47 protein-coding genes and 1 tRNA gene (2 of these 48 cut by a window edge) are annotated in these 56,869 nt (G+C 72.6%); 16 read left to right on the forward strand and 32 right to left on the reverse strand.

What is annotated here, in order from left to right:
• Both BLW78_RS14165 and BLW78_RS14170 read right to left on the reverse strand, forming a co-directional pair.
• A protein-coding gene (locus BLW78_RS14165; protein WP_091680340.1) for a glycosyltransferase crosses the window boundary here: on the reverse strand, positions 1–201 show its beginning. 1,101 nt of this gene lie to the left of the window's left edge; 201 of the gene's 1,302 nt are visible here — the first part of the coding sequence; the start codon lies at positions 199–201; its stop codon lies beyond the left edge, outside the window.
• 311 nt (positions 202–512) lie between these two features.
• A complete protein-coding gene (locus BLW78_RS14170; protein WP_091680341.1) occupies positions 513–1,775 on the reverse strand; it encodes a cytochrome P450 in 1,263 nt (420 codons plus the stop codon).
• A 244-nt stretch (positions 1,776–2,019) separates the two neighbouring features.
• On the opposite strand from BLW78_RS14170, the gene BLW78_RS14175 reads away from it, so the two are divergent.
• On the forward strand, positions 2,020–2,259 hold the full coding sequence (locus BLW78_RS14175; RefSeq protein ID WP_056532465.1) for a hypothetical protein: 240 nt from the start codon (positions 2,020–2,022) through the stop codon (positions 2,257–2,259).
• A gap of 82 nt (positions 2,260–2,341) precedes the next feature.
• Here BLW78_RS14175 and BLW78_RS14180 read toward each other — a convergent pair whose 3' ends face one another.
• The 4 genes from BLW78_RS14180 to BLW78_RS30930 all read right to left on the reverse strand — a co-directional run bounded on the left by BLW78_RS14180 (position 2,342) and on the right by BLW78_RS30930 (position 6,136).
• Positions 2,342–3,199, reverse strand: coding sequence for an alpha/beta fold hydrolase (locus BLW78_RS14180; protein ID WP_091680343.1), 858 nt, complete (start codon positions 3,197–3,199; stop codon positions 2,342–2,344).
• A complete protein-coding gene (locus BLW78_RS14185; RefSeq protein ID WP_091680344.1) occupies positions 3,160–4,449 on the reverse strand; it encodes a Bcr/CflA family efflux MFS transporter in 1,290 nt (429 codons plus the stop codon). Before BLW78_RS14185 ends, BLW78_RS14180 begins: the two co-directional genes overlap by 40 nt.
• Positions 4,440–5,723, reverse strand: a complete 1,284-nt coding sequence (locus tag BLW78_RS14190) for a glycosyltransferase (protein ID WP_091680346.1) — start codon at positions 5,721–5,723, stop codon at positions 4,440–4,442. Before BLW78_RS14190 ends, BLW78_RS14185 begins: the two co-directional genes overlap by 10 nt.
• A 110-nt stretch (positions 5,724–5,833) precedes the next feature.
• Positions 5,834–6,136, reverse strand: coding sequence for a hypothetical protein (locus BLW78_RS30930; protein WP_139307693.1), 303 nt, complete (start codon positions 6,134–6,136; stop codon positions 5,834–5,836).
• 374 nt (positions 6,137–6,510) lie between these two features.
• Here BLW78_RS30930 and BLW78_RS14195 point away from each other — a divergent pair, with 374 nt between their 5' ends.
• The 4 genes from BLW78_RS14195 to BLW78_RS14210 all read left to right on the forward strand — a co-directional run bounded on the left by BLW78_RS14195 (position 6,511) and on the right by BLW78_RS14210 (position 14,011).
• The gene (locus tag BLW78_RS14195) at positions 6,511–7,272 is read left to right on the forward strand and encodes a response regulator (RefSeq protein ID WP_091680348.1); all 762 of its coding nucleotides are present in this window, start codon (positions 6,511–6,513) and stop codon (positions 7,270–7,272) included.
• Between the two features lie 2 nt (positions 7,273–7,274).
• The gene (locus BLW78_RS14200; RefSeq protein WP_091680349.1) at positions 7,275–8,303 is read left to right on the forward strand and encodes a cytochrome-c peroxidase; all 1,029 of its coding nucleotides are present in this window, start codon (positions 7,275–7,277) and stop codon (positions 8,301–8,303) included.
• Positions 8,300–10,762, forward strand: coding sequence for a two-component system VirA-like sensor kinase (locus BLW78_RS14205; protein ID WP_091680351.1), 2,463 nt, complete (start codon positions 8,300–8,302; stop codon positions 10,760–10,762). The genes BLW78_RS14200 and BLW78_RS14205 overlap by 4 nt, the downstream gene beginning before the upstream one ends.
• Positions 10,763–10,969: 207 nt before the next feature.
• Entirely contained in the window at positions 10,970–14,011 is a 3,042-nt protein-coding gene (locus tag BLW78_RS14210; protein ID WP_244526942.1) for a PAS domain-containing protein, read from the forward strand.
• Positions 14,012–14,097: 86 nt separating this feature from the next.
• On the opposite strand, the gene BLW78_RS14215 is transcribed toward BLW78_RS14210, so the two are convergent.
• A complete protein-coding gene (locus tag BLW78_RS14215) occupies positions 14,098–14,844 on the reverse strand; it encodes an SDR family oxidoreductase (RefSeq protein WP_091680355.1) in 747 nt (248 codons plus the stop codon).
• 96 nt (positions 14,845–14,940) lie between these two features.
• On the opposite strand from BLW78_RS14215, the gene BLW78_RS14220 reads away from it, so the two are divergent.
• Positions 14,941–15,846, forward strand: a complete 906-nt coding sequence (locus BLW78_RS14220) for an AraC family transcriptional regulator (protein WP_091680356.1) — start codon at positions 14,941–14,943, stop codon at positions 15,844–15,846.
• A gap of 376 nt (positions 15,847–16,222) precedes the next feature.
• Positions 16,223–17,401 (forward strand): acetyltransferase domain-containing protein, encoded by a 1,179-nt coding sequence (locus BLW78_RS14230; protein WP_091680359.1) that lies wholly within the window; start codon positions 16,223–16,225, stop codon positions 17,399–17,401.
• A gap of 79 nt (positions 17,402–17,480) precedes the next feature.
• On the opposite strand, the gene ybaL is transcribed toward BLW78_RS14230, so the two are convergent.
• Positions 17,481–19,355 (reverse strand): cation:proton antiporter domain-containing protein, encoded by a 1,875-nt coding sequence (gene ybaL, locus BLW78_RS14235; protein ID WP_091680361.1) that lies wholly within the window; start codon positions 19,353–19,355, stop codon positions 17,481–17,483.
• Positions 19,356–20,233: 878 nt separating this feature from the next.
• Between ybaL and BLW78_RS14240 the strand changes: the two genes are divergently transcribed.
• The gene (locus BLW78_RS14240) at positions 20,234–20,473 is read left to right on the forward strand and encodes a hypothetical protein (protein ID WP_056532442.1); all 240 of its coding nucleotides are present in this window, start codon (positions 20,234–20,236) and stop codon (positions 20,471–20,473) included.
• A 53-nt stretch (positions 20,474–20,526) separates the two neighbouring features.
• Here BLW78_RS14240 and BLW78_RS32035 read toward each other — a convergent pair whose 3' ends face one another.
• The 7 genes from BLW78_RS32035 to BLW78_RS14270 form a co-directional block, all read right to left on the reverse strand.
• Positions 20,527–21,075 (reverse strand): HD domain-containing protein, encoded by a 549-nt coding sequence (locus BLW78_RS32035; protein ID WP_091680362.1) that lies wholly within the window; start codon positions 21,073–21,075, stop codon positions 20,527–20,529.
• Between the two features lie 58 nt (positions 21,076–21,133).
• Positions 21,134–21,334, reverse strand: a complete 201-nt coding sequence (locus BLW78_RS14250; protein ID WP_056532440.1) for a hypothetical protein — start codon at positions 21,332–21,334, stop codon at positions 21,134–21,136.
• Positions 21,331–21,498, reverse strand: a complete 168-nt coding sequence (locus BLW78_RS31370; RefSeq protein ID WP_170855154.1) for a hypothetical protein — start codon at positions 21,496–21,498, stop codon at positions 21,331–21,333. Before BLW78_RS31370 ends, BLW78_RS14250 begins: the two co-directional genes overlap by 4 nt.
• A gap of 155 nt (positions 21,499–21,653) precedes the next feature.
• Positions 21,654–21,728 (reverse strand) — tRNA-Gln (locus BLW78_RS14255).
• Between the two features lie 82 nt (positions 21,729–21,810).
• Positions 21,811–23,388 carry an aldehyde dehydrogenase (NADP(+)) gene (locus BLW78_RS14260; protein WP_091680364.1) on the reverse strand — a complete coding sequence of 526 codons (1,578 nt, stop codon included), beginning with the start codon at positions 23,386–23,388 and terminating at the stop codon, positions 21,811–21,813.
• A gap of 59 nt (positions 23,389–23,447) precedes the next feature.
• On the reverse strand, positions 23,448–25,118 hold the full coding sequence (locus tag BLW78_RS14265) for a thiamine pyrophosphate-binding protein (RefSeq protein ID WP_091680365.1): 1,671 nt from the start codon (positions 25,116–25,118) through the stop codon (positions 23,448–23,450).
• 129 nt (positions 25,119–25,247) lie between these two features.
• Positions 25,248–25,949 (reverse strand): GntR family transcriptional regulator, encoded by a 702-nt coding sequence (locus tag BLW78_RS14270; protein ID WP_244526943.1) that lies wholly within the window; start codon positions 25,947–25,949, stop codon positions 25,248–25,250.
• A gap of 192 nt (positions 25,950–26,141) precedes the next feature.
• Here BLW78_RS14270 and BLW78_RS14275 point away from each other — a divergent pair, with 192 nt between their 5' ends.
• The 4 genes from BLW78_RS14275 to BLW78_RS14290 all read left to right on the forward strand — a co-directional run bounded on the left by BLW78_RS14275 (position 26,142) and on the right by BLW78_RS14290 (position 31,053).
• On the forward strand, positions 26,142–26,861 hold the full coding sequence (locus BLW78_RS14275) for a ribonuclease activity regulator RraA (RefSeq protein WP_012319094.1): 720 nt from the start codon (positions 26,142–26,144) through the stop codon (positions 26,859–26,861).
• 81 nt (positions 26,862–26,942) lie between these two features.
• Entirely contained in the window at positions 26,943–28,250 is a 1,308-nt protein-coding gene (locus BLW78_RS14280; RefSeq protein ID WP_091680368.1) for an MFS transporter, read from the forward strand.
• A 16-nt stretch (positions 28,251–28,266) separates the two neighbouring features.
• Positions 28,267–29,997 (forward strand): L-arabinonate dehydratase, encoded by a 1,731-nt coding sequence (gene araD, locus BLW78_RS14285; protein ID WP_091680370.1) that lies wholly within the window; start codon positions 28,267–28,269, stop codon positions 29,995–29,997.
• Positions 29,998–30,048: 51 nt separating this feature from the next.
• On the forward strand, positions 30,049–31,053 hold the full coding sequence (locus BLW78_RS14290) for an SMP-30/gluconolactonase/LRE family protein (RefSeq protein WP_244526944.1): 1,005 nt from the start codon (positions 30,049–30,051) through the stop codon (positions 31,051–31,053).
• A 129-nt stretch (positions 31,054–31,182) separates the two neighbouring features.
• Here the strand turns inward: BLW78_RS14290 and metH are convergent, their stop codons facing one another.
• The 3 genes from metH to BLW78_RS14305 all read right to left on the reverse strand — a co-directional run bounded on the left by metH (position 31,183) and on the right by BLW78_RS14305 (position 37,230).
• Positions 31,183–34,935 (reverse strand): methionine synthase, encoded by a 3,753-nt coding sequence (metH, locus tag BLW78_RS14295; protein WP_091680371.1) that lies wholly within the window; start codon positions 34,933–34,935, stop codon positions 31,183–31,185.
• A gap of 292 nt (positions 34,936–35,227) precedes the next feature.
• On the reverse strand, positions 35,228–36,148 hold the full coding sequence (gene metF, locus BLW78_RS14300; protein WP_020095368.1) for a methylenetetrahydrofolate reductase [NAD(P)H]: 921 nt from the start codon (positions 36,146–36,148) through the stop codon (positions 35,228–35,230).
• Between the two features lie 56 nt (positions 36,149–36,204).
• Positions 36,205–37,230, reverse strand: a complete 1,026-nt coding sequence (locus tag BLW78_RS14305) for an ArsR/SmtB family transcription factor (protein ID WP_020095369.1) — start codon at positions 37,228–37,230, stop codon at positions 36,205–36,207.
• Positions 37,231–37,416: 186 nt separating this feature from the next.
• Between BLW78_RS14305 and BLW78_RS14310 the strand changes: the two genes are divergently transcribed.
• A complete protein-coding gene (locus BLW78_RS14310) occupies positions 37,417–37,998 on the forward strand; it encodes a histidine phosphatase family protein (protein ID WP_091680373.1) in 582 nt (193 codons plus the stop codon).
• Between the two features lie 3 nt (positions 37,999–38,001).
• Here the strand turns inward: BLW78_RS14310 and BLW78_RS14315 are convergent, their stop codons facing one another.
• The 6 genes from BLW78_RS14315 to BLW78_RS14340 all read right to left on the reverse strand — a co-directional run bounded on the left by BLW78_RS14315 (position 38,002) and on the right by BLW78_RS14340 (position 44,562).
• On the reverse strand, positions 38,002–38,898 hold the full coding sequence (locus tag BLW78_RS14315) for a bestrophin family protein (protein WP_091680375.1): 897 nt from the start codon (positions 38,896–38,898) through the stop codon (positions 38,002–38,004).
• Positions 38,899–39,010: 112 nt separating this feature from the next.
• Positions 39,011–39,949: an ROK family protein gene (locus BLW78_RS14320; protein WP_091680376.1), complete on the reverse strand. Its 939-nt coding sequence runs from the start codon at positions 39,947–39,949 to the stop codon at positions 39,011–39,013.
• Positions 39,949–41,322, reverse strand: a complete 1,374-nt coding sequence (locus BLW78_RS14325; protein ID WP_026605282.1) for a dicarboxylate/amino acid:cation symporter — start codon at positions 41,320–41,322, stop codon at positions 39,949–39,951. Before BLW78_RS14325 ends, BLW78_RS14320 begins: the two co-directional genes overlap by 1 nt.
• 231 nt (positions 41,323–41,553) lie before the next feature.
• A complete protein-coding gene (locus BLW78_RS14330) occupies positions 41,554–42,543 on the reverse strand; it encodes a hypothetical protein (RefSeq protein ID WP_091680378.1) in 990 nt (329 codons plus the stop codon).
• Between the two features lie 318 nt (positions 42,544–42,861).
• Positions 42,862–43,272 (reverse strand): peptide-methionine (R)-S-oxide reductase MsrB, encoded by a 411-nt coding sequence (gene msrB / locus BLW78_RS14335; RefSeq protein WP_020095375.1) that lies wholly within the window; start codon positions 43,270–43,272, stop codon positions 42,862–42,864.
• Between the two features lie 99 nt (positions 43,273–43,371).
• Positions 43,372–44,562 carry a YihY/virulence factor BrkB family protein gene (locus BLW78_RS14340; protein WP_091680380.1) on the reverse strand — a complete coding sequence of 397 codons (1,191 nt, stop codon included), beginning with the start codon at positions 44,560–44,562 and terminating at the stop codon, positions 43,372–43,374.
• 113 nt (positions 44,563–44,675) lie between these two features.
• On the opposite strand from BLW78_RS14340, the gene BLW78_RS14345 reads away from it, so the two are divergent.
• The 3 genes from BLW78_RS14345 (at position 44,676) to BLW78_RS14355 (ending at position 46,729) form a co-directional block, all read left to right on the forward strand.
• Positions 44,676–45,749, forward strand: a complete 1,074-nt coding sequence (locus BLW78_RS14345) for an apurinic/apyrimidinic endonuclease family protein (RefSeq protein WP_091680382.1) — start codon at positions 44,676–44,678, stop codon at positions 45,747–45,749.
• Between the two features lie 46 nt (positions 45,750–45,795).
• Positions 45,796–46,347 (forward strand): RBBP9/YdeN family alpha/beta hydrolase, encoded by a 552-nt coding sequence (locus BLW78_RS14350; protein WP_091680384.1) that lies wholly within the window; start codon positions 45,796–45,798, stop codon positions 46,345–46,347.
• A gap of 154 nt (positions 46,348–46,501) precedes the next feature.
• Positions 46,502–46,729 carry a hypothetical protein gene (locus BLW78_RS14355; protein WP_012319110.1) on the forward strand — a complete coding sequence of 76 codons (228 nt, stop codon included), beginning with the start codon at positions 46,502–46,504 and terminating at the stop codon, positions 46,727–46,729.
• Positions 46,730–46,737: 8 nt separating this feature from the next.
• Here BLW78_RS14355 and BLW78_RS14360 read toward each other — a convergent pair whose 3' ends face one another.
• The 8 genes from BLW78_RS14360 to BLW78_RS14395 form a co-directional block, all read right to left on the reverse strand.
• The gene (locus BLW78_RS14360) at positions 46,738–47,766 is read right to left on the reverse strand and encodes a YcjF family protein (protein ID WP_091680386.1); all 1,029 of its coding nucleotides are present in this window, start codon (positions 47,764–47,766) and stop codon (positions 46,738–46,740) included.
• Positions 47,767–47,794: 28 nt separating this feature from the next.
• A complete protein-coding gene (locus BLW78_RS14365) occupies positions 47,795–49,240 on the reverse strand; it encodes a YcjX family GTP-binding protein (RefSeq protein WP_091680388.1) in 1,446 nt (481 codons plus the stop codon).
• Between the two features lie 87 nt (positions 49,241–49,327).
• Entirely contained in the window at positions 49,328–50,455 is a 1,128-nt protein-coding gene (locus tag BLW78_RS14370) for a hypothetical protein (protein WP_091680390.1), read from the reverse strand.
• Between the two features lie 46 nt (positions 50,456–50,501).
• Positions 50,502–51,290, reverse strand: coding sequence for a histidinol-phosphatase (hisN, locus tag BLW78_RS14375; RefSeq protein WP_012319114.1), 789 nt, complete (start codon positions 51,288–51,290; stop codon positions 50,502–50,504).
• Positions 51,291–51,392: 102 nt separating this feature from the next.
• Entirely contained in the window at positions 51,393–53,480 is a 2,088-nt protein-coding gene (locus BLW78_RS14380; protein WP_091680391.1) for an AI-2E family transporter, read from the reverse strand.
• A 114-nt stretch (positions 53,481–53,594) separates the two neighbouring features.
• On the reverse strand, positions 53,595–55,049 hold the full coding sequence (locus BLW78_RS14385) for an MmgE/PrpD family protein (protein WP_091680393.1): 1,455 nt from the start codon (positions 55,047–55,049) through the stop codon (positions 53,595–53,597).
• Positions 55,050–55,326: 277 nt separating this feature from the next.
• On the reverse strand, positions 55,327–56,619 hold the full coding sequence (pncB, locus tag BLW78_RS14390; protein ID WP_091680394.1) for a nicotinate phosphoribosyltransferase: 1,293 nt from the start codon (positions 56,617–56,619) through the stop codon (positions 55,327–55,329).
• Positions 56,620–56,741: 122 nt separating this feature from the next.
• A protein-coding gene (locus tag BLW78_RS14395; protein ID WP_024830124.1) for a pyridoxamine 5'-phosphate oxidase family protein crosses the window boundary here: on the reverse strand, positions 56,742–56,869 show its end. It continues 376 nt past the right edge of the window; only the last 128 of its 504 coding nucleotides appear in the window; its start codon lies beyond the right edge, outside the window; the stop codon is at positions 56,742–56,744.

Consider the following 56,869-nt stretch of genomic DNA (forward strand, 5'->3'; position numbering starts at 1 on the left):
GACCGCGCGGAGGTCGCGGCCGTCGAAATCCGCCGCGCCCGGCAGCGCCATGAAGCGGGCGCCGGCCGCCACGATGCGGTCGCGGAAGGCCGAGCCCGAGAGGACCATGACCTCGTGGCCGTCCGCGATCAGCATGTGGGCGATGGCGAGGAGGGGATTGAGATGGCCCGTGGCGGGCGTCGAGCAGAGGAGGACCTTCATCGCTTGTCCTTTCCGTGGGGGGCGTGGGGGCGCCGCGATCGCGGCGCGATCGCCGGGGCGTCCGGGAGCGAGGCTGGGGGCGGTCCGTTACGGCGTCGCTGCGGCGCGGGGCCGAAGCGGCTACGGCTGCAACGGTCACGCGTCGGACGCGCGGGAGACGGCGCGACAGGGTCGCAGCGGTCCGGAGGGGGCGGCGACTCCGGTCGAGGCAGCCGCGCCCTGGCCCCCTCGCCCGTGCGAGAGAGAGGACCTCGCTACGCGCGGCGAAGGGCTCGGCGAGCGCCGCCGTCCCCATCCGGTCGGGAACGGCGCTAGGCGGCGACCCGCAGCGCGTCGATGCGGCGGATGCCGCTGTGGCCGCGGAGGACCGGCATCGCGCCGGTCAGGCGCAGGCGCGGGGCGAGGCGCAGCACGGCGCCCAGTCCCTCCTCCAGCTCGACCCGCGCCAGGGCCTCGCCGATGCACCGGTGCGCGCCGCCGCCGAAGACCGGATGGAGGCGCGGGAGGTCGGCGCGCCGGATGTCGAACGTGTCGGGACGCGCGTAGACCGTCTCGTCCCGCATCGCCGACAGCGTCGAGAGTAGCATCAGGCTCCCGGCCGGCACGACGTGCCCGTCGAGGGGAATGTCCTCCCGGGCGACCCGGCCGGCGGAGCCGGCGCTCGGCTCGTAGCGGAGCGACTCCGCCACCGCGGCCGGAATCAGGTCGGGATCGCGGCTGACCGCCGCCCACTGCTCGGGATGCTGCAGCAGCAGCGCCACCTGCATGGCGCCGGCGACCCGGGTCGTGTCGGTGCCGCCGATGATCATCTGCACGAGCTGGATCACCACCTCCTGCTGCGTGAGCTCGCCGGCCGCCTCGGTCTCCGCGAGGAAGCGCGACAGGAAATCGGCGCGGGGCGCCGACCGGCGCGCGGCGAGGATCCCGGCCACGTAGTCCTGCAGCGCGACCGCCGCCGCCTCCAGATCGGGGATGTCCTCCGGTCCGAAGGTGAAGCTCAGCACCCGGGAGACCTCGTAGGCGAGGTGCGTGAACCGCGGGATGTCGTCGCGCGGCAGGCCGAGGATGTCGGCGATGACCTGGGCCGGGATCTGCGCGGTGTAGCGCGCGACGAGGTCGACCTCCCCGTCCCCCAGCCAGTCGCGGACGAGGCCCTCCGCGGCGACGCGGATCCGGGGCCGAAGGCCCTCGATCAGGCGCGCCGCGAAGGTGCGGGTGAAGGGCGAGCGGCGCCGGCGGTGGACCGCGCCGTTGGCCGTGAGCATGCCGTGCGCGAAGATGTCGAACAGCGCCCCCTCGGGGATCGCGCGCGACTCCGGATAGAGCGTCTCCGTGGCTTGGGCGCGGGGGTCGCGCATCAGCAGGTCGACGTCGCGGGCGCGGAGGACGAGGACGCCCGCGACCTCGTGGCCGACGAAGGGCAGCCGCGGCCGCCAAGCGCGGTAGACGCCGTGCGGGTCGGCCTCCAGCTCCGCCACCGTGAGCGTCGGGACGCCGGTCGGGACGCGGGTCGGGGAGCCGGTCGGGGCTTCGGGTGGGCCTGCCTGTCGCGTCAGATCTTCGGTCGCATTCATCTGTGGGTTCTCGCTGCTGTGTTGCGCGAGAACTTTCGGAAGCCCGGACTACAGGATGATTGCGGGAGCTGGGTCGAACATTACAGCCATAACATGCGGCGCGCCGGCGGCCCGGTCGCCGCCGCGGCCGCCTTGTGCGGAAGAGCACGCCGGTCGCCGCGCGGATGGTGTGTGAGATGTTCCGAAATCATGCCGTAACTTGACCCTTCGAAAAAGGCGCCGCTTCGCAGAAGGAGAAGTCCTCATGGTTGCAGGGCTGGCGAATACGGACGACGTCTTCGAGACGCTGCTCCGACGGACGATCACGGACTTCGTGATCGGCGGTATGGACCACGGGATCCCGGACGAGGACGGTCTGATCGTCCGCCTGAGACAGTACGAGCAGCGGGCGCGCCAGGAGCAGCTGAGCTCCCAGACGCTCCAGGTCATCTCGTCGGCGCGGCGCCTCCTGGGCGACCGGACGGAGGCCGGCCGGGCGTCCTGACGCGCTCCGCGCCACGGGTCGCGGGACGGCCTCTGCGGAGGGCGCCGCCCTGCCTGACGGGCGTTGGTCCCGCGGCGTCCCGCTACCGCGCGCGCGGCCGCAGGCCGACCGCCAGGAAGCGCTCGATCATCGCGTTGACCTGCTCGGCCACCTCGATCGTGTTGAAGTGGCCCGCCAGCAGCGTCTGGGCGGTGACGAGCTGCGGGCAGAGCTCCCGCAGCCGGTCGAGGTCGCGGGCCTCCGCCACGAGCGGCACGTCCGCCGAGATGTAGGCCATCGGGACCCGGCAGGCGCGCGCGGCCGGGACGGGATCGTGGGCCAGCACCATGTCGCGCAGCGCCGCGTAGGCCACGTGCTGGGGTGTCCGCTGGCAGGGGCCGAGGATGAACGTCTCGAAGATCGCCTTCCGCCGGGCCGGGTGGTCGTAGGCGCCGCCGATCGCCCAGGCCATCTCCCGCACGACGGACCGGTAATCCGGGCCGCCGACGCCCGCCAGCAGCCCCTCGATCGCGGCGCCGCCCGCCGCGTCCGCCGACGGCAGGACGATCGAGTCGATCATGACGAGGCCGGCGGCGAGGTCGGGATGGCGGCCGCACAGCTCCAGCGCCACCGCACCGCCGAAGCTGTGGCCGATCACGATCGGCTTCACGAGGCCCAGCGTCCGGCTCTGCCACGCGACGTCCTCGGCGAAGCCCGCGACCGTGTAGTCGCGCTCCGGCGCGTCGCTGGCGCCGTGGCCGCGCAGGTCGACCGCCACGACGCGGCGCGTCCGCGCGAAGTGCCGGATCTGCGGCGTGAAGATGCCGTGGTCCCCGGTCCAGCCGTTGATCAGCAGCAGCGGCTGCCCCTCGGGGGTGAGCGGCCCGGCCTCGATATGGGCGAGCCGGCCGCCGTCGTGCGTCAGGTGGAGGGGCTGCCAGGGGGGCGGATCGAAGAGCATGCGGGTTCTCCGTAGGGTCGGGAGGGCGCGCGGGGCGCCGGCCGGGCGAGACCCGCGTGGGCGGCGGCGGCCGCGAGGCTGCAGCCGAGCATCACGGCGGCCATCGACAGGGCGGACCGGCCGTCGAAGAACCGGGCGACGAGATCGCTGGCGACGGCCGCCGCGAGCATCTGCAGGAAGACCGCGACGGCGCTGGCCGCGCCCGCCGCCTCCGGGCTGCGCTCCGTCGCGCCGTGCACGGCGTTGGGCGACACGAGGCCGAAGGCCAGGGCCACGCCGACCATCGCGGCGACCACCGGCAGGCCCGCGGGCGGCCGGGCGAGCGCCGCGACGAGGAGCAGGGCCGACGCGCCGGTCGCGAGGGCGAGGCCGGCGGCGATCGCCCGCGGCGGGGAGACGCCCCGGGCCGCGAGCCGCCCGTTCAGGAAGGCGCCGACCATCACCGACAGGGAGCTCGCCCCGAAGACCAGCCCGTAGGCCAGCGGACTGAGCCCGAGGGCGTCGACGAACACCAGCGCCGAGCCGGTGATGTAGGCGAAGACCGCCCCGGCCGCCGCGGCGTTGCACAGGGCGTGGCCGAGGAAGACCCGGCTCGCCAGGATCCGCCCGTAGCCGCGCAGGATCCCCGAGGCCGGCCCGGGGCCCACGGCCCGCTGCAGGGGCTCGTCGATGTGCCGGATCGCCACCAGGGCCGCCAGGGCGGCGGCGACCGGCGCGGCGTGGATCAGGCGCCAGCCGCCGAGATCCATCAGCCCGGCACCGACGGTCGGGGCCACCATCGGCACCACGTTGATGGTGAGGACGACGAAGGACATCCGGGCGCGCGCGGCCTCGCCCTCGAACAGGTCGCGGACCATCGCGAGGACCGCCATGCCGGGGCCCGCCGCGCCGATTCCCTGGAGGGCCCTGAACAGCAGGAAGTCCGGCAGCGTCCGCGCCGCGCCGCAGCCGAGGCTGCCCACGACGAGGAGGAGGCAGCCGCAGACGATGGCCGGCTTGCGGCCCAGCCGGTCCGAGACCGGGCCGTAGACCAGCAGCGCGCCGCCGAAGCCGAGCAGGTAGACGCCCATGGCCGCGCCCATCGCGGTGGCCGGGACGTGCAGCGCGGTCGCCGTGTCCGACAGGCTCGGCAGGATCATGTCGATCCCGAAGGTCGGGAGCGCCGCCAGCAGCCCGAGGAGCGCCGAGAAGGCGGCCGAGCCGGGGCGGATGCGGGGCCGCGCCGGCGCGGGCGCGCGGATCAGGCCCAAAGCCGGTCTCCGCCCGGGGCGCCGCCGCGGTCCGCGGAGGCCCGGCGCGCCGCCACCATCGCGTCGATCTCGCGGACGAGGCCGCCCGCGTCGAGATCCGCCCGCACGGCCGCCCCGAGAACTGCGGCGGCCCTACGGAAGCCCGGCTCCGCCAGGAGCCGGCTCGCCGCCGCGGCGATCTCGGCCTCGCCCGCGTCGGCGGGCAGGCGCAGGCCGGCGCCGCGCAGGGCGACGCGGGCGGCGTTGTCGGCCTGGTCGCGGGCCAGGGGGATCACCAGCAGCGGCACGCCGTGCAGCAGGGCGCGGCTGACCGTGCCGTGACCGCCCTGGCACACCACCAGGTCGGCCTGCGCCATGAGGGCGTCGTGGGAGGCGGCCGCCACGACCCGGACGGCGGCGGGGGCGGCCAGGTCCGCGGGCCCGACATTCGGGCCGGTCGTCACGATGGTCTCGGCCTCGACCGCGCCGACGGCGCGCGCGACGCGCCGCAGCAGGTCGGTCTGGTTCTGGGCGCCGGTGCTGCCGGCGACGAGGATCCGCCGCCGTCCCGTACCGGACCACGCGTGCCCCGTCCCGCGGGACCAGCCCGGCTCGTCGAGCAGCGGGCCGATGTAGCGGTAATTGGCGGGCAGCGCCTGCGTGTCGAAGTCGAAGGCCCGGCTGACGGCCAGCAGGACGCGGTCGGCTTGATCGAAATGGGCGAAGGCGCTGGCGACCGGCGGCAGCCCGAAGGCGCGCCGCGCGGCGTTGAGCGCCGGCCGGCCCCGCTCCATCGCCGACACGATGGCGGCCGTCGCCGCGTCCACCGCGTCCCGCTCCGCCTCGGTCCGCGGCGGCGTCAGGCCGCTCGCGGCGGGCGGAATGCCGGGGAGCGGGCGGATGCTGATATGCGGCGACAGGACCGCGTGCGGCAGGTCGGCCGCCTCGGCCGCCAGGGCGCAGCCGGGCAGGAGGTCGAGGCTCAAGACGGCATCGGTCGGGAGGCGGCGGATCTCGTCGAGCGTGTCGGCCGCGTAGGCGCCGGCCGGGGAGAACATCGTCTGCCGCAGCCAGTCCGCGAGATCCGAGAAATCGGCCGGGTCGGCGTCGAGGCCGGTCGGGGCGCGGCGCCAGCCGACGAACGGGAAGCCCGCCGCCGCGACCTCCCCGCACATCGCCGGGTCGGCCATGACGCGCGGGCGGTGCCCCGCCCGGCGCAGCTGCCGGGCCGCCGTGAGCACGGGGCTGAGATTGCCGGTGGTGCCCCACGAGATGCAGAGGACGTTGAGCGACATGATCTGGATGTCCCGAGATGATCGCGCGCGGAGTCGCGTGGAGGCCGCGACTTGGCTGACCTCCCTGGAGCGGTCTGAAAGACGACGTGGAGCTCTCGACGCCAGGAGCGTCAGGTTCGGTGCCGATTTCTGCTGCTGATATCGCGCAAGAAATCGACGTAGTCCGGGTGGATACTGTGAATGCACCCGCCGAATGCGAAGCTGACCACCAGCGCGTCGAGCAGCCATCGTCCGTGGCGGGCGAGCGCCGGTCGCGGCGCGGCGATCGGGGACGAAGCCGGGCCGCCGCGCTCCCGCGCCGGGCGTCCCGACGGCCCGGGAAGACCAGCAGCGGGCTTCCGACAGTCGGGCTCGGACTTGCAGAGATTTCGGTGAAGGTGCGGACCGATATCCGGGATCGCGGCGTCAGTCATGATCACCTCTCTATTGTGAGAGCACGATCCTGGTTTCCACGGGTTACATCCCGGTGTCTCAACAAGATGATCTCGGTTACAGCCGTAACGGTGGCGTTTTCGTTTGTCCGATACGGTACGTGCCGGGACGAATGCTCGCGCTGTGCTGTCACGCACAATATGAAGCGCGCAATCTTTTAGGGGGCGTGGTATCAACTCAGCCGTGTAAGGCCCGATGACCGGACGCGCCCAGATTGGCCGCCGGGGCGGGCCGGCGACGGACGCGAAGGACATCCGCGTGGCGCTATCAGCCCGACCGGACGCTCCTCCCGCTCCCCGAACCGGCGCGTCGAGATCGTGCCGTCGCGGCGGGCCGCCGCGAACCGGAGGTGGCCATGATCGAATCCAGTCTGGACCGGGGTCAGAGTCGGAGCGCGCGCGCCGGCACGACCCGCATCCTCCTCGTCGAGGACGACGCGGGCATGCAGCGCATCGTCTCGGACCACTTCGCCGACCACGACGTCGCCGTGACGGCGGCGACCGACCGGGCGGAGGCGGAGAAGCGACTCGCGGAGGCCGAATTCGACCTCGTCGTGCTGGACCTGCGGCTGGGCTCGGAGAACGGGCTCGACCTGCTGCGCGACCTGCGGGCCCGGAGCGACCTGCCGGTGATCATCACCACCGGCCATCGCCGGGACGAGATCGACCGGGTGATCGGCCTCGAGCTCGGCGCCGACGATTACCTCGTGAAGCCATACGGGCTGCGCGAGCTGCTCGCGCGGGTCAGGGTCATCCTGCGCCGGGCCGAGGTGGCGCCCGCCCCGGCGCGGGTCCAGGAGTCCCACCGCAGCCGCTTCGAAGGCTGGGTGCTCGACCGGCGTCGCCGGCGCCTCACCAATCCCGAAGGCGCGGATGTCGCGCTCAGCAAGGGCGAGTACGCCCTGCTGGTGGCCTTCCTCGACGCGCCCCAGCGCCCGCTCAGCCGCGAGCAGCTCCTGCAGGCCACGCGCGTCCACGAGGACGTGTTCGATCGCAGCATCGACGTCCAGATCCTGCGGCTGCGCCGCAAGCTGGAGGTGGATCCGAGCGCGCCGCGCCTGATCGTCACCGAGCGCGGCGTCGGCTACGTCCTCGCCGCGACCGTCGAGAAGCTGTAGCCGTGACCCGGATCCGGGCCGGCCGATGGCGCGTCGCGGTCGCGGCGCTCCTCGGCAGCGCCGCGGCGCTCCTCGCCGCGGCCGCCCACGAGAGGCCAGCCGGCCACGACAGGCCGGCCGACACCGCGCTCTCCGCCGAGGCGGCGGACGCGCTGGGGGTGATCGCCCCGGTGCCGGACACCCTGGAGGCGGACCCGGCCCGGGCCGCGATCGGCCGCCTGCTCTTCACCGACACGCGGCTGTCGCGCGGGGGCGACCGGGCCTGCATCACCTGCCACGACATCCGCACCAGCGGCGCGAGCGCGGTGCCCCGGAACCTGACCGCCGACGGCACGCCGGTTCCGCGCAACACGCCGACGGCCTTCAACGCGGCGCTCAGCTTCCGGCTGGGCTGGGCCGGCGACATCCCGAGCCTGCGCGAGCAGGCCGAGCTCGCCCTGACACGGCCCGAGTTCCTGGGCGGTTCCTGGCCCCGGATCCTCGACACGGTGCGCGGCGACCCGGTGCTCGCCCCGATGTTCCAGGCCGCCTACGGGCGCGCGGCCGACCGGGAGACGGTGATCGACGCGATCAACAGCTTCGAGCGCACGCTCCTCACACCCGACAGCCGCTTCGACCGCTGGCTGCGCGGCGACGCCCACGCCATCACCGGCGCGGAGCAGGCGGGCTACGACCTGTTCCGCCGGATCGGCTGCGCGTCCTGCCACCAGGGCGTCAATGTCGGCGGCAACCTGTTCGAGAAGGTCGGCATCTTCGTCACGATCCCCAACAAGGTGGCCGAGGTGCTGCGGGTGCCCAGCCTGCGCAACGTCGCCGTCACGGCGCCCTACTTCGACGACGGCGGGATCGCCACGCTCCCCGAGGCGGTGCGGCTCATGGCGCGGGCGCAGCTCGGCCGGGAACTCACCCCCGCGCAGATCGACGGGATCGTCGCCTTCCTCGGGACCCTGACCGGCACCTACGAGGGCCGGCCCCTGACCGCGCCGCCAGCGCCCGGCGCAGCCTCTCAGGACGGCAAGCCGCAGCTATGAGACTGACCCTGCAGGCCGTCACGCTCGGCGCGCTGCTCGCGGCGCTGCTGACGTGGCTGCTGATCAACGGCAACGGCGGGATGGAGGCCGCCTACCTGGCGACCCAGCGGACGGTCGATGCCCTGGCTCTGGCCGAGTCGCGCATGCAGCACGACGTTCTGCGGGCCCGGACCGGCCTGCTGCGCAACTACGACCCGATCGTCGCGCACCTGCGCGAGATGCAGAAGGCCGGGGCCGACCTGCAGGCGAGCAATGCCGGGGATCCCGACGTCCAGGCGCTGGCCGAAGCGGTGGATCGGGAGGCCGCGATGGTCGAACGGTTCAAGACCGGCAACGCCCTGGTGCAGAACTCGATCGCCTATTTCGACTCGCTCAGCGACCGGCTGTCCGAGTCCGACATCGCTCCCGGCCTCGCGCGCGCGGTGGCCGCGCTCCAGATCCGCATCTCGGAACTCGTGCGCGACTCGACGCCCGCGCGCCTCGCCGACATCCGCACCCGTCTCGAGACGTTGCACGAAGCCGACGGGGCGGCCGCCCGGGCCGGCGACGTCGACGCCATCGTCCTGCACGGGCGCCAGCTCCTGGAACTGCTGCCGCACGTCGACGCGGTCACGCGCTCGCTGCCGGCCTCGTCGAGCGAGGCGGCCCGCGAGGCGCTCCTGGAATCCCGGCGAAGCCTCCGCGACCGGCGCCAGGCCCGGGCGGACGGATTCCGCCTCGCGCTCTACGCCGTCGCCCTCGCGCTGCTCGCCCTCGTGGTCCGCGTGGGGGTGCTGATGCGTGCCGGGACCCGGATCCTGCGCCGGACCGTGGATTTCCAGACCGTCGTGGCGCAGGCGGCCAACCGCTTCCTGGCGATCCAGCCCGACGAGACCGACACGCGCATCGTGGACGTCCTCGCCATGGTGGGCGAAGGGCTCGACACGGATCACGGCTACGTTCTCATGCTCGACGGCACCGGCGCGGTGCATCTCTGGAACCGGCCCGGCCTCGCGCCGCCGAGCGGCTGGCCGGCGGCGCAGCAGACCCTCGTTCACGACGTCGCGGCCGCCGCCAGCGACCTCATCTTCGTCGAGGTGGCGGACGAGACCGGGCCGCCGGCCCTGCGCCGCTCCTTGGCCGAGCGCGGCGTCGTCTCGTGGGCCTGCGCGCGGCTGCGCCGGGGCGATCGGATCGTCGGCCTGCTCTGCTTCGAGCGCACCACCTCCGGCCTGCCGCCCTGGCTGCGGCACTCGCGCGGCCTGCTGCAGGTTGTCGCCGACAGCTTCGCGGCCGCCCTGGAGCGACAGCACGTCTGGGCCGAGCGCCGGGAGATCGAGGCGGCGCTGCGCCGCGCCCAGCGGCTCGAGGCCATCGGGACCTTCGCCAGCGGGGTCGCCCACAACATCAACAACGTCCTCAACGTCATGCTGGGCCACGCCGAGATCGCCGGGGACGCCCTGCCGGCCCATCCGGGGCGGGCGGCCGAGCATATCGGGCTGCTGGTCCAGGCCGGCGGCCGCGCGCGCGAGATCGCCGGCCAGATCCTCGATTTCGGCCGCCCCGCGCGCTCCGCGCAGTGCACCAGCGCGGCGGACGCGGTGGTCCACGAGACCGTGGCGCAGATCCGGGCCTCCACGGCCGGACCGGCCACGATCGCGCTCTCGGGCACCGCGGCGGGCGCCCGCGTCGGCGGCGAGCCGGCACAGCTGCAGCAGGTCGTCCACAACCTGATCCGCAACGCCGTCCAGGCTTCCGCGCCGGGCGCGGCCGTCGACGTGCGGCTCGACCACGTCGCCCTGCCGCGGTCGAGCGCCCTGACCCACGGCACCCTGCGGCCCGGCGCCTACGTCCGGATCCGCGTGTCCGACACCGGCCGCGGCATGGACGAGGCCACGCTCGCGCGGATCTTCGAGCCGTTCTTCACCACCCGCCCGGCCGGGACCGGCCTCGGGCTCGCCACCGCCTTCGAGTTCGTTCAGGAGCACGACGGCGCCTTCGACGTGCGCAGCGCGCCGGGCAGCGGCAGCACCTTCGCGGTGTGGCTGCCCGTGATCCCGCAGGCCGCGGACGGCGCGGCGGCCGGCGGGACTGTGATGCTGGTCGGGCGCACGCGCCGGTCGGTCCAGGACGACGAGGAGACGCTGGCGGCGCTGGGCTACGAGCCGGTCGGCTACGCGGATCCCGAGGCGGCCCTGGCCGTCCTGCGGCGGGAGCCGGGACGGTTCGATCTGCTGATCGTCGACAACCGTCTCGCCGATCTCTCGGGCCTCGCCTTCGCGCACCGCGCCGCGCGGATCTCCGGGCGGCCGATCGTGCTCTCGCTGTCGTCGACCGACGCGGTGCAGCCGGAACTCCTCGCGGCGGTTCCCGTCGCCGACATCGTCCGGCGGCCGTGGCGCTCGAACGCCCTGGCGCTGACGCTGCGGCGCCATCTCGCCTCCGCCGACCCGGCGCGTCGCCCGGCCGCCGTCTCCTGAGGGCACCGGCGGCATCAGGATCCTGCGATCCGGCCACGCGGGCGCTATCCCGGCTTTGACAAGCTCGGCGTCACGTGGGACCGGTCTGGCATGCCGGGCGGCCAGATGCGCGATGCCGCCCCGACGATCGAACGGGCCGGGTCGAGTCTCGCCGAGACCCCATCGCGCGAGGAACCCCGATGCCCGTCGAAGCCGCGTCAGGACGCCATGCACGGGAGATCTGACGCCCCGATCTGCGACGCGGCCTTCCTCGCCGACGGCGGCGCGATGGCCGTGCTCCTGCGCGCGCACGACTGGGACAGCACGCCCCTCGGCGCGCTGTTCGCCTGGCCCGAGTCCCTGACGACCCTCGTTGGGGTCATGTTCGGCGCGAACCGGCCGACATTCATCCTCTGGGGCCCGGAGCGGCGGCTCCTGTACAACGATCTCTACGCGGAGATCCTCGGCGACCGGCATCCCGCGGCGCTCGGCCGGGACTGTCTCGCGGTCTGGGGCGCGGCCGGGGCCGGTCTCGCGCCCCTCGTGGACAGGGCCTATGCCGGCCGGCCGGTCCACACGGCGGAGGGTGAGCCCCTCCTCCACGGCGACGGGGGTGCCGACGCGGCGCGCTTCGCGCTCTCCCTGGTGCCGGTGCGGGACACGGCGGGGCGCGTCACCGGCCTCGTCGGGACCTGCACGGCGATCGCCGGCCAGGCGGCCGCCGCCCGCCATCCGCGCGAGACGGAGGCGTCGCGCCGGGACAACGAGGAGCGGCAATCCTTCCTGCTCGATCTCAGCGACACGCTCCGTCCGCTGACCGCGTCGGCGGAGATCGTCGCGGTGGCCTCGCGGCGCCTCGGCGAGCGCGTCGGCGCGAGCCGCGTCTTCTACGCCGAGATCGCCGGCAGCCTGATGAAGGTCGAGCGGGAATACGTCCGGGGCGTCGGCTCGATCGTCGGGGAGCATTCCCTGGCGGCGTTCGGCCCCGACCTGCTGGCCGCCTACCGCGACGGGACGGTGGTCGCGGTCGAGGACGTGGCCGCCGATCCCCGCTTCAGCGAGGCGGCGCGCGCCGGCCTCGGATCCCGCGAGGTCGCGGCCTTCGTCGACGTCGTGCTGTTCCGCGGCGCGGAGTGGGTGAGCCTGCTCGCGGTGCAGAGCGCGGTGCCGCGCGCTTGGACCACCGCCGAGGGGAACCTGATCCGCGACGTCGGCGAGCGCGTGAAGGCGGCGATCGAGCGCGCCCGCGCGGAGGCGGCCCTGCGCAAGAGCGAGGAGCACCTGGCGGCGATCTTCGCCGGCGCCTCGGTCGGCCTGTCCGAGGTGGATGCCGCGGGGCGCTTCCTGCGGGTCAACACCGAGCTGTGCCGGATCCTCGGGCGCCCGGCCGAGGCGCTGCTGCGGCTCGGCGTCGCCGACGTGACCGATCCCGCGGACCGGGCGCCGAGCGCGGCTGCGCTGGCGCGGGCCCTTGAGACGGACCGCGATGTCACCCTCGACAAGCGCTATCTCCGCCCGGACGGCAGCGCGATCTGGGCCAGCAGCAGCATCCGGCGCCTCGACGACGCGGACGGCAGGCTCAAGAGCCTGCTGATCGTCACGGCCGATCTCAGCCGGCGCAAGGAGGCCGAGACGCGGCTGGCCGAGAGCGAGCGCCGCCTCCAGCACCTGAACGAGACCCTGGAGCTGCAGGTCTCCGAGCGCACCGCGGAGCGCAATCTCTTCGCCACGATCGTCGAGAGAACCGACATCATGGTGATGGCGGCCGATCTCGACTACAACATCCTGGCGATCAACAAGGCGAATGCGGACGAGTTCGCGCGCATCTACGGCGTGAGGCCGAAGGTGGGCGACAACATGCTCGACCTGCTGGCCGACCAGCCCGAGCATCAGGCGCAGGTGCGGGCGGGGTGGGGGCGCGGGCTCGCCGGCGAGGAGATCACCCTGGTCGAGGCGTTCGGCGACGCGGAGCGGGCGCGCCCCTCCTACGAGATCAGCTTCCGCACCCTGCGCGACGCGCGGGGCGAGCGCACGGGCTGCTACCAGTTCGTCATGGACGTCACCGAGCGGCTGCGCGGCCAGGCCGAGCTGGCCCAGGCGCAGGAGGCGCTGCGCCAGTCGCAGAAGCTGGAGGCGGTGGGCCAGCTCACCGGCGGCGTCGCGCACGACTTCAACAACCTGCTGACCATCATCCGCTCGTCCGTCGACTTCCTGCGCCGGCCCGATTTGCCGGAGGTCCGCAAGCGCCGCTATCTCGACGCGGTCTCAGAGACCGTGGAGCGGGCCGCGAAGCTCACCGGCCAGCTGCTGGCCTTCGCCCGCCGGCAGGCCCTCAAGCCCGAGGTGTTCGAGGTCGGCCAGAGGGTGCGGGCGATCGCCGACATGCTCGACACCCTGACGGGCGCGCGGGTGCAGGTCGTGACCGAGGTGCCGGAGGCGACCTGTCTGATCCGGGCGGATGTGAGCCAGTTCGAGACCGCGCTCGTCAACATGGCGGTCAACGCCCGCGACGCCATGGACGGGGAAGGCACGCTGACCCTGCGCGTGACCTGCGGCGCGGCCCTGCCGGCCATCCGCGGCCATGCCGGGTCCCGGAAGCCCTTCGCGGCCGTGTCGCTGATCGACACCGGCACGGGCATCCCGCCCGAGCGGATCGGGCGGATCTTCGAGCCGTTCTTCACCACCAAGGAGGTGGGCAAGGGCACCGGACTCGGCCTGTCCCAGGTGTTCGGCTTCGCCAAGCAGTCGGGCGGCGACGTCGACGTGCGCAGCACCCTCGGTGCGGGCACCGCGTTCACCCTCTACTTGCCGCAGGTGGCGTCCGAGGAGCGGCCGGCCGGTGACCGCCTGCAAGATGCCGACCTCGCGCCGCTCGGGAGCGGGCAGCGTGTCCTAGTCGTGGAGGACAATGTCGGCGTCGGGCAGTTCGCGACGCAGATCCTGGAGGATCTGGGCTACCGGCCGACCTGGGCGGCCAACGCCGAGGAGGCGCTGGAGGAGCTCGGCCGGGCGGAGAACCGCTTCGACCTGGTCTTCTCGGACGTGGTGATGCCGGGCATGGGCGGCGTCGCGCTCGCGCAGGAGCTCCGGCGGCGCGCGCCGCAGGTACCCGTGGTGCTGACATCGGGTTACAGCCACGTTCTCGCGCAGTCGGACGCCCACGACTTCACGCTGCTCCACAAGCCGTACTCGGCCGAGCAGCTCGGCCGCATCCTGCATCGGGCCCTGGATCCGCGCCGGAAGGCCGGCGCGCGCGCCGATCCGTCCTGAACCCGGGCTCCCGCGTCGGGATCCCGGATCTCCGGCCTGGGGCCTGCGCGGTTCGCCGCCGCCCTCAGCCAGCTCTCAGCTCGCCCTCAGCTCGCCTTGGCCCACGCCACCGCGTCGGCGCCGGCCGGCAGACGCATGGGGCACGACGGGTCCGTCACCGCGCGCCACACCGCCTCCGCCACGTCCGAGGACCGGGTCAGGTCCCCGTCCGCCTGCTGGATGCCGGCGAAGACCTTCGCGGCCACCGCCGCGTAGGCTTCGGGGATGTCCATGCCCATGCGGGTGCGCGCGTTGGCGCCGAACGCGGTCTCCGGGGCCCGTCCGGGAATGACCAGTCGGGCGCGGATGCCGAACGGTTCGAGTTCCAGCGCCAGGGACTCGGTGAAGGCGTTCACCGCCGCCTTGCTCGCCGTGTAGACGGACAGCAGGTGCAGCGGGCGCTGCGTCACGCTCGACGTCACGTTGACGACGACGCCCGCGCGGCGCGCCCGGAACTGCGGCACCACGGCCCGGGTCATCGCGATGGTGCCGAGGGTGTTGGTCTCGAACACCTCCCGCGCGGCGTCCATCGAGACGCCCTCCAGCGCGTTCAGGAGCCCGACGCCGGCGTTGTTGACCAGCGCGTCGACCGGTCCGGCCGCCGCGACCGCGCGGTCGATGCTGTCGTGGTCGGTCACGTCGAGCGGCAGGATGCTCAGACGATCGGAGGGCGCCAGCAGGTCGCTCCGCGGCCCGCGCATCGTGGCGACCACGCGCCAGCCCCGTTCGAGGAAGGTGCGGGCCGTCTCCAGGCCGAAGCCGGACGAGCAGCCGGTGATCAGGATCGTGTTCATGGGAACTCCCGTGCAGAAGCGGCAACGGGGTGATAGGGAGCGCGGGCCGGACCTGATACGTGCGCAAGTCCGTTTCGCATTGGCGAGCGTCCGAGAATGCCCGATCCGCTCACCCAGGTGGTCGGCCTCCTCCGGCCGAGCGCCCCGCTGTCCAAGCTCGTCACCGGCTCCGGTCACTGGGCGGTGCGGCGCACGGATTCCGGGCTTCCGTTCTACGCCGCCGTGCTCGAGGGCGGGTGCCGCCTCGCGATCGACGGCGAGGCCGGGATCGTGCTCGGAGAGGGCGACTTCGTCCTCATCCCCGCGGCCCACGCGTTCACCACCACCAGCCTCGAGCCGCCGCCCCCGCGGCGCGCAGCGCAGCGTCCCATCGCTTTGAGCCCCGGCGTGTTCCGGCTCGGCGACGCCGAGGGGCCGCCGAATGTCCGGATGCTCGTGGGCCACTGCGTCTTCGCGTCGAGCGACGCGGATCTGCTCGTCTCGCTGCTGCCCCGGTATGTCCATGTGCGCGGCGCCGCCCGGCTGACCACTCTGCTCGGCCTCGTGAACGAGGAGACCCGCGCCGACCGGCCGGGCCGCGACGTGGTCCTGGCGCGCCTGCTGGAGGTCGTGCTGATCGAGGCGCTGCGCGCCACCGCCGGGCCGGCGGCGCCCTCGGGACTGCTGCGCGGGCTCGCCGACGACCGGCTCGCCGCCGCCCTGCGGCGGATGCACGACCGTCCGACGGCGAGCTGGACGGTGGCCGCGCTCGCGCGCGAGGCGGGCCTCTCCCGGTCCACGTTCTTCGAGCGGTTCCGCCGCGCGGTCGGGGTCGCCCCGATGGAGTACCTGCTGGCGTGGCGGATGGCGCTGGCGAAGGATCTGCTGCGCCGCGAGGCGGTCGGGATGGCCGAGGTAGCCGCTCGGGTGGGCTACAGCTCGGCGAGCACCTTCAGCGTCGCCTTCGCCCGGCACGTCGGCCGGCCGCCGATCCGGTACACCCGCGAGCGGCCGGCGCCGTGATCCGGGCCGGCTGGCCGTGCCCCGGACGAGCCCAGGCCGTGCCCCCGACACGGCGAGGCGGCTTCCTTCCGGTCCGGCACCGGCATCGACGCGGCCAGCCGGCCCTTCGCCCCGAGGCCGGGTTCGGGTACGAGACCGAAATCGCGCTCGACCCCGTCACCCGCCGCGGCGCGACCGACGCGCCACGGCCCCTCGCGCAGGAGAACGTCCTGATCACCGATCCGCAGGCCCTCCGCGCGCAGGCCGGTGCCCGTGCGAGCCGCCGCCAGGACCGCGCCGCTCGATGGTCGCCGGCATTCCGCGCGATCGCCGGCCGCGTCCGAGCCGACATCGGCGCTCCCCCGCGGGGCACCCTCGGCACGGTGGCGCGCTCCTGATGGTCGCATCGTCCTGGGTGCCCGCCGCCGCGCCCGGCGGTCCGGCGGCATCGCGGCGCGTCGGCTCCATCGACGCCCTGCGCGGGCTGGTGATGCTGCTGATGCTCGTCGACCACGTGCGGGAGTTCTTCTACCTTCACGCGCAGGTCCGCGACCCGATGGACCTCGCCGCGACGCCGCCCGACCTGGTCCTGACGCGGGCGGCCTCGCACCTCTGCGCGCCGGTCTTCGTCCTGCTCACCGGCCTCTCGGCGTACCTCTACGGGCAGAGGCACGGCGCGCGGGCGACCGCCGCCTTCCTGCTCAAGCGCGGTCTGCTGCTGATCCTGCTGGAAGTGACGCTCGTCAACGTCGCCTGGGCCGGCAGCGTCCGGCCGCCGATCCTGTACCTGCAGGTGATCTGGGTGATCGGTCTCTGCATGGTGGCGCTGGCCGGCCTGCTCTGGCTGCCGCGGGCCGCCCTCGTGGCCGGGGCCCTGGCGCTCATGCTCGGTCACAACCTGCTGGACGGGGTCGCGATCCGGGCGGACGAGCCCGGCTACGTGCTCTGGTCGATCCTGCACCAGCGCGGGATGATCGCGCTGCCCTGGGGCGGGCTGGCGCGGACCTCGTACCCGCTCCTGCCCTGGATCGGCGTGATCGCGGCCGGCTACGCCCTGGGGCCGCTCTTCGCCGGCGGTGTCGACGCCGCGCGCCGACGCGCGGGGCTCCTCGGGCTGGGGGCGGCCGCCCTGGTCGGCTTCCTCGTCCTGCGCGGGCTCAACGGCTATGGCGAGCCGGTGCCGTGGCAGGCGGGGGCCACGCCGCTCGCCACGGTGCTGTCCTTCGTCAACCTGACCAAGTACCCGCCCTCGGCCGACTTCCTGCTGCTGACCCTCGGCCTCGGTCTCGGCCTGCTGGCGCTGTTCGAGGTGATGCCGCAGCGGCTCCTCGGCGGCCTGCGCGTCTTCGGCGGCGCGCCGCTGTTCTTCTACCTGCTCCACCTCTCGCTGCTGCGCGTCCTCTACGACGGCGCGGTGGCGCTGGGCCTCGCCGGGGCGACGGGACGGGTGGAGGCCGGCTCGCCCCTCGCGCTCTGGCTCGTCGCGGCCGCCGTGAGCGTTCCCCTCTGGCTGGCGTGCCGCGCCATGGTGCGCCTGAAGCGGGCCTCGACATCGCCGGTCCTGAGCTACCTCTGACGGCGGCCCCCCGGCCGCCGACATCCGCCGCGGCCCCGTGTGGGAGCGGCCACGACCGGGCCGCCCCCGCGGTCCCGCGTCACGACAGGTCCGCCCCGTCGCGGTCGTGCTGATGGCGCAGCTCGGGGGTCCCCTTCACCGGCCCGACGGTGACCTCCGCGTCGCTCCGGCTCTCCGCGCGCGCCGTGTCGATGAAGACGCGCGCCTCGCCTTCGCGCACGCCGAGACTGCGCAGCGCGTAGAAGGACATGCCGAGGGCCAGCTCCCGCTCGCCCATCAGCACGAGGCCGACGCCGTCCTCCTCGAGATGCCGACGTTCCGCCTCGCTGTGCGTGCGGACCACGGTGTCGATCCCCGGGTTGGCGGCGCGCGCGGCCTCGACGAGGCGACGGGCCTGATGCGCGTCGGGCGTGGCGACGACGAGCAGGCGCGCGGTGCCGATACCGGCCGCCTCGAGGATGCCGGGCGCGGTCGCGTCGCCGAACACGGCCTGCGTGCCGGCCGCGCGCAGGGCCAGCACGCGGCGGCGGTCGCGCTCCACCACCACGTAGGGCAGGTCCCAGGTCTCCAGCGTCGCGCCGATGCTGCTGCCGACGCGCCCGAAGCCGATGATCACGACGTGGTCCCGTCGCGGCGGCTCCCCGCCCGAGACGGCGACGTCGGCCGCGCCCTTGCGCGCGAAGCGGGCGGCGAGGTCCGGCCGGTCGGCGAAGACCTGCTCGATCCGCGCTGCCAGGGCGAAGAAGAGCGGGTTCAGCGTGATCGACAGCAGGGCTCCGCCCAGGATCAGGTTGCGCCCTTCCTCGGGCAGCAGCTTCAGCGACAGGCCGAGCGATACCAGGATGAAGGAGAACTCGCCGATCTGGGCGAGGCTCGCGGCGATCGTCAGGGCCGTGCCGAGCGGGTGCCGGAAGGCCAGCACGATGGCGACGGCCGCGAGGGACTTGCCGACCATGATGACGCCGAGCACCGCCAGGACCGAGAGCGGCGCGCGCAGGAGGATCCCCGGATCGAACAGCATCCCGACCGACACGAAGAACAGGACCGCGAAGGCGTCCTGCAGCGGCAGCGAATCGGCGGCCGCCTGATGGCTGAGATCGGACTCGGCGAGCACCATCCCGGCGAAGAAGGCCCCGAGGGCGAAGGAGACCCCGAACAGCTCCGCCGAGCCGAAGGCGATGCCCAGGGCCAGGGCCAGGACCGCGAGGGTGAACAGCTCCCGCGAGCCGGTGCGCGCCGCCTGGTCGAGCAGCCAGGGCACGAAGCGGCGTCCGCCCACCAGCATCAGCCCCGCGAAGACCGCGACCTTGGCGAGCGTCAGAACGACGGTGAGCGCGAGGCTCTGCGCGTACTCCGGTCCGACGATCTGGGCGACGAGGTCCGTGAGGGCGTGGGCCGTGCCGTGCCCGAGGCCCCGGGCCTCGCCCCCGAGCGAGGGCGCGAGGGCGGGCAGGACCACGAGGGTCAGCACCATCGCCAGATCCTCGACGATGAGCCAGCCCACCGCGATGCGGCCGTTGTCCGTGTCGAGGAGGCCGCGCTCCTCCAGCGCGCGGAGCAGGACCACCGTGCTCGCGACGGAGAGGGCGAGGCCGAAGACCAGGCCCTGCCCGAGGGTCCAGCCCCAGGCGAAGGCGAGGCCGATCCCCATGGCGGTCGCCGCAGTGATCTGCACCACCGCGCCGGGCAGGGCGATGGCGCGCACGGCCATCAGGTCCTTGAACGAGAAGTGCAGCCCGACCCCGAACATCAGCAGGATGACGCCGATCTCGGCGAGCTGGCCCGTGAGGTTGCTGTCGCCCACGAAGCCCGGCGTGTAGGGGCCGACGAGGACGCCCGCGACCAGGTACCCGACCAGCGGCGGCAGCCTGAGGCGCTGCGCAACCATCCCGCAGATGAAGGCGAGGGTCAGCCCGAGGGCGATGATGGCGATCAGTTCGGTCGCGTGCGGCACAGGGTCTTCACCTCCGGGGGGCGATGCGGATCGGGCGGAGCGAGCCTTTCCGAATGGCGGTCGCGATTCAACGCTCTTCCGACCGAACGCCTGTGCGAACCGCCGTCGGCGATCGCCGCGTGCCCCTCGGGCGCCGCGAAACCGCCTCCCGCCGAGCCGCGATGGTCTTCCGGAGTGCTGTCCCGCGCCAGGGCAGCGGGCGCCGCCCGCGTCCGCGCGTCCCGATCGCCCATCGTGCAGGAATCCGGCGCGCGGTCGAGGGCCGAGGCGGGTCGGGGCGGGACGAACGGCCGGGACCTGGAACCCGCGGCCTCGCCGCTGCCGGAACCGGGCGCCTCGCCGGAGCCCGCGCCGGGGGAGCGGTGCCGCCCGCGCGAGGTGCGGCAGCCTGACCGGGATGCGCGACTCCGTCACGCGGCCCGGAAGCGGGCGCGCGTCCGGCCGCAACAGGGTCGGGTATTGCTCTAGCTGTCCGTGAGGATCGACGTGAGATCCGTAAATCCCTGGGCCTCGCTCGTGAGCAGGGCCACGAGCAGCAAGCACAGGCCGCCCAGCAGTGCGACCCCGGCCGTGGCTCCCACCAGATCCGACGTCCGAATGGTCGGCTCAGCTTGACGGCTGAACAGCAAAGCTCGCCCTCTGCGAGTGTTCGGATACGTGCGGCTCACGCGATGCCCCCAGAGATCGAGGCCCCTTGTATTAACGTTCACATGATCGGCTCTTCATCCGCGCGCGAACCGCGAGCATTGTAAATCGCGTGCGCTGGCGCACGTCTACGATCTAGGAAGAGGATGATTTGACCTTCCCTCAATTGTCCGGGTCTTGGTCGCGGGCGGCCGCTGCTCTTCGGGGACAGCTTCGGCCACCGGGCGCCGTTCATGCTGACGATTCTGTTCGCCGAGACATTCCGGGAGGTGCACGTCGTCTGGCCGACCTCGATCGATGACGGGCTGGTCGATCGCGTGAAGCCCGCCCCCATGCTGACCGAGATGGACGAGCGGCTTCTCCATCTGACCGTCGACGGCGGCTTCGCTGTCGCGGTGCACGCGCGCGGGAGGTTCGGCGCCGAGCTATCAGGGGTGTCGCGGCGCGGGTCGCCGCGCATGCCGCGGCCGTGACAGCGGGACGGCGCCGGTCGCGCGAAGCTTCGCCGCATGGGCAAGGCGCTGGGCTAACGTGGCCCGCTGCCTTCGACCGTCGTCGGTGAACCGAGCCAGCCCTTCGCCGCCGCCGCCGCGCGCAGGATTGCCTTGGCCGGCTCGTACTTGAGATGAAGCCGCTCGCGGGTCTCCGCGGGCAGGAGCGCCAGACGCCCGGGATCCGAATTGTCCTCAAGGTCGGCGAGCTTGACGAGGGTCGCCCGGAGGGTGCCCACTTTCGCGATGTTGTTGATCCAGGCCGCGTAGGTGACGCGACCTCCGGGCTTCGTCAGCATGGCGACCGAGGTCAGCACGTTGTCGCTGAATCCCTCCTTGGCCAAGTCGCCGAACTCGTAGCGGGTGTCCTCGACCACATCGTGCAGCCACGCGGCCTGCAGCGCCTCGTCCCGCTCCAGGTCGGACCAGAACGGGCACCCTTCCGACAGCCCGAGCACGCCGGCAGCCACGCGCGCAAGATGCTCGATATACGGCCTGCCGCCCTTGTCGACCTGGCCGTCGTGGGCGACGGTGGCCACCGTCCGCGCGTCGGCCGCGGTCCGGCGGAGGGGAGGCAGGATCACGCGGTCATCCCTTCACCGGATACGCCAGCAGGGTCGCTGTCCCGGCCATGTACCGCTCTCAACCCGACACGAACAGCATCATCATCCGCGCCGCCGCCGCGATCTGCTCGACGGTGGCCTCCGGCATGTCGGCGACCGCCTTCTCGACGATGCTCCGGGCGATGCCGTCGTACAGGCCGATGCCCAGCGCGAACGTGCTGAGACGAACCAGCACGCTGTCGGCGATCGTCTTCCGCTTCGGATCGGGCACGTCGCTCATGTCGTCCTCGGGAAACTCATGTTGATCGCGCTCTCGGCCACGTGCGGCGCAGCGTCGGCGCGGAGGCTCGTCGCCTGAGAGCGCATTTCGATGGCCTCGGCCACGTCGACGTGGTGGCCTGTCGGGATCGTGAAGGGCTCAGCCGTCACGGTCTCGCTCTCCACAGCGGTCGTCTCGGCCTCACGGTGCGGAGCACCGGCGCCGGACGGCCCGCGGGCCGTTCGGGACCGTGCGGATTCTCGTGACGCGGGGCGACACCGCGCGTTCCGGTGGACCCGCACAGCCTCGGCCCCGAAGGTCCTGTTTTCCTTGGGAAATTTGGCTGGGGCGCCAGGATTCGAACCTGGGAATGGCGGTACCAAAAACCGCTGCCTTACCACTTGGCGACGCCCCAAGGTGAGCGGAGGCTGTCTAGACGCCGCGCCCGCCCCTGGCAAGCGGCGGATCGCGGCCTCCCGGCCCCCGCAAGCCGTCGCTCAGCGGCGCTCGGGCGTGCCGTCGATCCGGCGGGGCAGGCCCAGCGGGTTGGCGGCCTGGAGCGCCGCCGGCAGCAGGGCGTCGGGGACGTCCTGGTAGCTCACCGGCCGCAGGAACCGGTCGATCGCGAGGCTGCCCACCGAGGTCGTGCGCCCGTCCGAGGTCGCCGGGTAAGGCCCACCATGCACCATGGCGTGCGCCACCTCGACGCCGGTCCCGAACCCGTCCACCAGGATCCGGCCGACGCGGCGCTCCAGGAGCGGCAGCAGGTCCCGGGCGGCCGCGTGATCCTCCGGCGCGAGGTGCAGCGAGGCCGTGAGCTGACCCTCCAGACGCTCCAGGACCGCCCGCATCGCGGCGAAGTCCGCGCAGCGCACCACGAGCCCCGAGGCGCCGAACATCTCCTCCTGCAGCTCGGGATCCGCCAGGAACACGTCCGAGTCCGCGGCGAACAGGGTCGCCCGGCCCTGGGTCGCCCCGCCCTCCGTGCCCTCGGCGATGCGGGTGACGGCGGCGTGGCCGGCCACCCGCGCCACGGCCTCGCGGTACGCGCGCTGGATGCCGGGTGTCAGCATGGTCGCGGCCGGGCTCTCGCGCAGGGCCGCGCCGGCCGCCTCGAGGAAGGCGTCGAGACCCGGACCCGGCAGCGCCAGGATCAGGCCGGGATTGGTGCAGAACTGCCCGGCGCCGAGCGTCAGCGAGGCCGCGAAGGCCTTGCCGATCGCGGCACCCCGCGCGGCGAGCGCGCCGGGGAACAGCAGCACCGGGTTGATGCTGCTCATCTCGGCGTAGACCGGGATCGGCGACGGGCGCCCGGCCGCGATCGCCATCAGGGCGGTGCCGCCCCGGCGCGAGCCCGTGAAGCCGACGGCCGCGATCCGGGGATCGGCCACCAGCCCCTGCCCGATCGACTGGCCGGCATCGAACAGCAGCGAGAAGGTCCCCTCCGGCAGGCCGCAGGACGCAACCGCCTTCTGGACGGCGCGGCCGACCAGTTCCGAGGTGCCGGGATGGGCGGGATGGGCCTTGACCACCACCGGGCAGCCCGCCGCCAGGGCCGAGGCGGTGTCGCCCCCCGCCACCGAGAAGGCCAGCGGGAAGTTCGAGGCGCCGAACACCGCCACCGGGCCGACGGCGATCCGGCGCAGGCGCAGGTCCGGCCGGGGCAGCGGCTTGCGGTCCGGAAGGGCCGGGTCGATCCGCGCCTCGACGTAGCTGCCCTCGCGGACGACGCCGGCGAACAGGCGCAGCTGGCCGACCGTCCGGGCGCGCTCGCCCTCGATCCGCGGCCGGGGCAGCCCCGTCTCGGCCATGCAGCGGGTGACGAGGTCATCCCCGATCTCCAGGATGTTCGCGGCGATCGCTTCCAGGAAGCCGGCCCGCGCCTCCGGGTCGGTCTCGCGGAAGGTGTCGAAGGCGGCCTCGGCGAGCGCGCAGGCCCGGTCGAGGTCGCTCCGGCTCGCGCCCGGGAAGTCCGGCTCCAGGGCCTGTCCGGTGGCCGCCTCGACGGCCCGGAAGGCCGCCTCGGTGCCGCGCCGCGCCTCGGCGCCGATCAGGTTCTCGCCGCGCAGGGTCATGAGCTGCTCCTCTCGGTGGGGGTGCGGGCGGGCCGCACCGGGACGACGCGCGCGGGCGGTCAGCCCCGCTGCGCCGCCAGGGCTTTCTCGCGGATGGCCGCGAGGGTCATGGTCGGGGTCAGCGCCTCGGGATCGACGAGGCAGTGGATCATCGCCGGCAGCCCGGAGGCGAGGCCGCGCTCGAAGGCGGGGGCGAACTCCTCGGTGCGCTCCACCCGTTCGCCGTGGCCGCCGAAGGCGCGGGCCAGCGCCGCGAAGTCGGGGTTGCGCAGCTCGGTCGCCGAGACGCGGCCGGGATACTCGCGCTCCTGGTGCATCCGGATCGTGCCGTACATGCCGTTGTCGAGCACCACCACCACGACGGCGATCCCGTACTGAACCGCGGTCGCGAATTCCTGCACGGTCATCATCACGTCGCCGTCGCCGGCGAGCGCCACGACGATCCGCTCCGGGCGGCTGCGCTTCGCCATCACGGCGGCGGGCAGGCCGTAGCCCATGGAGCCGGAGGTCGGCGCGAGCTGCGTGCCGAAGGCGCGGAACCGGTAATAGCGGTGGACCCAGGTGGCGAAGTTGCCGGCGCCGTTGCAGATCACCGCGTCCGGCGGCAGCCGCTCGCGCAGCCACGCGATCGCCGCGCCGTACTGGAACGCGCCGGGCTTCGGCTCCGGCGTCTCGGACCACGCGCGGTAGGCGGCATGGGCCTCGGCGGCGCGGCCGGTGCCGGTGGCCTCGAACTCCGGCAGGACCGCGCAGAAGGTCTCGGGTGCCGCCTCGATCGCCAGCGCCGGCTGGTAGACCCGGCCGAGTTCCGCCGCGTCGGCGTGGACGTGGACCAGCGGCAGGCCGGGATCGGGGATGCCGAGCAGGCCGTAGGACTGCGCCGGCATCTCGGAGAGGCGCCCGCCCACCATCAGCAGCAGGTCCGCCTCCCGGATCCGGGCGAGCAGCGCCGGGTTGGGCCCGATCCCGAGCTCGCCCGCGAAGTTCGGGTGGTCGGCGGGGAAGAGCTGGGCCCGCCGGAACGAGACCGCCACCGGCAGGTCGTGGCGCTCGGCCCAGGCGGCCAGGGCGGCGACGGCGCCTTCCGTCCAGCGGGAGCCGCCGAGCAGCACCACCGGCCGCCGCGCCTCCGCCAGCATGGCCCGCAGGCGCGCGAGATCGTCCCCCGACGGGGCCGGCGCGGCCGGGACGACGCGCGGCGCGTCCGGCACGGCCGCGACGTCGTCGAGCATGTCCTCCGGCAGGGCGACCACGACGGGGCCCGGGCGGCCCTGCAGCGCGACCCGGAAAGCTCGGGCGAGGATCTCCGGGATGCGCGCCGCGTCGTCGATCTCCACCGCCCACTTGGCGACGCCGCCGAACATCTGGCGGTAGTCGACCTCCTGGAAGGCCTCGCGGTCGCGCATGCGCCGGGCGATCTGGCCGACGAACAGGATCATCGGCGTCGAATCCTGGCGGGCAATGTGCACGCCGGCGGAGGCGTTGGTGGCGCCGGGCCCCCGGGTCACGAAGCAGATGCCCGGGCGGCCCGTGAGCTTGCCGGCGGCCTCGGCCATGATCGCCGCGCCGCCCTCCTGCCGGCAGACCAGCACGTCGATGCCGCTGTCGCGCAGGGCGTCGAGCACCGCGAGATAGCTCTCGCCGGGGACGCAGGTCACGCGCTCGACGCCCTGCGCGCGGAGCTGGTCGACGAGCACCTGCGCGCCGGTGCGTGGGGGCAATCCGCTCAAGCCGTTCCTCCCTGGCGCTCGGGCCGCGTCCGGGGCATGGCGCCGGGATCGGCCGTGGATCCGCCCGCCGCTGAGATGCGTCTGATATCCCAGTCTCAGGATAGGGGCGGGTTCGGGGCGGTCAACCTGTCAGACCAGGGGGCGCCGGTCGAGGGCCCGGCGTGTCATCCGGTCGAGAAAGTCGAACAGCGTCCCGATCCCGGCAAGGGCCGCCCCCGCGTCGCGCGCCGCGATGCCCGACACGATCGCCGCGTGGATCGCCGCGCAGTCCGGGAAGCTCGCGGTCGGCTCGTAGGTGTACCAGAACCGTCGCGACTGCGCGTGCAGCGCCGCCATGGTGCCGGCGAGCGTCGGGTTGTAGGCGGCGCCGACCAGCCCCTCGTGCAGGGCGCGCTTGTGCCGGAAATACGCTTCCCGGTCGCGGGCCTCGGCGGTGCGGCGCAGCCCGCCGACGCGGTCCAGCAGCCGCGCCATGTCGTCCTCGGTGCCCCGCGCGATGGCGCAGCGGGCCACGGTCTCGTCGAGGGGCCGCCGCACCTCCAGCAGCTCGAGGTGCCTGATGATGTCGACCTGGGTGACGAGGACGCCGCGGCGCGGGTGGACCTCCACGAACCCGATCGTCTTCAGCCGTGCCAGGGCCTCGCGGACCGGGGTCCGGCCGAGTCCCAGCTCCGCGCCGAGTTCGCCCTCCGAGACCATCGCGCCGGGCGCGAGACGGCGGCTGATGATCATCTGCTCGATGGCGTCGTAGGCGGTCTCGGCGAGCGAGCGCGGCCTGCGCGCCTCCGCCGCCGAGGCGCTGCCGCCGCCCGCAAAGTCCAATTCGGCCAAGGGCTTCCCCGTCGATCTCTGCCCGGGTCGGTCGCGACCCGCGCCGGTTGACAATGGCGCGGCGCCCCGTGTTACTCAAGAGCTGGGATATCAGTCTGCGCCCAGCGCGGACGGGAGCCAAGGCCGGCGCAAGCGACGCGTGATTGTCACCGTCCGCGGTTGCCGAGACCGAGGCCCGGGGAGGAGAAGCGGATGTCCGGGTTGTCCCCTGAGACGCGCGCCAAGCTGAAGACCGTCAGCACGGCCACGCTGATGACCGCCCTCTACAAGCGCGGCTTCCGCAACCAGATGATCCAGGGCGTGCTGCCCCTGAAGGCCGGCGGCCCGACGATGGTCGGCGAGGCCTACACCCTGCGCTACATCCCGGCCCGGGAGGACCTGAACCCGATCACGGTGTTCCGCGACCGCGCGCACCCGCAGCGCAAGGCCGTGGAGGAGTGCCCGCCCGGCGCCGTGATGGTGATCGACAGCCGGAAGGACGCCCGGGCCGCCTCCGCGGGCTCGATCCTGGCGACCCGGCTGATGGTGCGCGGCTGCGCCGGGCTCGTCACCGACGGGGGCTTCCGCGATGCCGACGAGATCGCCCGGCTCGAGATGCCGAGCTACCACGCGCGCCCGTCGGCACCGACGAACCTCACGGTCCACCAGGCGATCGACATCAACGTGCCGATCGGCTGCGGAGACGCGCCCGTCTTTCCCGGCGACGTGATCGTCGGCGACGGCGACGGGGTGGCGGTGATCCCGGCCCACCTCGCTGACGCGGTCGCCGACGAGGCCGTGGAGATGACCGCCTACGAGGATTTCGTCACCGAGGAGGTACGCAAGGGCCGCACAATCCTCGGCCTCTACCCTGCCACCGACGAGCAGAGCCTCGCCGATTTCGCCGCCTGGCGGACGCGGACCGGCCGCTGAGCGTGCCGCACCGGCCCGCTCCGGCCCGGCCCGCGATCGGCAAAGGGCCGGGACGCGTCGGATTCGGCTCGGGGGGACGCCATGGCGGCGGGGTTGCGCGGGGGCGATGCGGCGCCGGAGATCGAGCGGCGGACGGTCGCCAAGGTGTCGCGGCGTCTGCTGCCGCTGATCGTCCTCATCTACTTCGTCGCCTACATGGACCGGACCAACGTCGGCTTCGCGGCGTTCGGGCTGAGCCGGGAGTTCGGGTTCTCCGCCACGGTCTACGGCTGGGCGGCCGGCATCTTCTTCCTCGGCTACGTCATCTTCGAAGTGCCGAGCAACGTCCTCCTGGAGCGCGCCGGGGCGCGGCTCTGGATCGCCCGGATCATGGTCACCTGGGGGCTTGTGGCGGGCAGCATGGCGCTCATCACCGGCCCGGCGAGCTTCCTCGCCCTGCGCTTCCTGCTGGGCGTGGCCGAGGCCGGCTTCTTCCCCGGCGTGATCCTCTACTTCACCTACTGGTTCCCGAAGCGGTACCGGGCGCGCGTGGTCGCCGCGCTGTTCCTCGCGGTCCCGGGCTCGAACGCCCTCACGGCGGTGATCTCGGGGGCGCTGCTCCAGCTCGACGGGGCGCTCGGCCTGCACGGCTGGCAGTGGCTGTTCCTCCTCGAGGCGGCGCCCTCGATCCTGCTGGCCTTCGCGGTCCTGGCGCTGATGACCGACCGGCCCGAACAGGCCGCGTGGCTCACGTCCGAGGAGCGGCTGTGGCTCGGGACCGCGATCGCGGCGGAGCGGGACGGCACGGTCCGGGCCCACGGACCCTTCACCCTGGGGCAGGTCCTGACCGACCGGCGCGTGCTCGCGCTGGGCGCGATGTACTTCAGCATCGGTACCGCCACCTACGGCATCACCTTCTTCCTGCCGCCGATCCTGAAGAGCCTGCACCTCACCGACTGGGAGACGGGGGTCGCGACGGCGGTGCCCTACGGCGTCGGGACCCTGGGCATGATCGCCTGGAGCTGGTCGTCGGATCGGCGCGACGAGCGCCGCTGGCACTTCGCGATCGCCGCGCTGGTCGCCGCCCTCGGCCTCGTCGTCTCCGGCCCCATGCTCGGCAGCCTCTGGGCGCTCGCGGCGATGTCGGTGGCCACGATCGGGCTCTACGGGAGCAAGCCCGCCTTCTGGGCGATGCCGGGGGAGTTCCTGGCCGGGCCCGCGGCCGCCGGGGGGATCGCGCTGATCAACGCGATCGGCAATCTCGGCGGCTTCGTCGGCCCCTACGTCCTGGGCTGGCTGAAGGATTATACCGGGACCTACGAGGCCGGCCTCTATTTCCTGGCGGCTTGCGCGCTCGCCGCCGCGGCGATCACGCTCGTCGCGGGCCGCCCGGCCGGGTCGAACGCGTGAGACCGGAGACAGAGCGATGACCGCGCGCAAGAAGACCCTGGAGGATCTGCGCAGCCAGCGCTGGTTCGGCGCCACCGACCTGCGCAGCTTCGGCCACCGCTCGCGCATGCTGCAGATGGGCTACGAGCGGGCGGATTTCACCGGCAAGCCGATCGTCGGCATCATCAACACCTGGAGCGACATCAACCCCTGTCACCAGCATTTCCGCGAGCGCGTCGAGCACGTGAAGCGCGGCGTCTGGCAGGCGGGCGGCTTCCCGATCGAGCTGCCGGCGCTGTCGCTGTCGGAGAACTTCGTCAAGCCGACCACGATGCTCTACCGCAACCTCCTGGCCATGGAGGTGGAAGAACTGCTGCGCCAGCACCCCGTGGACGGCGCGGTGCTGATGGGCGGCTGCGACAAGACCACGCCCGGCACGGTGATGGGCGGGATCTCCATGAACCTGCCGATGGTGTTCCTGCCGGCGGGACCGATGATGCGCGGCCACTTCGGCGGGACGATCCTGGGCTCGGGCTCGGATGTCTGGAAGTACTGGGCCGAGAAGGAGGCCGGGAACATCACCACGCAGGAATGGAACGACATGGAGGCGGGCATCGCCCGCTCCGCCGGAACCTGCATGACCATGGGCACGGCCTCGACCATGACGGCGATCACCGAGGCCCTGGGTTTATCGCTGCCCGGTTCGGCCTCGATCCCGGCGGCCGACGCCGACCATCCGCGCATGGCCGGCGCCTGCGGCCGGCGGATCGTCGAGATGATCTGGGAGGACCTGAAGCCGTCCGACATCCTCGACCGCCGCTCGGTCGACAACGCGCTGGTGGTCCACAACGCGCTCGCCGGCTCCACCAACGCGATGATCCACCTGGTGGCCATGGCGGGGCGCGCCGGTATCCCGGTCAAGCTCACCGAGTTCGACGACTTCGCCCAGAAGGTGCCGGTGATCGCCAACCTCCGGCCGTCGGGGCAGTGGCTGATGGAGGATTTCCACATCGCGGGCGGCATCCGCGCCCTGATGGCGCGCCTGTCCCCCCTCCTCCACCTCGACGCCCGCTCGGTCACCGGCGGCACGATCGGCGACGGGCTCGCCGGCATGCGGGTGTTCAACGACGACGTGATCCGCCCGCTCGACCGGCCGATCGTGGCCATGGGCGGGACCGCGATCCTGTACGGCAACCTCGCCCCTGACGGCTGCGTGATCAAGCCGCCGGCCGCCGACCCGCGGCTGCTGCAGCACACCGGTCCCGCGCTGGTCTTCGACCGCTACGACGCGATGAGCGCGGCGGTGAACGACCTCGACCTCGACGTCACGCCCGACCACGTGATGATCCTGCGCAATGCCGGCCCGATCGGCGGCCCCGGCATGCCGGAATGGGGCATGCTGCCTATCCCCAAGGTGCTGCTCCGGCAGGGCGTGCGCGACATGGTCCGCATCTCGGACGCGCGGATGAGTGGCACGAGCTACGGCGCCTGCATCCTGCACGTGGCGCCGGAATCGGCCGCGGGCGGTCCGCTCGCGGCCGTGCGCGACGGCGACCTCATCACCGTGGACGTGCCCGGGCGGCAGATCCACCTGCACCTCGACGACGCCGAGATCGCGGCGCGGGTGAAGGCGTTCCGGCCGCCGGACCGGTCTTATCCGCGGGGCTACAACCGGCTGTTCGCCCAGCACGTGCGGCAGGCCAACGAGGGCTGCGACTTCGACTTTCTGGAGGGCGCCGGCGGTATTCCGGAACCCGAGATTCACTGACCGGCCCGAGCCGTCGGTAACAGGCGGCGGGCCCCATCACAGGGAGGTACCATGGTCATGATCGCACGCAGGGGCCTGCTCGCCGGAGCGGCCCTGCTCGGCGCCGCGCGGGCGGCCGGGGCCGGCTGGGAGCCGTCGCAGCGGGTGCCGGACCCGGCCGTCGAGATCCTCGACCCGGCCTTCGCCAAGTACCGGCTCGCCTCGGCAACGGTGGAGCGGGTTGCCACCGGCTTCCGCTGGGCCGAGGGGCCGGTCTGGTTCGGCGACATGGGATCGCTGCTGTTCAGCGACGTCGTCAACGACCGGATCATGAAGTGGGAGGAGGCGTCCGGCGCGCTCTCGGTGTTCCGCAAGCCGTCGAACTACGCCAACGGCAACACCCGCGACCGGCAGGGCCGGCTGATCACCTGCCAGCACAGGACCCGCAGCGTCACCCGCACCGAGCACGACGGCAGCCTGACCACGCTGATGGACCGGTTCGACGGCAAGCCGCTGAACTCGCCGAACGACGTGATCTGCCATTCCGACGGCGCGGTCTGGTTCACCGACCCGGCCTTCGGGCCGAACCCGCACGAGTCGATGGCCGCGCCGGAGCTTCCCGGCAACCTCTACCGGATCGATCCGAGGACGGGACAGGCCAGCGTCGCGGTCGAGGGCGTGGCGGGTCCGAACGGGCTCTGCTTCTCGCCGGACGAGTCCAAGCTCTACCTCATCGAGGCGCGGGCGAAGCCGAACCGCCTGATCCGCGTCTACGACGTGGTCGAGAACGGCACCAAGGCCGCGAACGGCCGCGTCTTCTACGATGCCGGCACCGGCACGCCGGACGGCTTTAGGGTCGACGTCGACGGCAATCTCTGGTGCGGCTGGGGGATGAGCGAGGCCGAGGACGGGGTCATCGTGCTCTCGCCGCAGGCCAAGCTGATCGGCCGGATCCGCCTGCCGGAGCGCTGCGCCAACCTGTGCTTCGGCGGACTCAACCGCAACCTGCTGCTGATGACGTCCACGCACTCGGTCTATTCACTGTACGTGAACACGCGGGGTGCGGGGACCTGCTGAGGTTGGATGGGCGGCTCGCGCCGCCCTGCCGTCCTTGCGGAGCGAGGCAATCCAGGGGCGTCACGCCGACCGATGTCGCGATGCCCTGGGTCGCTTCGCTGCGCTCGCGATGACGGTGGTGCCCCGCCCCTACTCCGCCGCCTGCGGCATGTACCGCGCCGGATCGTAGTTCAGGATCGGGCCGAGCCAGCGCTCGACGTCGCGGACATCCATCCCCTTGCGGGCGGCGTAATCCTCGACCTGATCGCGCTCCACCTTGGCGACGCCGAAATAGTGCGCCTCCGGGTGGGCGATGTAGATCCCCGATACCGACGAACCCGGCCACATCGCGTAGGACTCGGTGAGCTTCACGCCGATCCGGCTCTCGGCCTTCAGGAGGTCGAACAGGGTGGTCTTCTCGGTGTGGTCGGGCTGGGCCGGGTAGCCCGGGGCCGGGCGGATGCCGTCGTACTTCTCCAGCACCAGCTCCTCGGGCCCGTAGGCCTCGTCGGACGCGTAGCCCCAGAACTCCTTGCGCACCCGCTCGTGCATCCGCTCGGCGAAGGCCTCGGCGATGCGGTCGGCGAGCGCCTTCACGAGGATCGCCCGGTAATCGTCGTTGGCCCGCTCGAACCGCTCGGCGATCCGCACCTCCTCCAGGCCGGCCGTGACCACGAAGCCGCCGACATAATCGGCGATGCCGGTCTCGGCCGGGGCCACGAAGTCCGACAGGCAGGTGTTCGACCGCCCGTCGCGCTTCGAGAGCTGCTGGCGCAGGCCGTGGAAGGTGGCGAGCCGCTCCGACCGGCTCTCGCCCGTGTAGAGCGCGATGTCGTCGCCGACGCTGTTGGCCGGCCAGAAGCCGATCACCGCCTTCGGATTGAACCAGCGCTCCTCAACGATCTGCTTCAGCATCGCCTGCGCGTCCTCGTAGAGGGCGCGGGCGGCCGGGCCCTGCTCGGGATCGTCCAGGATCGCCGGGAAGCGGCCCTTGAACTCGTAGGTCTGCAGGAACGGCGTCCAGTCGATGTAGGGCACGAGGTCGGCGACCTCGTAGGAGCCGTAGACCCTCGTGCCGGTGAAGGTCGGCTTGGCCGGCTTGTAGCCCCACCAGTCGATCTTGAAGGCGTTGGTCCGCGCCTTCGCGATCGGCAGCCGCTGCTTGTCGGCCTCCGAGCGCCTGTGGGCGTCCGCCACCTTGGCGTACTCGGCCCGGACCTTCTCGATCGTCGGCCCACGGGTCTCCTTCGAGATCAGGCTCGACACCACGCCGACCGCGCGGCTCGCGTCGGTGACGTAGACCGCCTGACCCTTGGCGTAGGCCGGGTGGATCTTCACCGCCGTGTGGACGCGGCTCGTGGTGGCGCCGCCGATCAGCAGCGGCACGTCGAGCCCCTCGCGCTCCATCTCGCCGGCCACGTGGACCATCTCGTCGAGCGATGGGGTGATCAGGCCCGACAGGCCGACGATGTCGACCTTCTCGGTCTTGGCGGTCTCCAGGATCTTGGCAGCCGGCACCATCACGCCGAGATCGATGATCTCGTAGTTGTTGCAGGCCAGCACGACGCCGACGATGTTCTTGCCGATATCGTGGACGTCGCCCTTCACGGTCGCCATCAGCACCTTGCCGGCGGCCTGGCGCTTGCCGTCGCCGCCGTTGGCGCGCTTCTCCTCCTCCATGAACGGCTCGAGATAGGCGACCGCCTGCTTCATCACGCGGGCGGACTTCACCACCTGCGGCAGGAACATCTTGCCGGAGCCGAACAGGTCGCCGACCACGTTCATGCCGGCCATCAGCGGGCCCTCGATGACGTGGAGCGGGCGCTCGGCTGAGGCCCGCGCCTCCTCGGTGTCGGCCACGATGTACTCGGTGATGCCGTTGACCAGCGCGTGCTCGATCCGCTTCTCGACCGGAGCCTCGCGCCAGGTCAGGTCGGCGGTCTTGGCCTGGGCCGATGCGCCGGTCTTGAAGCGCTCGGCGGCCTCCAGCAGGCGCTCGGTGGAATCGTCGCGGCGGTTGAGGACGACGTCCTCGCACAGCTCGCGCAGCTCCGCCGGGATCTCGTCGTAGACGGCGAGCTGGCCGGCATTGACGATGCCCATGTCCATGCCGGCCTTGATGCAGTGGAACAGGAACACCGCGTGCATCGCCTCGCGCACCGGCTCGTTGCCGCGGAAGGCGAAGCTCAGGTTCGAGACGCCGCCCGAGATGTGGGCGTGCGGCAGGGTCTCGCGGATCGTGCGGGTCGCCTCGATGAAGGCCACGCCGTACGGGTTGTGCTCCTCGATACCGGTGGCGACCGCGAAGATGTTCGGATCGAAGATGATGTCCTCGGGCGGGAAGCCGACCTGCTCGGTCAGGATCCGGTAGGCCTTGGTGCAGATCTCGACCTTGCGCTCGTAGGAATCCGCCTGACCTTGCTCGTCGAAGGCCATCACCACCACGGCGGCGCCGTAGGAGCGGCAGACCTTGGCGGCCTCGATGAACTTCTCCTCGCCCTCCTTCATGGAGATCGAGTTCACAATCGGCTTGCCCTGGATGCACTTCAGGCCGGCCTCGATCACCTCGAACTTCGAGGAATCGACCATCACGGGTACCCGGGCGATGTCGGGCTCGGCGGCGACGAGGTTCAGGAACTCGACCATCGCCTTCTGGGAGTCGAGCAGGCCCTCGTCCATGTTGACGTCGATCACCTGGGCGCCGGCCGCCACCTGATCGCGGGCGACATCGAGGGCCGCCGCGTAGTCGCCGTTGGTGATGAGCTTGCGGAACTTGGCCGAGCCGGTGACGTTCGTGCGCTCGCCGACGTTCACGAAGGGGATTTCCGGCGTGAGCACGAAGGGCTCGAGGCCCGACAGCCGCATCAGGCGCGGCACCTCGGGGATCGGCCGCGGCGCCTTGCCGGCGACGGCCTCCGCGATGGCGCGGATATGGTCCGGCGTGGTGCCGCAGCAGCCGCCGACCATGTTGACGAGGCCGGATTCGGCGAACTCGCCGACCAGCTTGCCCATCGCCTCCGGGCTCTCGTCGTAGAGGCCGAATTCGTTCGGCAGGCCGGCATTCGGGTAGGCGCAGACCAGCGTGTCGCAGATCCGCGACAGCTCGGCGATGTGGCCGCGCATCTCGCGGGCGCCGAGCGCACAGTTGAGGCCGAAGGTCAGCGGCTCGGAATGGCGCAGGGAGTGCCAGAAGGCCGCCGGGGTCTGGCCCGACAGGGTGCGGCCCGAGAGGTCAGTGATCGTGCCGGAGATCTGGATCGGCAGGCGGATGCCGGTCTCGTCGAAGACCTGCCACGCCGCTGCGACCGCGGCCTTGGCGTTGAGCGTGTCGAAGATCGTCTCGATCAGGATCAGCTCGGCGCCGCCGTCGATCAGGCCGCGAACCTGCTCCACGTAGGCCTGCTTGACCTGGTCGAAGGTGACCGCCCGGAAGCCCGGGTTGTTCACGTCGGGCGAGATCGACAGGGTCCGGTTCGTCGGGCCGATGGCGCCGGCCACGAAGCGGCGGCGGCCGTCCTTCTCCTCAGCGAGCTTGGCCGCCTCGCGGGCGAGCCGCGCTCCTTGAGCGTTCAGCTCGTGGATGATCGACTCCATTCCGTAATCGGCCTGGGCGATGGTGGTGCCCGAGAAGGTGTTGGTCTCGCAGACGTCGGCGCCGGCCAGGAAGTAGTCGAGGTGGATCTGCCGGATCGCGTCGGGCTGGGTCAGGATCAGCAGGTCGTTGTTGCCCTTCTGATCGTGCCCGTGATCCTTGAACCGGTCGCCGCGAAAGTCCTCTTCCGAGAATTTCAGGCGCTGGATGACGGTGCCCATCGCCCCGTCGAGGACGAGGATCTTCTCCGCGGCGCGCTGGCGCAGGGCCTTCGCGATCTCGGTGCCGTCGACGGGGGCAAAATCGGTCATCGTGCGTCCTGTCAGATCACCTCGTCCTGAGGTGCCGGAGCGAAGCGGAGGCCTTGGAGGCCTCCAGATATCTCGGTATTCCCTGGAGCCCTCCTTCGGGGCCGCTCGCGCGGCCCCTCAGGACGAGGTGGAGGGGGATCTTCGGTCTCTCGTGCGTGCCCTGGCTGCTGTCTCGGACACAAGCCGTCTTTGCGAGCGGAGCGAAGCAATCCAGCCGCGCCACGCTCACGGATGTCGCGCTGCCCTGGGTCGCTTCGCTGCGCTCGCGATGACGGACCGCGGCCCCGAGAAGTTAAGCCGCGGCCTTCGCGGCCGCCAGCTTCGGCGCCTGGGCGCGCAGGCCGAGCAGGTGGCAGATCGCGTAGACCAAGTCGGAGCGGTTCATCGAGTAGAAGTGGAAGTCGTTCACGCCCTCGTCCACGAGGTCGAGGACCTGCTCGGCCGCCACCGCGCCGGCCACGAGCCGGCGGGTCTCGACGTCGTCCTCCAGCCCCTCGAACCGGGCGGCCAGCCAGTAGGGCACCGAGGCGCCGGTGCGGCGGGCGAAGTTCGCCGCCTGCTTGAAGTTCTGCACCGGCAGGATGCCCGGGATGATCGGGATCGTGATCCCTGCGGCCCGGACCTTGTCCAGGTAGCGCAGGTAGATCTCGTTCTCGAAGAAGAACTGGGTGATCGCCTGGTCGGCCCCGGCATCGACCTTGGCCTTCAGGGCGTCGATGTCGGCGTCGAGAGAGGCCGCCTCGGGGTGCTTCTCGGGATAAGCCGAGACCGAGACCTTGAAGTCGCCGATCCGCTTGATCCCCTTCACCAGCTCTGCGGTCGAGGCGTAGCCCTCCGGGTGCGGCCGGTAGGCGTGGCCGACACCCTCAGCCGGGTCGCCGCGCAGCGCCACGATGTGGCGCACGCCCGCGTCCCAGTAGGACTGGACCACCGCGTCGATCTCGTCGCGGGAGGCGTCCACGCAGGTGAGGTGGGCGGCGGGCTTGAGGCCGGTCTCGCGGACCATGCGGGCGACCGTGTTGTGGGTGCGCTCGCGGGTGGAGCCGCCGGCGCCGTAGGTCACCGAGACGAAGCTCGGCTGCAGCGGCGCGAGGCGCTCGATGGAGTTCCAGAGGATCTTCTCCATCTCGTCGGTCTTCGGCGGGAAGAACTCGATCGAGACGCGGATCGGGTGGTAGCCGTCGCGGCTGGCGCGGTGGGTGGAGCGGCGCATCGGGGTCTCGTCCTCTATGTCGGTCGGTTCAGACGAAGTCTGCGGAGGTCAGTGTCTCAGGCGACGGCGCGCTGAGGCTGTTCTGTGTCGGTGTCGGCCAACCCGTCCTGAGCCAGTCCGTCCTGGGCCAGCCAGAGGGTGACGGTGAGTTGGCCCGACTCGCGCGGCGTCAGATCGCGGGTGGCGACCGTCGCGAGGCCGGCCTCGGCGAGCCAGCCGGAGACCTGTTCGGCGGAGAAGCCGAGGCGCCGATGGGCCTGCCCGGTGCGGAGGAATTCCAGCTCGTGCGGCGCGAAGTCCACCACCAGCAGGCGGCCGCCCGGCGCCACGAGCCGCGCGGCCCCGCGCAGCGCCCGGGCCGGGTCGTCGAGATAGTGCAGCACCTGATGGACCACGACGAGGTCGAAGCTAGCCCGCGCGAAGGGCGGCGCGTGGATGTCGCCCTGCCGCAGGTCCACCCTTGCCAAGCCCTGGCGCTCCAGGTTGGCCCGGGCGACGGACAGCATGGCATGGCTCGAATCGAGCCCGGTGGCGCGGCCGGCCCGGGGCGCCAGCAGGCCGAGCATCCGGCCGGTGCCGGTGCCGAGATCGATCAGGCTGCCGATCGGGCGGTCGCCCAGGGCGTCGAGCACCGCGGCCTCCACGATCGCCTCGGGCACGTGCAGGGAGCGCAGCTCGTCCCATTTGGGGGCCAGCCGGGCGAAGAAGGTCGTGGCGGCATCCGCCCGCTGCGCCCGGACGGCGTCGAGGCGCGCGCGGTCCTCCGACAGGGGCGGCGCGGTCCGGTCGAGACCGGACAGCAGCGGGTCCGCCAGGCCGGCGCGGGCGTCTGACAGCCGGAAGAACGCCCAGGCCCCCTCGCGGTGGCGCTCGACCAGCCCGGCCTCCACCAAGAGCTTGAGGTGGCGAGAGATCCGCGGCTGCGACTGACCCAGGATGTCGGTGAGGTCGGACACCGACAGTTCCCCCTCGACGAGCAGCGCCAGGATGCGCAGGCGCGTCTCCTCCGCGGCGGCACGCAGGACGCCCAGGGCTTCCGGAAAGGGGATCGACCCCGCTTCTTGCCTGCGTTCGATAGACATAAAGATATGTTTATGTCCGTTTTCCCGCGGGCGCAAGCACGATCTTGATCGGGTCCACGACGGCGCGTGACGGTTCCCGACGGCATTGCCGAACCGATGAGACCGAAGCGCGGTGGCGGCGTTGATGGCAGGGTCGATGACTGGATCGATGGCAGGGCCGCGGACCGCGTGCCCGGGGAGGCACGCATGGCCGAGAGCCCGTTCCCGCAGATCACGCTGGTCCGCCACGGCGAGACCGCTTGGAGCCGGTCCGGTCAGCATACCGGGCGCAGCGACATCCCCCTGACGCCGGAGGGCGAGGACGCGGCGCGCGCCCTCGCACCGCGCCTGGCGCGCCGCGCCTACGCGGAGGTGTGGTCGAGCCCGTCGGGCCGGGCGGCCACGACCTGCGCGCTGGCGGGCTTCGGCGACCGCCGCGCGATCGACCCGGATCTCGCGGAGTGGGATTACGGCGCCTACGAGGGTCGGACCACGAAGGCGATCCTGGCCGAGCGGCCGGACTGGCGGCTGTTCCGCGACGGCTGCCCCGGCGGCGAGACGGCGGCGGATGTCGGTGCCCGCGCGGACCGGGTCATCGCCCGGGCCCGCGCCCGCGACGCCGACCTCATCGTGTTCTCCAGCGCACACGTTCTGCGCGTGCTCGCCGCGCGCTGGATCGGCCTGGAGCCGCGGGGCGGCGCGCTCCTCGTCCTCGGCACCGCGAGCGTCTCGATGCTCGGCTACGAGCACGACCGCAACGAGCCCGTGCTGCGCGCCTGGAACGGGTAGGCGCTAGCGCAGCCAGTACCCGTCGGGTGCCAGCGCCTGGGGCATCGGCTCGCCGAGCGCGTGGTGGACGATGCGGTCCACGGCGCGGACCATGGCGTCGAGGGGCAGGTCGTTGGGCTCGGTGCCGAACGGCTCCTCGAGCTCGTCCCCGAGGGCGTCGAGCCCGAAGAACGTGTAGGCCACGAGCGCCACCACGATCGGAGTCGCCCAGCCCAGGGCGCCGGTGAGGCCCACCGGGAGGAGCAGGCAGTAGAGCCACGCCGTCCGGTACACGAGCAACGTGTAGGCGAAGGGCAGCGGCGTGTTGGCGAGCCGCTCGCAGGCGGTGTGCACGCCCGACAGCGCCTCGATCCGGGCCTCGAGGAGGCCGAACTGGATGTCGCTGAGGCGGCCCGCGCGCGTCAGCGCGGCGAGATCGCGGGTGATGGCGGCCAGGACCGAGTCGGTAGGGTTCGGGCCGGACAGGTCCGATCCGGGGCTCGTCCGGTCGACGGCGGCGGCCTCGTCCAGGTCGCGAAGGCGGGCGTGGAGGCCGTGCGCGAAGGCCGACAGGCGCCGGAGCTGGAGCGCGGCCTCCCGCTCGGGCAGCAGGGCCGGGAGGGCGCGGGCGAGGTTGCGCACCTCGCCGATCAGGTTGCCCCAGTGCTTCCGCGCCTCCCACCAGCGCTCGTAGCAGGCGTTGTTGCGAAAGCTCAGGAAGATCGAGAGGGCGAGGCCGACCACGGTGAACGGCGTCACCCCTGCGCTGACCGGGAACAGCGCGGGCCACCGCGATTCCGCCCACACCACCGCGCACGAGACCGCGACGATCCCCGCGAGCTTGGGCGCCACCCGCGGCACGATCGAGCCGCGCAGGGTGAACAGCAGGGTCAGCAGGTTGGGCCGGGTGCGGACGATCATCGGGACTTCGGCGATGCGGTGCTGCCGTCCTGCCCTGCGCCCTCCGGTCCCGCAACCGACGTCTCTGTGAGCTCGGCAGTTCGATCGACCAAGGCCGGGCCGCGGACGGGTCTCAGACGGTCTCCGCCTCCCACAGCCACGCCGCCCCGCGCACCCCCGAGGCGTCGCCGTGCAGGCTCGCCCGCACGGGCGTGTCGAAGGCGTCGGAGAAGACGTGGGGGGCGATCGCCGCCGGCAGGCCCGCGATCAGCTCCGGGATGCGGGACAGGCCGCCGCCGATCACGATCACGTCCGGGTCGAGGAGGTTCACCACCTGGGCGGCCGCGCGCCCGAGGCGCTCGAGGTGGACGGCGAGCGTCTCCCGCGCCGCCGGGCTTCCGGCCCGGGCCTCGGCGACGACCGCCTCGGCGGTGAGGTTGCCGCCGTGCCGCCGCGCGTGGTCCGCCGCCAGCCCGGGACCGGACAGCCAGGTCTCCACGCAGCCCCGGCGACCGCAGTAGCAGGCGGCGCCCGGCCGCTCGTCGTCGCGGGGCGCCGGCAGGGGGCCGTGGCCCCACTCGCCCGCGATGCCGTTGCGGCCCGTGAGCACCCGGCCGTCGAGGGCGATGCCGGACCCGACGCCGGTGCCCAGGATCACCGCCCAGACCACGCGGGCCCCGGCGCCGGCGCCGTCGATCGCCTCCGACACCGCCAGGCAGTTGGCGTCGTTCTCGATCCGGAGCGGGCGTTCCAGGCGCGCGCCGAGATCGGCCGCGAACGGGTGTCCGTTGAGCCAGTGCGAGTTGGCGTTGCGCACGAGGCCCGTCGCCGGGGACAGGCTCCCGGGCATGCCGATGCCGACGCTGCAGGGCGTGCCGGCCTCGGCCTCGAGACGCAGGACGAGGTCGGCCACGGCCTCGACGGTGGCCCGGTAGGCGCCCCGCGGGGCGGGCATCCGCACCTCGGCCAGGGTCGACCCGTCCCGGCCGAGCACGATCCCGGCGATCTTGGTGCCGCCGAGATCGATGCCGAGGCGCGGGCGACCTGCGTTCTCCGCCGTCGGCGATCCCATCACTCGGCGGCGGCGACCTTGCTGTCGGTGCCCATCGGCTGCGGCGACTCGTCGGCGATGTGGGTGCCGATGGCGACCGGGTGGGCCATCACCTCGTTGAGCTTGGCGACGTCGAGCTCGCCTTCCCAGCGGCTGACCACCACGCAGGCGACGCCGTTGCCCACGAGGTTGGTGAGCGCGCGGCACTCGGACATGAACTTGTCGATGCCGAGGACCAGGGTCATGGCGGCGACCGGCACCGGGCTGTTGGGGATCGCCGAGAGCGTCGCCGCCAGGGTGATGAAGCCGGCACCCGTGACGCCCGATGCGCCCTTCGAGGTCAGCATCGCCACCAGGATGATGGTCGCGTACTGGCTGATCGACAGGTCCACGCCCACGGCCTGCGCCAGGAACAGCGTCGCCAGCGTCATGTAGATGTTGGTGCCGTCGAGGTTGAACGAGTAGCCGGTCGGGACCACGAGACCGACGACCGAGTCCGAGGCGCCGAGGCGGCGCATCTTGGTCATGAGCTGCGGCAGCACCGTCTCGGAGGACGACGTGCCGACCACGATCAGCAGCTCGTCCTTGATGTAGGCGAGGAAGCGCAGGATCGAGAAGCCCGCGACCCGGGCGATCGTCCCGAGCACCACGAGCACGAACAGGATCGCCGTGATGTAGAAGGTGCCGACCAGCCACGCGAGGTCGTAGACCTTCTGGATGCCGTACTCGCCGATCGTGAACGCCATGGCGCCGAAGGCGCCAACGGGGGCGAGCTTCACGACGATGCCGATGATCCGGAAGAAGATCTGGCCGGCGGTGTCGATCGCGTGGTTCACCGAGGCCGCGCGCTCGCCGAGATTCGTCACCACGACGCCGGTGAGGATCGAGATCAGCAGCACCTGCAGCAGGTCGCCGGTGGCGAAGGGGTCGAGGAAGCTCTTCGGGATGATCGCCAGGATGTGGGCGACGGTGGAATCGGCGGCCGCCTTGCTGGCGTAGGTCGCGACCTTGCTGGCGTCGAGCTTCGACGGGTCGGCGTTGAAGCCGGCGCCGGGCCGGATCACCTCGCCGACGATGACGCCGATCAGCAGCGCGATGGTGGACACCACCTCGAAGTAGACCAGCGCCTTTAGGCCGACGCGGCCGACCTTCTTCAGGTCACCGATCGACGCGATGCCGTGGACGATCGTGCAGAAGATGATCGGCGCGATCATCATCTTGATCAGGCCGATGAAGGCGTCGCCGAGCCACTTCATCGACTTGCCGGTGGCCGGGTCGTACCAGCCGAGCAGGACGCCGAGCGCGATGGCGATCAGCACCTGGATGTAGAGCACCTTGTACCAGGGCTCGCGGGGCGCTGCGGCGGGAGCCGTCGCCTGGATTGCCTGTGCCATGTCCATCCCGTGCGACGACCGCGCACCCTCCCGATTTGCCGGCACGCTAGCGACTATCACCCGGCGCCTCAACGGCTGCACGCTTATCCGCCCGGAACCATCCGTGACAAAAACCTGTCATTCCCGGACGAAGATCTCTCGTATCCGAGAGCCGCGGACCCGCGAAAACAGACGGGCCGCAGCGCGATCTGCGCTGCGGCCCGGCCGTGCCTCGCGTCGTTGCGACGCGGGTCAGGTCTGCTGCTGGGTCCGGCGGGGGCGGACGGTCCAGCGCTCGAACATCGAGGCGGGATCCTCGCTCTTCCCGTCCTTGTTCTCGGCGGCGGGATCGGGCTGCTGGTGGATCGCCGCGCCGAGGGCCTGCGACAGGCTCTCGATGACGTCGTCGATGCGGGCATCCCCGTGCAGGGCGTCGCCGCTGCCGGATTGCGGGGCTGGCGTCTCGGCGGCCGGCGCGGCGTGCGCGGCCGCTTCCGGCGCGGGCTCCGGCTGCGGCTCGGGCTCGGGGTGATGCTCCGGGGCCGGCTCGGGCGGGCGCGGGGCGGCCGCGGCGGGCTCGGGAGCCGGCGGCGGGGCGGCGACGACCGGCGCGGCGGCGGCCAGCGCCGCGGGAGCCGCGGCCCGGCGCATAGCACCCATCGCGCCCTCGTCGGACTCGGTGCTCCGGCTGCTGCTGCTACCGTAACGGCCGAAGCCGAAGCGCGGCTCGATCAGGTCCAGCACCGCGTCCAGCGCGGCGTTGCTCAGCGCCACCTCCTCGGCCGCCGGCACGCCCTGGATGGCCAGGGCCGCCCGCTCGAAGGCCGGCTCGCTGCTGACCTCGCGGCCGAACCAGCTCGGGGCGTGGAAGCCGGCGGCCTCGCCGTCATCGTCGAAGGTGACGCTGATCAGGTCCAGGCTGCCGGGGGTGACGTAGCGGTCGATGGCGATCTCGCGCCCGCCGGCATTCAGCGTGGTGCGGTCGTAGGCGGCCTTGCCGGGGCACACGTCCAGCAGGGCGTCGCCGTGGGCGCGCGGGACGTCGGTGCGCTCCTCGACCGGGACGCCGTCCGGCCCCTTGTTCACCAGGACCAGCTGGCAGACCTGGCCGTCGACGCGCACGTAGGAGGCCCGGCCGCCCTGGGGCGCGAAGTGACCCTCGGTGATGCGGGCGCCACCCCGCTCCTTGCGGATCAGGCGGACCAGGGATGGTGCGACCAGAAATCGGCGAACGGTGCTCATGAACTCAAAACCCCTCCCGCTTGGTCGGCGGCGCGCCGATCCGGCGGACAGCCCTCAGCGCCGCCGGGCCGCACGGAAGGGGGCACGTGGAGCCGGCCCGCACGGCGTATAAGCTGACCGCCACGCCGTATTCGCCAGAGCCTGACCGCTTCCGTCGCCAATCACCGGACAGCGACATTCTGAGACTATAGAGCGCTAAGCAAAAACGCGACGAAATCAAGACCGGATCGGCTCGAGGATCCGGCCCCGGCGGTCCCTGTCCCCGATATCCCGGCTTTCGCGCCGCGTTTTCGAACCCAGGTTAGCGGCCCCCGCGATTCATTCAGCCGGCTCGAAATTCATCGCCGCGCCGTTCATGCAGTAGCGCAGGCCGGTCGGCGCCGGGCCGTCGTCGAAGACGTGGCCGAGATGGCCCTTGCAGCGCGCACAGTGCACTTCGGTGCGGACCATCCAGTGGCTGCGGTCCACCGTGGTCTCGACGGCGCCGTCGAGGGGCTCGAAGAAGCTCGGCCAGCCCGTTCCGGACTCGAACTTGGTGCCCTGCTCGAACAGCGGCTGACCGCAGCCGGCGCAGGTGAAGGTCCCGGCCCGCTTCTCGGCGAGCAGACAGCTCGTGCCGGCCCGCTCCGTGCCGTGCTCGCGCAGGACCCGGTACTGCTCCGGTGTCAGCGCCGAGCGCCACTCGGCGTCGCTGCGGGTCTCCGGGCTGGTGGTCGGCGTGTCGGCCATGGCGATCTCCCTTCTCGCCACGCTATATAGGGATCGCGCGCCCTATCCGGCAGTCCCGGAGGATGCCGCAGGGCGTCTCCGGGATCGGAGACGCGGCGTTCAGGCGGCGGCGCCGACGGTGTCGGCCATCCGCGCCCGGCGCGCGCCCATCGGCAGCGGCGCGCCCGTGGTAGTGTCGCGGGCGGTCTGGTGCTCCAGCTCCGCGTTGATCTCGCCTCCGAGCAGCACGATCGTCGAGGAGATCCAGATCCACGTCATGAAGCCGATCACGGCGCCGAGCGACCCGTAGGTCTCGTTGTAGGTGCCGAAATTGGCGACGTACCAAGAGAACAGGAGCGAGGCGGCGAGCCAGAGCAGGCCCGCGACGACGCTGCCGAACCCGACCCAGCGCCAGCGGGCGTGCTCCCGGCTCGGCCCGAACCGGTAGAGCACCGACAGGCCGCCGAGCAGGACGATCAGGATCGCCGGCCAGCGCAGGGCCGCGAGCAGCCACGCGGTCGAGCCGAGGCCCAGGAAGTTCAACATCACCGGCACGACGACGATCACGTTGAGCGCGACGATGATGAACAGCAGGGCGCCGACCGTGAAAGTGAGCGAGCGGAGGTTGAGCCAGAAGAAGTTCCGCTTCTCCTCCTCCTCGTAGACCACGTTCAGCGCGTCGAACATCGCCTTCATGGCCGCGTTGGCGCTCCAGATCGACAGGAGCAGGCTGGAGAAGAACGTGATGCTGAGGGAGCCGCTGCCCTTGGCGGCGATGCGCTTGACCTGGTCGCCGATGAGCTCGACCGCGCCGGACGGAAGGACCGCGTGCAGCTGGGCGAGGTGATCGTTGATGACGGTCACGTCGGCGAAGAGGCCGTAGCAGGAGACCAGCGCGGCGATGGCGGGGAACAGCGACAGCAGCGTGTAGAAGGTCACCCCGGCGGCGACCGCCAGGACCCGGTCCTTGTTGAACTCCAGGTAGACCCGGACGACGATGTCCTTCCAGCCGGACCGCGTCATCTCGACGGGGCTGTCGGCGGCGCGGCCGCGCTCCGGCTGGGTTGCGGCGGTGAGCTGCGCGGCGCGCCCCGAGATCGAGCGCGCCCCCGCGGCGACGCCCTTCCGCAGGCCCCGATCGTCGCAGGACGGATCGCGGTCGAGCGGCGGCTCGTCGGCGGGGAGAGCCGCCGGCACGCGGCGCCGCGCCGGCGCCGCCGCGAGGGCGACCAGCGCCGAACCGAGCATCAGGATCCAGAGGATCGAGCCGCCCTCCGAGGGGCCGGTCGAACGCGACGGTGACGGGGGCATGGATCGGGGCCAGTGCGCGGAACTGCCGCGCTCGGGACTCCCAACGTCGTCGTGCCGCGGCCGTTCCGCGCGTCGCGCGGGGACGCCGCGGCCCTCCGCGCGTTGTGCTCGTTATGCGCGATCAGCCCCGACTCGGATTCTGCTGCAAGTTCGTCCTGGACGAGCCGCCCGGCACCCACGCCACCCTCAAGGCGGAGCGGGAGGCCACGCTGCACATGAACCTCACCAGCGTGACTATGGCCCATCTCACGAAGCTGGAGCCGGCCGCCCGGCGGGTGAAGCTCACCGGGCTCGTCGCCCACAACCTCGACGCCCTCGCCCGCCAGATCGCCTGGGTCGGGGCCCGGCCGCCGCTGGAGCGCCTCCTGCGCATGGCGAGCAACGTCCTTCCGGGCTACACCCACCCGATCGCGCAGCCGCTCTACGCCGAGCCCGAGATGGCGGCGCTGGTCGAGCGCGGCCTCGCAGAGGCCGGCGCGCTGGCCCGCCGGCTCGGGGTGCGCCTGAGCTTCCACCCGGGACCGTTCTGCCTGCTGGCGAGCCGCAACCCGGCGGCGATCGCCAACGGCCTGTCCGAACTCGACTACCACGCTGAGATCTTCGACCGGATGGGCTACGGCGGCGGCTGGCATCCGCACGGCGCCCATATCAACATCCATGTCGGCGCGGGCGACCCGGGGGTCGAGGGCTTCCGCGAGACCCTGCCCCGAGCGAGCCGGGTGGCGCGCGACCTCGTGACGGTCGAGAACGACGAGAACGTGTTCGGCCTCGACGCGGTGCTGCGGCTCGCCGACCTCGTGCCCGTGGTGCTCGACCTGCACCACCACTGGGTCGAGAGCGGCGGGGAGTATCTCGAGCCGGACGATCCCCGGATCGCCCGGGTGCAGGAATCCTGGCGCGGCGTCCGGCCCGTGGCCCATATCAGCGTGTCGCGCGAGGCGGTCTCCGCCGCCTGCGATCCGGACGCCCTGCCCGACTTCCCGGCCCTGCGCGCGGCCGGCCACGCGGTCCGCGACCTCGCGGCCCATTCCGACATGATGTGGAACCGGGCGGTGAACGACCTCGTCGCCCGGCACCTCGCCTGGGCGGATTTCGAGATCGAGGCCAAGGCGAAGAACCGCGCCTCCGTGCAGATCGCCCGACACATCCTGGCCCTCGAGGGAGCGGCGCCGATCGCGGCCGAATGACGGGACGGTCTCGACGCGTCCGTCGGTCCGCACTAGGCATCCCGGTATGAAGACCGCCGACTGCGACATCCTCATCGTCCCGGGGCTCGGGGGCTCCGAGGAGGACCATTGGCAGGCCCGCTGGGCGGGCCGCCTCGCCACCGCGCGCGTGGTCGTGCAGGACCAGTGGCACGAACCGACCCCGGAGGCGTGGTGCGGCCGCATCGCCGAGGCGGTCGCGGCGGCGACGCGGCCGGTCATCCTGATCGCCCACAGCCTCGGCGTGGTGGCGTGCGTCGAGGCGGTGCCGCGCTTCCCCGCGGGGGTGGTGCGCGGCGCCCTTCTGGTGGCGCTCCCGGACGTCGAGGAAGCGCCGGGCCTACCCGACGCGGTCCGGGCCTTCGCGCCGGTGCCGCGCGATCCCTTGCCCTTCCCGTCCCTGCTGGTCGCCAGCCGTACCGACCCGTACTGCCGCTACGAGCGGGCGGACGACTTTGCCCATGCCTGGGGGGCGCTCACGGTCGACGCGGGCGAATCCGGCCACCTCAACGTGGCGAGCGGGCACGGCCCCTGGCCCGAGGGACTGATGCGGCTCGCCGGGTTCCTGAAGGGGCTCTGAGCCTGCGAGCCCTGCGGCGCGCGAGGACGATCGGCGTCCCCGTGGCTCGGCGGGATGGGACCGGCACGGGTCGTATTAACGCGCTGTTTACCACCGCCCTCTTCAGTGGCGGCACGGGCGGTCCTTCGTCCCGAAGCCGCCCCTGGAGAGCACCGTGACGCGCAAAGAGCTTCTGGAACGACTCGAAGCGGTGCAGACCGCCCTCGGCCCCCGGGCCCAGAGCAACTTCAACAGCTCGCTGTTCAACGACGTGACGCTGCTCAAGCGGATCGAGGCCTTCGAGGCCAAGCTCGGCGAGCCCGAGAAGCCGAAGACCGCCGACTACACCGGCAACATGTTCTCGCGCATCGCCAACCGCCGCGCCGCCGCGGGCGCCAAGTAGCCCCGCCCCTATTTCGGCTCGGCCTCGGCCGAGCGCAGCAGCTCGCCGGCGACGTCGGCGAGCCGCGGCGGGGCCTCCCGCACGAACGGCAGCGGCCGGCAGACGTTGAGCGCCGCGAGCCCGAACCGGGCGGTCATCAGCCCGTTGAGCACGCCCTCCCCCAGCTTGGCGGAGACCCGGGCAGCGATCCCGAGCCCCAGAACCTGCTGCATCACGCTCTCGCCCACCGCCATGCCGCCGGTGACCGTGAGATGCGCGAGCGCCGCGCGCCCCAGTCGCAGGAAGCCCAGGAAGCCCGGCCGGCCGCCGTAGATCGCGGCGATCCGGCGCAGCAGCCGCACCGCCGCGAACACCACGAAGGCCACGTCGACGATCGCCCGCGGGCTCAGCGCCGTCACCGCCGAGACCTGCTTGGCCGTCGTCGCGATGGCGTTGCGCGCCTGCCGGTCGAGGCCGGCGAGCAGTTCGTGCTCGGCCAGTCCGATCCGGTCGTCGACGTCGAGGATCGCGTCGGCGGCGGCGTCGATCCGGGCGCGGCCCGCCGACAGGGCGTCGCGGTCCGCGTAGAAGGTCGAGAGCGCCTGCACCACCGCCTGCGCGCCGGTGTGGTCGCGGGTGGCGAGGGCGTCCAGCGCCGACTGGCGCAGCCGCTCGATCTTGCGCTCGCGCCGCAGGCCGGCAAGTTCCCGCACCACGATCGCCAGCAGCGCCAGCGCGGCGAGGCCCAGCAGCGCGAGGGCGACCCAGCCGAGCCAGGGGGCGGTCTGGAACAGGTCGCTGATCATCCGCTCGACCGACAGGCCGACGCCCAGGGAGACGAGGCCGCCCACCGCCGAGAAGAACAGGGCGCCCCAGGGCGAGCGCGAGCGCGGCGCCACCGGAACGGCGACGCCGTCGGCGGCGTCGAGGATCTCGAAGGGTTCCTCGACGATCCTGGCCTGCGGCGGCCGGGGCCCGAGCGGCGTCGTGGTCACGCTCGGCTCGCCGACCGGCTCGGGGCTGATCCGGAAGGCGCGGGGTTTCTGGCCGGAGGTCATGGTCGCGGGCTCCGCATCGCACACATCGTCACGCCAGCCGGTCGCCGATCAGGAACTGCATCGCCCGGTCGAGCCGGATCTGCGGCAGGTGCCCCGCGCGGCCGAGCCCGTCCGGGCGCACCAGCGGCGGCCGGAAGCGCGGGAAGCGCAGCGAGCCCGGCTCGACCGCGCCCTCCAGCACCGCCTCCGCGCGGGCCGGCAGCTCGCCCGGGAAGATCGCGGCCTCGCTGTTGCCGTCGAAGACCTCGTCGCCCACCACCTCGCCGGCTTCCGGCGTGCCGGCCACCGCCCGCAGCGTCTCCGACCCGTCGTGGACGGTGGTCTCGCGGGTGGCGCGCACCGAGGCGAGCGCCACCGTACCGACCCGGGCGCCCGCGGCCTCGGTCCGCCGCATGGCCCGCGACACGAGCAGCCGCAGCAGCGCGTCGAGCCGGTCGTGGCTCGTCTGGTGGAGGTGGTCGGCCTTGGTGGCGGCGAACAGCACGCGGTCGGCCCGTGGCGCGAACAGCCGCGACAGCACCGTGTTGCGGCCGATGTTGAGGCTGAGCAGCACCGCGTCCAGCGCCTCCTCCAGCTCCGCCAGGGCGGTGGGGCCGGCATCGACCGCCGACAGGACGTCCACCAGCACGATCTGCCGGTCGACCCGCTGGAAATGGTCGCGGAAGAACGGCGTCACGACCTTGGACTTGTAGGCCTCGAAGCGCCGCTCCATCAGCCCGGCGAGGCTGTCTGGCGCGACCGTCTCGGTCAGGCGGTCGAGCGGCGCGAAGGTGAGCGCCGGGGAGCCCGCGAGGTCGCCGGGCATCAGGAACCGGCCCGGGGGCGTCGTGGCGACTGATTCCGGGCCGGCGCGCAGGCCCGCGAGGTAGGTCTTGAAGGCGTCGCTCGCCCGCTCGGCCGCGACCTCGTCGAGGGGGCCGTTCGGGTCGAAGCCCTTCAGCGCCTCCAGCCAGGGCGCCGCCACGGCGGCGCGGCCGGGCCGGCGGGTGCCGCCGATCGTGGCCCGGGACCACGCCGTGTAGCTGGTCTCGATCAGCGCGAGGTCGAGGAGCCATTCGCCCGGATAGTCGACCACGTCGAGCATCAGGGTCGCGGGGCCGGAGCGCCAGCCGGCGGCGCGCTCGTAGGCGATCTCCAGGCGGAACTGGCTGATCCGGTCGGTGGAGCGCGGCCAGCGCCGCGCCTCGGTGAGCGTCGCGAAATGCTCCTCGAAGGGGAAGCGCGGCACGTCGTCGTCGGGCTGCGGCACCAGCTTGGCGCGGCGCAGGCGACCCTCCTGGGCGGGCGCGAAGGCCGGCAGCGCGTGGGTCTCCACGAGGTGGTGGATCAGCGCCGTGGTGAACACGGTCTTGCCCGAGCGCGCGAGCCCGGTCACGCCCAGCCGCAGGGTCGGCTGGACCAGCAGGTCGTGCGAGGCTTCGGCGAAGGCTTTGACGGCCGAGCCGGCGCGCGCGGCAAGGTCGATCAGGGGCACGGGCGGGCTCGTGGTGAGGGGAACGGGCCGGGCAGAGGTGGCGCGGGCGGGCCGGAACCGCAAGGCTTGCCGCCCGGGAAGCCGCCCCTAGGGCGGCGCGCTGTTGGCGGCCGGCGTGGGCGGCTTCAGCCGGGCGATCGCCCCGGCGACGAGGTCCGGGCCGGCGCGCAGCGTGCCGAGCTCCACCGCCGACATCGCCAGCATCACGGGCGCCAGATTGGCGCGCGGCGCGCCGTCCGGCCCGAACAGGTCGAGGTCGTCGCCGGGCTTCAGGCCGACGCTGGCGCTGATGCGGTTGGCGTAGGCCTGGATCCGGACCTCGTCGCCGGTGCAGAGCGGAGCCGGCAGGCGCAGGTCGAGGACCGGCAGGCCGGCCGCGATCGCCGGCAGCAGCGCGGATTCTGCGACCATCCGGTCGGCACTCGGGACGCGACTTGGCTTCCGGTCGAGCAGCGCCGACGGGTCGGCGACGCTCCCGGCCGGGCGGCCGGTGGAGGCGGAGATGCCCGCGGCGATGTCGGGAACCGGCTGGAGCATCGCCACCCGCGGGATGGCGACCGGGCGTCGGGTCGGGCGGCCGGCCATCCGGGCGAGCGGCGACCAGGGCTGAACCCGCAGGGCCGCCCGGCCCCGCGGCGCGCCGCCGGGGCGGTGCGCGGCGAGGTAGCGCGCCCGCAGGGTCCGCCCGAGCCCGCGGGGCGCGAGTGCCGCCGAAACGGCGGGCGCCGCCACCGCCCGGCCCGGCCGCGCGGGGGCGGCACCGACGCGGCACTCGGCCGGCGCCCAGCGGCGCACGATGGCCAGCGCCGTGCGGCGGCCGTAGTCGCGGTAGTAGCGCCGCAGCAGGCTCGCGGCGGCGTCGGCGCCGTCGTCGAGGGTGGCGAAGGCGGTGTGGCCCTCCCCGTCGGCGCCGATCTCGCCGGACCAGCGGGCGGACTTGATGCACCAGCCGTTGTTGAGCCGCACGCAGCGGGCGACGTAGGGCGGATCGTCGGCCAGCGAGGCGGTGATCGCCAGCGCCCGCGGCGTCAGCTGCGCGCCGGTCTGGGCGTGCCAGTTGGACACGGAGCGGGTCGCGGGGTCGAAGCGCGGGGGTGGGCTGTCGGCCGGAGCGGAAACGGTCGCCGGGGGCGGAAGGGCGCGCGCGAGGGCGTCCGCGCCGGCCTCGGCATGCGGCACCAGGGTCGTGATCAGGATCAGCGCGTTCAGCAGCACGCGGTCGGGCCTTCGCGGCGGCGGACGGGCTCGATGCGGACGCGCGTCACGGGTTCAGAACCTTGAGCGCGGCCTCGTGCAGCCGCGGGTCGCCGGCCGCGATCACGCGGCCGCCGCCGGCGGCCGAGCCGCCGTCCCAGGCGGTGACCCGCCCCCCCGCCCCCTCGACGATCGGGATCAGCGCGACGATGTCGTAGGGCTTGAGCCCGGCCTCGACCACGAGGTCGATCTGGCCGGCCGCCAGCATGCAGTAGGCGTAGCAATCCGCGCCGTAGCGGGACATCCGCACCTGGCCTTCCAGCGCCCGGAATCGCTCGGCCTCGTCGCCGGCCGCGAACAGCCGGGGATCCGTGGTGGCCAGGATCGCCTGGGCGAGGTCACCGCAGCGGCGGGTGCGCAGGGTCCGCTCGCCCGCCGGCGCGCGGAGCTTGGCGCTGCGCCCGTCCCCGGTGAACCGCTCCGCGAGATAGGGCTGGTGCATCATCCCCCGCACCGGCACGCCGTTTCGGGTCAGCCCGATCAGGGTTCCCCAGGTCGGCAGGCCGCCGATGAAGGCGCGGGTGCCGTCGATCGGGTCGAGGACCCAGACGCACTCGGCGTCGGTGCGCTCCGCGCCGAATTCCTCGCCGAGGATGCCGTGGCCCGGGAAGGTCTGGCCGATCATCGCCCGGAGGACGACCTCGGCGGCCCGGTCGGCCTCGGTGACCGGATCGAACGGCGCCCCGCCGCGGGCCTTGTCGTCCAGGCCGAACTGGGCGCGGAAGAACGGCAGGATCGCCTTCCCGGACGCGTCCGCGAGGTCGTCCATGAACCGGCCGAGTTCAACGACGCTCATCCGTTCCGTCCCCTGTTGCGCCCGAAGGCCGCCCGGCCAAACGGCCCGTCCCGACGAAACCGGCGCGCGCCCCTGCCCGTCAAGCCCCCGCGCATCCGCGACTCACGCCCCGGCCGGCGCGGGCAGACGCGCCGCCTGGCCGCGGGCGTCCGACGTGCCCTCCGATGCGTCCGTCGATGCGTCCGTCGCGGTCGCGCAGGTCGCGTCCTCCTGCGCGGCCGCCAGGATAGCCTCGACGGCCTCGCGCAGCGATCCCACCTGCGCGTCGGCCTCGGCGCCCCCCGGCCCGCCGGCGAGGCGGTTCGCCCCGCTGTCCTGGGCGAGCCACAGGCCGAGCAGGATCGGCACGCCCGGGACCCGGCCGCGCAGCCGGCGGATCAGGCGGCGCAGGTGCGTCGGCTCGCCGTCGAGCGCCAGGGAGACCACGCAGGCGATCCGCGCCGGCCCGGCCTCGAACCGGCCGATCCGCACGGAGGCCGTCTCGGCGAAGGGGACCGTGCGGACGCCGAGGCCGCGCTTCTCCAGGATCTGCGCGAGGATCGCGGCCGCGGCCTCGTCCAGGAAGCCGCGCCCCGCCACGCACAGCACCGCGCCCTCGCGCGTCCAGGCGACGGGCAGCGCCTCCGCGGGCGGCCCCATCGGGAGCGGGCTGCAGGCGCTCTCCTCGCCGTCGCCCGTCGCCCCCGCGACGGCGTCGCTGCGGTCGGAGAGGTCGGCGATCAGCTCGGTGAGCGCGGCGCGCATCGCGCCCTTCTGCTGCGCGGTCAGCACCCCGCGGGCCGCGTCGCGGGCGGCGAGTTCCAGCGCCTTGAGCACGACGTCGTCGTAGTAGGACGAGAGCGAGCATTGCTGCAGGATCAGCTCGGCATGGCCCAGCACCTCCTCGGAATCGCCCGCCAGGATGCGCTGGTAGAAGTTCTGGACCGGCGTCAGCGCCGGCCGGTCGCCGAACAGCACGTCCAGGAACTCCAGGTGCTCGACGTAGCGTCCGAGCACCACGAGGCAGACGGTCAGGGGCGTCGAGAGCAGCAGGCCGACCGGCCCCCACAGCCACGTCCAGAACAGGGCCGAGACCAGGACCGCGAAGGGCGAGAGCCCGGTGGATTGCCCGTAGAAGATCGGCTCGAAGACCTGGCCGGTCAGCGGCTCCAGGACGACGAACAGGATCGCCACGGCGATCATCATGTTCCAGCCGGGATCGACCGCCGCGGCGAGCGCCATCGGGAGGATCGCCGACAGGACCGCCCCGAGATACGGCACGAAGCGCATCAGGGCCGCGAAGATCGCCCAGAGCACCGGGTTCGGCACGCCGATGAGGTAGAGGCCGATGCCGATAACCACGCCGAAGGCGGCGTTGAGGGCGAGCTGGACCACGAAGTAGCGGCTCAGGCGTTTGGCCGCGTCGTCGATGGCCACGGTGGTCCGGTGCAGGTCGCTCGATCCGGCCAGCCGGATCATGCGGTCGCGCAGGTCTTCGCGCTGCATCAGCACGAACAGCAGCACCACGAAGACGATGCCGACCGTGGCCAGGGGATGCATCACCGGCGTGAGCACGGTCGAGAGCATCTCCAGGGAGCCCGGCGGGGTCGTGGCGACCTCGACGAGGACGGGCTTGGGCGCGGCCTGGGCCGGCTCGGGAGCCGCCGACGGCGACGAGGGCGGCGTTGCCGGCGACGTTGACGGCGGTGGCGCGGCCGGCTGCGCCTCCGGGCTCCCGGCCTCCTTGGCGCCGCCGTGCAGCGCCCGGCCGATATTGGCGACGTATTCCGTGACGTGGCCCACGGGCGAGTCGCGCAGGCCGTTGATCTTGCGCTCGATCGTGGCCCGGTAGCGCGGGACGTCCCCCGCGAGATCGGCCGCCTGGATGCCGATCAGCGTCGCCAGGGAGGCCACGATGCCCACGGTCAGGAGCACGCTGACGCCCACCGCCACCAGCCGCGGCAGCCGCAGCCGCCGCAGGCGGTTCACCAGCGGCGTCAGCACGAACGACAGCAGCAGCGCGATCGCGATCGGGATGAAGATCTCGCGGCCGAAATACAGGGCGGCGATGATGGTGGCGCCGACCACGACCGGCGACGCCATGGCGGCCCGCGGCGTCTCGGCCGCGGCGACGTGGGTCGGCCGCGGCGGGATCAGGGGAGTCCCGGGCCGCGCTGCCGGTTCGACCCCGACCGGGGTTCTCGTGCCCATACCGTGATCCACGTCCCGAACGCCACGCGCGGGCGGCCGCCGGGAGGGGCGGAAGCCTCGCGGACGGGGAACGGCACAGGACGCGAAATCGATCCCGAGGGTTTCGCGTTCAGGTTAGGCCCCCGCGACGCCGGCCCGCGCCACGTCGCCCGCATCCTTCAGCTCGGGCAGAGACCAGCACAGCTGCATCACCTTCCTGGCCTGCGCGTCCGGCAGGATGCCGGCGGCGAGGTCGGTGAATTTCGCCTCCAGCTGCGCGTCCGACATCGGCTTCTCGACGCTGCCGATGGCGTGCTCGATATGCCGGTGGAAGGTCCGCCCGTCGTTCAGCGTCACGGTCATGTCGACCTGCGCGGGATCGACGCCGGGGGTGATCACCGGCACCACCTTCTGGCGCAGGGCCACCACCCGCGGATCGTTCACAGACCGGTCGCTGAACTGCTTCTCGCCGCCCGCGCCCTCCACGAAGGCCACCGCGGCGGCGTGGTAGATGCTGAACTTGCCCTCCAGGCCGGTCTTCGGCGCGGTCTTGCCGGTCAGCTCCAGGACGAGCGGGTGGACCTTCAGGTCGACGCGCTGGATGTCCTCCGGCTTGACGTGGTCCTGGTCGCGGATCTGGATCGCCGCGTCGATCGTCGGGTGCATGACGATCCCGCAGGCGAAGGGCTTGTAGGTGTTGAGCTGCGCCTCGTAGCGGGTGCCGAGGCCGTCGGTGATCTGCGACCAGTCCTGCTTGGTGGAGATCGTGTTGGCCCAGCCGCGCTTGGCCTCGATCATGCCGTCCGACGAGGTGAAGCCCTTGGCCGCCAGGATCGCGGCGAACAAGCCGTTCGACGCGGCCCGGCCCGGGTTGAAGCTCTTGTTCATCGAGCCGAACGACTCGCGCAGGCCCACCGGCTGCGAGGCGGCGAGGCCGAGGGCGTAGACCATCTGCTGCTCGGTGAGCCCCATCAGCTTGCCGGCGGCGGCGGCCGATCCGAACACACCCGCGGTGCCGGTGATGTGCCACCCGGCATCGTAGTGGTTCGGGTAGACCGCGTTGCCGATCCGGCACTCGGCCTCGATCCCGACCACCAGGGCTTCGAGGAAGTCCTTGCCGGAGACCGGTTTCATCGCTGCGTAGGCCAGGATCGCCGAGGCAACCGGGCCGGCCGGGTGGATGATCGTCTTCAGGTGGGTGTCGTCGAAGTCGAAGATGTGGCTCGACACGCCGTTGAGGAAGGCGGCGTTCATGATGTCGAACCGCTCGGTCCGTCCCAACAGCCCGGCCTGCGGCGGCCCGGAGAAGGGCTGCAGCGCCGAGACTGCCACGTCGACGGTCTCGTGGTGCGAGCCGCCGATGGCCACCCCGACCCAGTTGAGGAAGCTGCGCACGCCCTCGCGGCGGACGGGCTCCGGCAGGGTGTCGTAGGAGGATCCCAGGATCCACTGCGCGAGGATCTTCGTGACGTGCGGCGGCGCTGCCTTCGCGGCCGGCTTCGCGGCCTCGGCCGCCTGCGCGCCCTGCAGGGCGGGCGCCGTCAGGGCGAGGCCCGCGGCCCCGATGAGCGAGCGGCGATTCATCGACATGGCGTTCTCCCGGACAGGGCCGCCCGAAGCACCCCGATTGCCGGGCATGATAATGAATTCATCCCTGGGTCGGCGGCCTCCGTGTTTCACCGCAGCGGGTCTGATACCGTTTCCGGTTGAACGCTTCGGTCGATGCGGCCCGCTCCGTCTTTGCGAGCGCAGCGAAGCAACCCAGGGCTGCGGGACAGCAGGGGGCGTGGCGCTATCTGGATTGCTTCGCTCCGCTCGCAAGGACGGCGGAACCGATCTGATCAACCGGAAACGGTACGAACCCCCTTCACACCACTACCGGGAGGGCCTCCTGCGCGCCCACGCCGAAGACGCGCCGGTACCGGGCGACCTCGTCGGCCGGGCCCTGCGCCTTGGTGGGATTGTCGGAGAGCTTCACGGTCGGCCGGCCGTCGGCCTGCGTGACCTTGCAGACGATGGAGACCGGGTCGAGCTTGCCGTCCGGCAGGAGCCCGCGGAAATCGTTGGTGAGCAGCGTGCCCCAGCCGTAGCCGATGCGCATGCGCCCGTGGAACCGGGCGTGGATGCGCTCGATCTCGTCGATATCGAGGCCGTCCGAGAAGATCGCGAGCTTCTCCCGCGGGTCGTGCCCGCGATCCTGCCAGAAGCGGATGACCTCCTCGCCGCCCTCGATCGGGTCCTTCGAGTCGATGCGGATGCCGGTCCAGTCGCTGACCCAATCGGGGGCGTTCGCCAGGAACCCGGTGGTTCCGTAGGTATCGGGCAGGATCACCAGCAGGTTGCCGCCGTAATCCTCCTGCCAGTCGGCGAGCACCGCGTAGGGCGCGGCGGCGAGCGCCGCGTCGTCCTCGGCGAGCGCCGCGTAGACCATCGGCAATTCGTGGGCGTTCGTCCCCACCGGCTCGACCTCCTGCCGGGCCGCGATCAGGCAATTGGAGGTGCCGAGGAACGCGCCGTCCAGGCCCTCCGCCATGGCCTGGACGCACCAGTCCTGCCACAGGAATCCGTGGCGCCGACGCGTGCCGAAATCCGCCACCGACAGGTCCGGAAGCCTCTGCAGCCGCTCGATCTTCTCCCAGACCCGGGTCATGGCGCGGGCGTAGAGCACCTGCAGGTCGAGCTTGCCGAGGCCCCGCAGCACGGCCCGCGCCCGCAGCTCGTTCAGGATCGCGAGCGCCGGGACCTCCCACATGGTGGTCTCGACCCAGGGGCCGTGGAAAGTCAGCTCGTACTGGCCGTCATGGACGGCGAGCTCGTATTCGGGGAGCTGGAAGGTCTCGAACCAGGAGACGAATTCGGGGCCGAGGATGCGTCCCTGGCCGCGGAACACGTTGCCCCGCAGCCACGTGATCTCGCCCTTGCTGAGGCGCAGCGTCCGGGCGTGGTCGAGCTGTTCCCGCAGCAGCCCGGCATCGACCTCGTCGGCGATCCGGATCCGGCGGGTACGGTTGGTGATGCCGAAGGTGGTCTGGATGTCGGGGTGCCGGCGCAGGATCGTCTGCGCCATCAGGAGCTTGTAGAAATCGGTGTCGAGGAGCGACCGCACGATCGGGTCGATGCGGAAACTGTGATCGTAGACCCGTTTCGCCAGATCGAGCATTCGTCAGGCACTCTGCCGCGCTTGGAACGCGCAGAGCGCATGCCGGGACCGCACACGTCAAGAAGACGGGCGGCCTCCGCCCGGAGACCGCCCGCGAAACCGCCGATCCTGACGACCGATCCTCAGGCGAGGTCGACCTTCTTGGTCTCGGTCTTCGGGCTCTCGCCGGTGAGCGAGGCCTTCACGTAGCCGTAGAGGTGCAGCATCGTGCTGTTGGGGCTGTCCCAGTACTCGCCCTTCTCCGGGTGGA

This window comes from Methylobacterium sp. 275MFSha3.1 (genome assembly GCF_900108435.1).
In the GTDB taxonomy this organism is placed as follows: Bacteria; Pseudomonadota; Alphaproteobacteria; order Rhizobiales; family Beijerinckiaceae; genus Methylobacterium.

What these genes read in the sequence shown, in the direction of transcription:
- BLW78_RS14170 (WP_091680341.1), bottom strand. Translation starts at nt 1,775, where the DNA reads ATGAATGCGACCGAAGATCTGACGCGACAGGCAGGCCCACCCGAAGCC.
- BLW78_RS14175 (WP_056532465.1), top strand. Translation starts at nt 2,020, where the DNA reads ATGGTTGCAGGGCTGGCGAATACGGACGACGTCTTCGAGACGCTGCTC.
- BLW78_RS14180 (WP_091680343.1), bottom strand. Translation starts at nt 3,199, where the DNA reads ATGCTCTTCGATCCGCCCCCCTGGCAGCCCCTCCACCTGACGCACGAC.
- BLW78_RS14190 (WP_091680346.1), bottom strand. Translation starts at nt 5,723, where the DNA reads ATGTCGCTCAACGTCCTCTGCATCTCGTGGGGCACCACCGGCAATCTC.
- BLW78_RS30930 (WP_139307693.1), bottom strand. Translation starts at nt 6,136, where the DNA reads ATGACTGACGCCGCGATCCCGGATATCGGTCCGCACCTTCACCGAAAT.
- BLW78_RS14195 (WP_091680348.1), top strand. Translation starts at nt 6,511, where the DNA reads ATGATCGAATCCAGTCTGGACCGGGGTCAGAGTCGGAGCGCGCGCGCC.
- BLW78_RS14205 (WP_091680351.1), top strand. Translation starts at nt 8,300, where the DNA reads ATGAGACTGACCCTGCAGGCCGTCACGCTCGGCGCGCTGCTCGCGGCG.
- BLW78_RS14210 (WP_244526942.1), top strand. Translation starts at nt 10,970, where the DNA reads ATGCACGGGAGATCTGACGCCCCGATCTGCGACGCGGCCTTCCTCGCC.
- BLW78_RS14215 (WP_091680355.1), bottom strand. Translation starts at nt 14,844, where the DNA reads ATGAACACGATCCTGATCACCGGCTGCTCGTCCGGCTTCGGCCTGGAG.
- BLW78_RS14220 (WP_091680356.1), top strand. Translation starts at nt 14,941, where the DNA reads ATGCCCGATCCGCTCACCCAGGTGGTCGGCCTCCTCCGGCCGAGCGCC.
- BLW78_RS14230 (WP_091680359.1), top strand. Translation starts at nt 16,223, where the DNA reads ATGGTCGCATCGTCCTGGGTGCCCGCCGCCGCGCCCGGCGGTCCGGCG.
- BLW78_RS14240 (WP_056532442.1), top strand. Translation starts at nt 20,234, where the DNA reads ATGCTGACGATTCTGTTCGCCGAGACATTCCGGGAGGTGCACGTCGTC.
- BLW78_RS14250 (WP_056532440.1), bottom strand. Translation starts at nt 21,334, where the DNA reads ATGAGCGACGTGCCCGATCCGAAGCGGAAGACGATCGCCGACAGCGTG.
- BLW78_RS14260 (WP_091680364.1), bottom strand. Translation starts at nt 23,388, where the DNA reads ATGACCCTGCGCGGCGAGAACCTGATCGGCGCCGAGGCGCGGCGCGGC.
- BLW78_RS14275 (WP_012319094.1), top strand. Translation starts at nt 26,142, where the DNA reads ATGTCCGGGTTGTCCCCTGAGACGCGCGCCAAGCTGAAGACCGTCAGC.
- BLW78_RS14280 (WP_091680368.1), top strand. Translation starts at nt 26,943, where the DNA reads ATGGCGGCGGGGTTGCGCGGGGGCGATGCGGCGCCGGAGATCGAGCGG.
- araD (WP_091680370.1), top strand. Translation starts at nt 28,267, where the DNA reads ATGACCGCGCGCAAGAAGACCCTGGAGGATCTGCGCAGCCAGCGCTGG.
- BLW78_RS14290 (WP_244526944.1), top strand. Translation starts at nt 30,049, where the DNA reads ATGGTCATGATCGCACGCAGGGGCCTGCTCGCCGGAGCGGCCCTGCTC.
- metH (WP_091680371.1), bottom strand. Translation starts at nt 34,935, where the DNA reads ATGACCGATTTTGCCCCCGTCGACGGCACCGAGATCGCGAAGGCCCTG.
- metF (WP_020095368.1), bottom strand. Translation starts at nt 36,148, where the DNA reads ATGCGCCGCTCCACCCACCGCGCCAGCCGCGACGGCTACCACCCGATC.
- BLW78_RS14305 (WP_020095369.1), bottom strand. Translation starts at nt 37,230, where the DNA reads ATGTCTATCGAACGCAGGCAAGAAGCGGGGTCGATCCCCTTTCCGGAA.
- BLW78_RS14310 (WP_091680373.1), top strand. Translation starts at nt 37,417, where the DNA reads ATGGCCGAGAGCCCGTTCCCGCAGATCACGCTGGTCCGCCACGGCGAG.
- BLW78_RS14315 (WP_091680375.1), bottom strand. Translation starts at nt 38,898, where the DNA reads ATGATCGTCCGCACCCGGCCCAACCTGCTGACCCTGCTGTTCACCCTG.
- BLW78_RS14320 (WP_091680376.1), bottom strand. Translation starts at nt 39,949, where the DNA reads ATGGGATCGCCGACGGCGGAGAACGCAGGTCGCCCGCGCCTCGGCATC.
- BLW78_RS14325 (WP_026605282.1), bottom strand. Translation starts at nt 41,322, where the DNA reads ATGGCACAGGCAATCCAGGCGACGGCTCCCGCCGCAGCGCCCCGCGAG.
- BLW78_RS14330 (WP_091680378.1), bottom strand. Translation starts at nt 42,543, where the DNA reads ATGAGCACCGTTCGCCGATTTCTGGTCGCACCATCCCTGGTCCGCCTG.
- msrB (WP_020095375.1), bottom strand. Translation starts at nt 43,272, where the DNA reads ATGGCCGACACGCCGACCACCAGCCCGGAGACCCGCAGCGACGCCGAG.
- BLW78_RS14340 (WP_091680380.1), bottom strand. Translation starts at nt 44,562, where the DNA reads ATGCCCCCGTCACCGTCGCGTTCGACCGGCCCCTCGGAGGGCGGCTCG.
- BLW78_RS14345 (WP_091680382.1), top strand. Translation starts at nt 44,676, where the DNA reads ATGCGCGATCAGCCCCGACTCGGATTCTGCTGCAAGTTCGTCCTGGAC.
- BLW78_RS14350 (WP_091680384.1), top strand. Translation starts at nt 45,796, where the DNA reads ATGAAGACCGCCGACTGCGACATCCTCATCGTCCCGGGGCTCGGGGGC.
- BLW78_RS14360 (WP_091680386.1), bottom strand. Translation starts at nt 47,766, where the DNA reads ATGACCTCCGGCCAGAAACCCCGCGCCTTCCGGATCAGCCCCGAGCCG.
- hisN (WP_012319114.1), bottom strand. Translation starts at nt 51,290, where the DNA reads ATGAGCGTCGTTGAACTCGGCCGGTTCATGGACGACCTCGCGGACGCG.
- BLW78_RS14380 (WP_091680391.1), bottom strand. Translation starts at nt 53,480, where the DNA reads ATGGGCACGAGAACCCCGGTCGGGGTCGAACCGGCAGCGCGGCCCGGG.
- BLW78_RS14385 (WP_091680393.1), bottom strand. Translation starts at nt 55,049, where the DNA reads ATGTCGATGAATCGCCGCTCGCTCATCGGGGCCGCGGGCCTCGCCCTG.
- pncB (WP_091680394.1), bottom strand. Translation starts at nt 56,619, where the DNA reads ATGCTCGATCTGGCGAAACGGGTCTACGATCACAGTTTCCGCATCGAC.